45 protein-coding genes are annotated in these 47,848 nt (G+C 35.4%); 8 read left to right on the top strand and 37 right to left on the bottom strand.

The window, feature by feature from the left end:
- Positions 1–34: 34 nt before the first annotated feature.
- The 20 genes from EKM79_RS07430 to EKM79_RS07340 all read right to left on the bottom strand — a co-directional run bounded on the left by EKM79_RS07430 (position 35) and on the right by EKM79_RS07340 (position 19,328).
- Positions 35–391 carry a hypothetical protein gene (locus tag EKM79_RS07430; RefSeq protein ID WP_125567441.1) on the bottom strand — a complete coding sequence of 119 codons (357 nt, stop codon included), beginning with the start codon at positions 389–391 and terminating at the stop codon, positions 35–37.
- A 358-nt stretch (positions 392–749) separates the two neighbouring features.
- Positions 750–944: a heavy-metal-associated domain-containing protein gene (locus tag EKM79_RS07425; RefSeq protein ID WP_125567439.1), complete on the bottom strand. Its 195-nt coding sequence runs from the start codon at positions 942–944 to the stop codon at positions 750–752.
- 24 nt (positions 945–968) lie between these two features.
- Complete coding sequence (locus EKM79_RS07420; protein WP_125567437.1) at positions 969–3,419, bottom strand: heavy metal translocating P-type ATPase; 2,451 nt, start codon at positions 3,417–3,419, stop codon at positions 969–971.
- Positions 3,420–3,545: 126 nt separating this feature from the next.
- Positions 3,546–3,974 carry a CopY/TcrY family copper transport repressor gene (locus EKM79_RS07415; RefSeq protein WP_125567436.1) on the bottom strand — a complete coding sequence of 143 codons (429 nt, stop codon included), beginning with the start codon at positions 3,972–3,974 and terminating at the stop codon, positions 3,546–3,548.
- A gap of 102 nt (positions 3,975–4,076) precedes the next feature.
- The gene (locus tag EKM79_RS12415; protein WP_246005649.1) at positions 4,077–4,382 is read right to left on the bottom strand and encodes a VIT1/CCC1 transporter family protein; all 306 of its coding nucleotides are present in this window, start codon (positions 4,380–4,382) and stop codon (positions 4,077–4,079) included.
- 14 nt (positions 4,383–4,396) lie between these two features.
- On the bottom strand, positions 4,397–4,654 hold the full coding sequence (locus tag EKM79_RS12410) for a VIT1/CCC1 transporter family protein (protein WP_246005648.1): 258 nt from the start codon (positions 4,652–4,654) through the stop codon (positions 4,397–4,399).
- 195 nt (positions 4,655–4,849) lie between these two features.
- Positions 4,850–7,147 carry a nitric-oxide reductase large subunit gene (locus tag EKM79_RS07405; RefSeq protein ID WP_125567434.1) on the bottom strand — a complete coding sequence of 766 codons (2,298 nt, stop codon included), beginning with the start codon at positions 7,145–7,147 and terminating at the stop codon, positions 4,850–4,852.
- An 11-nt stretch (positions 7,148–7,158) separates the two neighbouring features.
- Positions 7,159–8,019 (bottom strand): helix-turn-helix domain-containing protein, encoded by an 861-nt coding sequence (locus EKM79_RS07400; protein WP_125567432.1) that lies wholly within the window; start codon positions 8,017–8,019, stop codon positions 7,159–7,161.
- A 409-nt stretch (positions 8,020–8,428) separates the two neighbouring features.
- Positions 8,429–9,337, bottom strand: coding sequence for a glycine betaine ABC transporter substrate-binding protein (locus EKM79_RS07395; protein ID WP_125567430.1), 909 nt, complete (start codon positions 9,335–9,337; stop codon positions 8,429–8,431).
- Positions 9,338–9,347: 10 nt separating this feature from the next.
- Positions 9,348–10,196 (bottom strand): ABC transporter permease, encoded by an 849-nt coding sequence (locus EKM79_RS07390; RefSeq protein ID WP_125567428.1) that lies wholly within the window; start codon positions 10,194–10,196, stop codon positions 9,348–9,350.
- Complete coding sequence (locus EKM79_RS07385; RefSeq protein ID WP_125567426.1) at positions 10,189–11,388, bottom strand: quaternary amine ABC transporter ATP-binding protein; 1,200 nt, start codon at positions 11,386–11,388, stop codon at positions 10,189–10,191. The genes EKM79_RS07390 and EKM79_RS07385 overlap by 8 nt, the downstream gene beginning before the upstream one ends.
- A 489-nt stretch (positions 11,389–11,877) precedes the next feature.
- Positions 11,878–13,134: a D-alanyl-lipoteichoic acid biosynthesis protein DltD gene (dltD, locus tag EKM79_RS07380; RefSeq protein ID WP_125567424.1), complete on the bottom strand. Its 1,257-nt coding sequence runs from the start codon at positions 13,132–13,134 to the stop codon at positions 11,878–11,880.
- Positions 13,135–13,137: 3 nt separating this feature from the next.
- Entirely contained in the window at positions 13,138–13,374 is a 237-nt protein-coding gene (gene dltC, locus EKM79_RS07375) for a D-alanine--poly(phosphoribitol) ligase subunit DltC (protein WP_125567422.1), read from the bottom strand.
- A gap of 19 nt (positions 13,375–13,393) precedes the next feature.
- On the bottom strand, positions 13,394–14,605 hold the full coding sequence (gene dltB, locus EKM79_RS07370; RefSeq protein WP_125567420.1) for a D-alanyl-lipoteichoic acid biosynthesis protein DltB: 1,212 nt from the start codon (positions 14,603–14,605) through the stop codon (positions 13,394–13,396).
- A complete protein-coding gene (gene dltA, locus EKM79_RS07365) occupies positions 14,598–16,118 on the bottom strand; it encodes a D-alanine--poly(phosphoribitol) ligase subunit DltA (protein WP_125567418.1) in 1,521 nt (506 codons plus the stop codon). Before dltA ends, dltB begins: the two co-directional genes overlap by 8 nt.
- Positions 16,119–16,144: 26 nt before the next feature.
- Positions 16,145–16,294, bottom strand: coding sequence for a teichoic acid D-Ala incorporation-associated protein DltX (locus EKM79_RS07360; protein WP_125567416.1), 150 nt, complete (start codon positions 16,292–16,294; stop codon positions 16,145–16,147).
- 545 nt (positions 16,295–16,839) lie between these two features.
- The gene (locus tag EKM79_RS07355; protein ID WP_125567414.1) at positions 16,840–17,475 is read right to left on the bottom strand and encodes a GNAT family N-acetyltransferase; all 636 of its coding nucleotides are present in this window, start codon (positions 17,473–17,475) and stop codon (positions 16,840–16,842) included.
- A gap of 79 nt (positions 17,476–17,554) precedes the next feature.
- The gene (locus EKM79_RS07350; RefSeq protein ID WP_125567412.1) at positions 17,555–18,262 is read right to left on the bottom strand and encodes a hypothetical protein; all 708 of its coding nucleotides are present in this window, start codon (positions 18,260–18,262) and stop codon (positions 17,555–17,557) included.
- Between the two features lie 61 nt (positions 18,263–18,323).
- Positions 18,324–18,593: a 30S ribosomal protein S14 gene (rpsN, locus tag EKM79_RS07345; protein ID WP_125567410.1), complete on the bottom strand. Its 270-nt coding sequence runs from the start codon at positions 18,591–18,593 to the stop codon at positions 18,324–18,326.
- Between the two features lie 108 nt (positions 18,594–18,701).
- On the bottom strand, positions 18,702–19,328 hold the full coding sequence (locus EKM79_RS07340) for a GyrI-like domain-containing protein (RefSeq protein ID WP_125567408.1): 627 nt from the start codon (positions 19,326–19,328) through the stop codon (positions 18,702–18,704).
- 169 nt (positions 19,329–19,497) lie between these two features.
- Here EKM79_RS07340 and EKM79_RS07335 point away from each other — a divergent pair, with 169 nt between their 5' ends.
- Complete coding sequence (locus EKM79_RS07335) at positions 19,498–20,223, top strand: WxL domain-containing protein (RefSeq protein ID WP_125567405.1); 726 nt, start codon at positions 19,498–19,500, stop codon at positions 20,221–20,223.
- Between the two features lie 11 nt (positions 20,224–20,234).
- Here EKM79_RS07335 and EKM79_RS07330 read toward each other — a convergent pair whose 3' ends face one another.
- Positions 20,235–21,743 carry an N-6 DNA methylase gene (locus EKM79_RS07330; protein WP_125567403.1) on the bottom strand — a complete coding sequence of 503 codons (1,509 nt, stop codon included), beginning with the start codon at positions 21,741–21,743 and terminating at the stop codon, positions 20,235–20,237.
- Positions 21,744–21,759: 16 nt separating this feature from the next.
- Positions 21,760–23,433, bottom strand: a complete 1,674-nt coding sequence (locus EKM79_RS07325; RefSeq protein ID WP_125567400.1) for an N-6 DNA methylase — start codon at positions 23,431–23,433, stop codon at positions 21,760–21,762.
- A 202-nt stretch (positions 23,434–23,635) separates the two neighbouring features.
- Between EKM79_RS07325 and EKM79_RS07320 the strand changes: the two genes are divergently transcribed.
- Together EKM79_RS07320 and EKM79_RS07315 are read left to right on the top strand one after the other, a co-directional pair.
- Positions 23,636–24,406: a WxL domain-containing protein gene (locus EKM79_RS07320; protein ID WP_125567398.1), complete on the top strand. Its 771-nt coding sequence runs from the start codon at positions 23,636–23,638 to the stop codon at positions 24,404–24,406.
- Positions 24,407–24,588: 182 nt separating this feature from the next.
- Positions 24,589–26,487, top strand: coding sequence for a PTS sugar transporter subunit IIABC (locus tag EKM79_RS07315; RefSeq protein WP_125567396.1), 1,899 nt, complete (start codon positions 24,589–24,591; stop codon positions 26,485–26,487).
- Here the strand turns inward: EKM79_RS07315 and EKM79_RS07310 are convergent.
- Entirely contained in the window at positions 26,484–27,215 is a 732-nt protein-coding gene (locus EKM79_RS07310) for a GntR family transcriptional regulator (protein ID WP_125567394.1), read from the bottom strand. The two genes, EKM79_RS07315 and EKM79_RS07310, sit on opposite strands and share 4 nt — an antisense overlap.
- Positions 27,216–27,394: 179 nt before the next feature.
- On the opposite strand from EKM79_RS07310, the gene EKM79_RS07305 reads away from it, so the two are divergent.
- The 3 genes from EKM79_RS07305 to EKM79_RS07295 all read left to right on the top strand — a co-directional run bounded on the left by EKM79_RS07305 (position 27,395) and on the right by EKM79_RS07295 (position 33,254).
- Positions 27,395–28,474, top strand: coding sequence for a GDSL-type esterase/lipase family protein (locus tag EKM79_RS07305; RefSeq protein WP_125567392.1), 1,080 nt, complete (start codon positions 27,395–27,397; stop codon positions 28,472–28,474).
- A 394-nt stretch (positions 28,475–28,868) separates the two neighbouring features.
- A complete protein-coding gene (locus tag EKM79_RS07300) occupies positions 28,869–32,873 on the top strand; it encodes an SLAP domain-containing protein (protein WP_125567390.1) in 4,005 nt (1,334 codons plus the stop codon).
- 87 nt (positions 32,874–32,960) lie between these two features.
- Positions 32,961–33,254: a type II toxin-antitoxin system RelB/DinJ family antitoxin gene (locus EKM79_RS07295; RefSeq protein ID WP_125567388.1), complete on the top strand. Its 294-nt coding sequence runs from the start codon at positions 32,961–32,963 to the stop codon at positions 33,252–33,254.
- 51 nt (positions 33,255–33,305) lie between these two features.
- Here the strand turns inward: EKM79_RS07295 and menC are convergent, their stop codons facing one another.
- Genes menC through EKM79_RS07280 form a run of 3 tightly spaced genes read right to left on the bottom strand, consistent with a single transcriptional unit; the run spans position 33,306 to position 37,023 of the window.
- Positions 33,306–34,409, bottom strand: a complete 1,104-nt coding sequence (menC, locus tag EKM79_RS07290) for an o-succinylbenzoate synthase (RefSeq protein ID WP_125567386.1) — start codon at positions 34,407–34,409, stop codon at positions 33,306–33,308.
- A 22-nt stretch (positions 34,410–34,431) separates the two neighbouring features.
- A complete protein-coding gene (locus EKM79_RS07285; protein ID WP_125567385.1) occupies positions 34,432–35,664 on the bottom strand; it encodes an MFS transporter in 1,233 nt (410 codons plus the stop codon).
- Between the two features lie 18 nt (positions 35,665–35,682).
- Positions 35,683–37,023 carry a M20/M25/M40 family metallo-hydrolase gene (locus EKM79_RS07280; protein WP_125567383.1) on the bottom strand — a complete coding sequence of 447 codons (1,341 nt, stop codon included), beginning with the start codon at positions 37,021–37,023 and terminating at the stop codon, positions 35,683–35,685.
- A gap of 137 nt (positions 37,024–37,160) precedes the next feature.
- Here EKM79_RS07280 and EKM79_RS07275 point away from each other — a divergent pair, with 137 nt between their 5' ends.
- The gene (locus EKM79_RS07275) at positions 37,161–38,039 is read left to right on the top strand and encodes a LysR family transcriptional regulator (RefSeq protein ID WP_125567381.1); all 879 of its coding nucleotides are present in this window, start codon (positions 37,161–37,163) and stop codon (positions 38,037–38,039) included.
- A gap of 41 nt (positions 38,040–38,080) precedes the next feature.
- On the opposite strand, the gene EKM79_RS07270 is transcribed toward EKM79_RS07275, so the two are convergent.
- The 9 genes from EKM79_RS07270 to EKM79_RS07230 all read right to left on the bottom strand — a co-directional run bounded on the left by EKM79_RS07270 (position 38,081) and on the right by EKM79_RS07230 (position 43,571).
- Positions 38,081–38,932 (bottom strand): DegV family protein, encoded by an 852-nt coding sequence (locus tag EKM79_RS07270; RefSeq protein WP_125567379.1) that lies wholly within the window; start codon positions 38,930–38,932, stop codon positions 38,081–38,083.
- Entirely contained in the window at positions 38,929–39,474 is a 546-nt protein-coding gene (locus EKM79_RS07265) for a DUF1836 domain-containing protein (RefSeq protein WP_125567377.1), read from the bottom strand. Before EKM79_RS07265 ends, EKM79_RS07270 begins: the two co-directional genes overlap by 4 nt.
- A 105-nt stretch (positions 39,475–39,579) precedes the next feature.
- Positions 39,580–39,984, bottom strand: coding sequence for a DUF3021 domain-containing protein (locus EKM79_RS07260; protein ID WP_125567376.1), 405 nt, complete (start codon positions 39,982–39,984; stop codon positions 39,580–39,582).
- Between the two features lie 10 nt (positions 39,985–39,994).
- The gene (locus EKM79_RS07255) at positions 39,995–40,447 is read right to left on the bottom strand and encodes a LytTR family DNA-binding domain-containing protein (protein WP_125567374.1); all 453 of its coding nucleotides are present in this window, start codon (positions 40,445–40,447) and stop codon (positions 39,995–39,997) included.
- Positions 40,448–40,473: 26 nt separating this feature from the next.
- Complete coding sequence (locus tag EKM79_RS07250) at positions 40,474–41,343, bottom strand: ABC transporter permease (protein ID WP_125567372.1); 870 nt, start codon at positions 41,341–41,343, stop codon at positions 40,474–40,476.
- A gap of 1 nt (position 41,344) precedes the next feature.
- Entirely contained in the window at positions 41,345–42,178 is an 834-nt protein-coding gene (locus EKM79_RS07245) for an ABC transporter ATP-binding protein (RefSeq protein WP_125567370.1), read from the bottom strand.
- A 153-nt stretch (positions 42,179–42,331) separates the two neighbouring features.
- Positions 42,332–42,640: a type II toxin-antitoxin system RelE/ParE family toxin gene (locus tag EKM79_RS07240; RefSeq protein ID WP_125567368.1), complete on the bottom strand. Its 309-nt coding sequence runs from the start codon at positions 42,638–42,640 to the stop codon at positions 42,332–42,334.
- 1 nt (position 42,641) lies between these two features.
- A complete protein-coding gene (locus EKM79_RS07235; protein WP_125567366.1) occupies positions 42,642–42,938 on the bottom strand; it encodes a type II toxin-antitoxin system RelB/DinJ family antitoxin in 297 nt (98 codons plus the stop codon).
- 78 nt (positions 42,939–43,016) lie between these two features.
- Positions 43,017–43,571 carry a TetR/AcrR family transcriptional regulator gene (locus tag EKM79_RS07230; RefSeq protein ID WP_125567364.1) on the bottom strand — a complete coding sequence of 185 codons (555 nt, stop codon included), beginning with the start codon at positions 43,569–43,571 and terminating at the stop codon, positions 43,017–43,019.
- Positions 43,572–43,653: 82 nt separating this feature from the next.
- On the opposite strand from EKM79_RS07230, the gene EKM79_RS07225 reads away from it, so the two are divergent.
- Positions 43,654–44,403 carry a sulfite exporter TauE/SafE family protein gene (locus EKM79_RS07225; RefSeq protein ID WP_125567363.1) on the top strand — a complete coding sequence of 250 codons (750 nt, stop codon included), beginning with the start codon at positions 43,654–43,656 and terminating at the stop codon, positions 44,401–44,403.
- Positions 44,404–44,887: 484 nt separating this feature from the next.
- On the opposite strand, the gene EKM79_RS07220 is transcribed toward EKM79_RS07225, so the two are convergent.
- Both EKM79_RS07220 and EKM79_RS07215 read right to left on the bottom strand, forming a co-directional pair.
- Positions 44,888–46,513, bottom strand: coding sequence for an APC family permease (locus tag EKM79_RS07220; RefSeq protein WP_125567361.1), 1,626 nt, complete (start codon positions 46,511–46,513; stop codon positions 44,888–44,890).
- Positions 46,514–46,652: 139 nt separating this feature from the next.
- Entirely contained in the window at positions 46,653–47,627 is a 975-nt protein-coding gene (locus EKM79_RS07215) for a DMT family transporter (protein WP_164506038.1), read from the bottom strand.
- Positions 47,628–47,848 lie beyond the last annotated feature (221 nt).

The raw sequence follows: 47,848 nt of genomic DNA, 5'->3' as shown, positions 1-47,848 counted from the left end.
CCATTTTACAAGGTCTCAGGCTATGAGTCTTCTTTTATATTCTAAAACTGATGTTGCACTTCAATTGTAAATTCGTCATATAGAAAATAACCTTATTAGATTGCTCCTTAGGAACATACTCCAAAGTATCATCAAAGTCTTTTAAATACTTAAATCTATAGCGTAACTTAGCTTCCTCAGGTAACTTGAACGGCTTATAATATTTACCAATATATTGTTCCATGTCTTCGCGTGAACGAATTGTTGGAAACATGTTTACCGTGTCCAATGACTCTTCAACTAGTAAGCTTCTTAAACTTCTTTTTTCTTTAATAGCTTGGAATTCCTTTAATGCCAAAAACCCAGCACCAACCGTTCCAAGGACTTTTACTGTTCTTTTGATATAAATCATCTCCCATGCGGCTTTTCACTTACATTATACATACTAAGTACACAAAGAACTTAACAGAAATAATTTGGTTCTTGTTAATTTTCATAGAATAGCAAACAAGAGTAAATAGATCCCAGTAGAATCAGGATTTATTTACTCTTATTTTACATTTTTTATCCAACGAGCCGGAAGGAGCAAAAAAATATATCGCTATGAAGGTGGTGTTGGGTCGGTGGTTTCCCGGCCTTACACCACAGGACGAATTTTGAAATTCGCGTACTCTGCGAAGTTCAAAATCAAGACCCGAGACTGCTCTTCGGCTCGGATCGGTCCCATAGCGACCTAGTTTTCTTGCTCCTGGAGGTGGAGTATATATTCATTACTTAATTGAATAGTGTGTTCCCTCAAGTGAATTCTTCAATTCGACTTCATCAAAATCACCAGTAACTGTAGCATTATTATTGTCCAAACTTACATGAGCATCTGTAACACCAGAAACACCTGATAACTTCTCAGTAACGGTTTTTACATATCCGTCACATTTCATTCCTTCAACTGCATATGTCTTTTCCATAATATTATTCTCCATTCAATTTTTTTATGCTAATTTAAATCTCTTAAGCCTTAAGGCATTAAGCAAGACCGATACCGAACTAAAACTCATTGCTGCTCCAGCAATCATGGGATTAAGTAATGGCCCACCAAAAAATGTCAAAATTCCCATTGCAACAGGAATGCCTAACGTATTGTAAGCAAAAGCCCAGAACAAATTCTGTTTGATATTTCTAATCGTTGCCTGACTTAGTTTGATTGCATTAGGTACATCCATCAGATCATTCTTAATTAGAACTATATCAGCTGATTCAATTGCGACATCAGTACCTGATCCGATGGCAATTCCAACATCTGCTTGCGCTAACGCAGGAGCATCATTGATTCCGTCACCAACCATTGCAACTTGCATATTTTCAGCTTGTAACTTCTTAACTTCACTAGCCTTATCTTCAGGTAAAACTTCACTCAAGACCCGGTCGATCCCGACTTGTTTAGCAATTGCATTAGCCGTCTTAGAGTTATCACCCGTCAACATCGCTACTTGAATATTCATCTTATGCAAAGCTTCAATAGCTTTAGCACTATTAGACTTGATAGTATCTGCCACTGCAATAATTCCAGCAAACTGATTATTCATCGCAATAAACATTGGAGTTTTTCCTTCGTCGGCTAAACGATCAGATTCTAATTTGAAATCGCCTATATCAATATTTAATTCATGCAATAGTCCTTCATTGCCAAGCAAAACATCTTTGCCGTCAATCGTAGCTTGAATACCATAGCCTGGAATAGCCTTAAAATCACTAACCGAACTTAGTTCAATTTTTTTATCTTTAGCACTCTCAACAATTGCTTCTCCTAATGGGTGCTCTGAACCTATTTCGGCACTCGCAGCTAGTTGCAATAATTCATTCTCATCATAATTATTAGCAACTATATCAGTAACTACGGGTTTACCTTCTGTAATAGTTCCAGTCTTGTCAAAAACGATTGTTTGAATCTTACGAGCTGTTTCAAGTGCATCACCGCTCTTGATCAAGACACCATTTTCAGCTCCAAGACCAGTACCAACCATAATAGCCGTCGGCGTTGCTAGCCCTAGTGCGCATGGACAAGCAATAACTAAGACTGAAATGGTAATCGTTAGTGCATAAATCCAAGATTGTTGTCCCAAGAAGAACCATGCCAATCCCGATAATATCGCCAAAGTAATAACAACTGGTACAAAGACACTTGAAACTTTATCTGCGATTTTAGCAATCGGAGCTTTTGAACCTTGAGCATCTTCTACCAACTTAATAATTTGTGCCAATGCAGTATCTGAACCAATTTTAGTTGCCTTAAATCTAAAACTACCATTCTTGTTTATCGACGCTCCAACAACTTCATCACCAATGTGCTTCTCAATCGGCATGCTTTCACCAGTAATCATTGATTCGTCGACTGCTGATGTACCTTCGACTACGATCCCATCTACCGGAATCTTATCTCCAGGACGAACGACGATTATATCATCAACTTGAACTTGATCCAGATTAACTTCTACAACTTCACCATCTTTAACGATATTGGCTGTTTTAGGTGCAAGACCCATTAGTTTCTTGATGGCATCTGATGTTTTCCCTTTAGATACAGCTTCAAAATACTTACCTAATGTAATCAAAGTCAAAATAACTGCAGCTGATTCGTAATACAAGTTCATTGCAAAATCATTGTTTCCCATATAAGTCATAATTGTACCGTATAAACTATAAAAGAATGCAGCACTAGTACCCAAAGCAACTAAGGAATCCATATTAGGATGTCCTTTAAATAGTGACTTATAACCTACACTGAAAAACTCTCTACCAAAATAAATCACAGGAAGTACCAAAATCAATTGCACGGTCGCAAAGGTAATTGGATGTGACATTGGACTGATTAACTCCGGTAAAGGCAATCCAATCATATGTCCCATCGCAATATACAGTAACGGTACTGCAAATACCGCCGACATCCAAAAACGATTCCACATTATTTTAATATGAGCTTGTTTACGATCTGCAATATTATCTGATTGTTCGATTGTATTATCCTCATCAGATAATTTAGCACTGTATCCAGCATTGCTAACGGCCGAAGTAATATCATTAAGTGATAACTGAGACTGATCGAATATAACATTCATTTTTTCACTAGCCAGATTAACATTAACCGTATCAACACCTAATTTGGATACAGCCTTTTCGATAGTCTGAGCACAACTGGCACAAACCATGCCTTCAATATCAAATATCTTAGTAACAACGTCTCGTACTACTGAATATCCTGCATTATCTACGGCAGTAGAAATATCAGAAATTGAAATAGTATCATCGTAATCAACGTTCAATTCTTCAGTAGCATAATTTACACTAGCTTTTTTTACACCACTTAAATTGCCAACCGTTTTCTCAATCGTCTGGGCGCATGATGTACACACCATTCCCTCGATTGCATATGTACCTTGAGACAAGATATCACCTCCGTGTTTACAATTGTCATTCATTGATGAATTAAGCATATCATATCGTCTACATCCGTCAACACAAAAATAAAAAAATTAGGGAAAAGACTAATAAATTAATCTTTTCCCTAAATATTATTCACAATGACAATTGCCAGGTACACAATTACAATTTATTTTAGATACTGCTTGTTTATGATTCAGCTTATCTTGAATCTTATCAATATCTTCTTGAGTTAATTCTGATTCGTCAATAATATAAGCAACAGCTGATCCGACTTTTTTAGCACAAACTTGATTGAAGAACTTCTTAGACGCTAGGTCAACCGTACGACTCTCATCCATAACGGATGAATATATAAACTTGTTGCCATCTTTCTCTGCCTTAATGATTCCCTTATCAGTTAATCTATGTAAAAGCGTCTTAATTGTAGCTGGCTTCCAATTCATGGAATCTCCCAGCACATCTATTAATTGACGTGATGTAACAGTATCGAGTGCCCAAATGACACGCATGATACGCCATTCGGCATCTGTAATGTTGATATTTGTCGTTTCTAGCATAATTATCACTACCTCTGATTTTATATTCTACCAGTGCGAGTATATTTCAACAATAATAACTATTACTACCATCCCAGTGAAAATCAGCACAACGTTATTAAGTTAATTTATAGATACATTAAAAATACTACCGATAATGTAAGTAATAACACTGGTACCAACACCTATCATAATATTACGTAAAACTGTCTTCTTAGTAGATATATCTGTGTTAGCAGTACTTATGATGGCATTCAAAGTTAAGGCCACGACCATTGCAATCGCAGTATTAGCCACTCGCCACTTATCAGTAGATACGCACATAGCAATTAGTGGAATTATTGCACCAAGTATAAAAGCACAAAAAGATGCCGCTGCCGCATGCAATGGAACTAACATATCCTCTCGATGAATTTTAGTTTGAGCCAATTCAGACTGAGATTCTATTTTTTCTCCTGAACATCATGTTGAGTACTTACAGACATCCATTCACCACCTGCCATTGAGCAAGCTCCTGCTAACATCCCTGAAACACCAGTTATAAGTAAAGTACTATTGTCAAAATTTGCTCCCGCAGCACCAAGAACAATTCCCGATACAGAAATAATTCCGTCATTAGCGCCCAAGATCCCAGCTCTTAACACATTTAGTCTATCCCAAAAATGATTTCTAAAAAAAGATCTTTTTATAATTTTTTTCATGTAAACGCACTCCTACCATTAACTACACTATACACCATTGGAATATTTTCAACATATTTTAATTTATTTTTGTTTAATCAAATTCACTAAACTTACGACTTAAAGCGAACAGCTCCAGCAATCCAAAATCGGATTACTGGAGCTGTTTGCCTTAATACTCGAAAGCTGACCATGGTTTGTCACGCTCTCAATAAATTATTTAATATCATAATCTACAGGATTAATTTCTTTTGAGGCAGGTTTCAAGTGGAACATTCCTCTGAAGAAGACAACCAATAGAATAACTACACCAGCAGTAAAGATAATATCAGGTATTGAACGTGCAATTGTTAATCCCATAATAACTGGGTCTTGATAGAAGCTGGCCAAACGTGCATGCCAGTATCCGTGTTCTAGAGCATCCTTCAATTGTAAGAAGCCCATTGGCATCAAAGTAATGAATGTCATACCGGCAAGTCCGATATTCATGACAATACATGCCCATTTGATCCATTTATCAACTTTCTTAGTCCAGAACTCTGGCTTCGTCAAATGACGCATTGCAAACAACATAATAGCAACAGAGAAGAAGCCATAAACACCGGCCATCGATCCATGAGCATGAGCCGACGTCCATTGTGTTCCGTGTTCAAAATAGTTAATTGCTGGAGCATTGATCAAGAATCCAAGTGCTCCAGCACCGATAGCATTCCATAAACCAGTTGATACTAGGAACATAAATGTTCCTTTGTATGGGAATTCCATTGATGAATCCTTGTATACACGATAATGTGTATACGCTTCCCAAACTAATAAACATAGTGGAATAACTTCTAGAGCTGAGAAACATGATCCGAGTGCCAACCAAATAGAATGGTCACCTTCCCAGAAATAATGATGTCCCATTCCGACAACACCAGTTCCTAACAATAGGATCAATTGGAAATACAAGGCTCTGATAGTTGACTTAATAGTAGTTAACTTCATATCAACCATTAGGTAACCGATCAAAATAACCGCGAATGATTCAAAGATACCTTCAACCCATAGATGGACGATCCACCATCTCCAGTAATCAGCAAAGGTAACATGTGAATTAGGCAAAATAAATAATGAAGCTAGATAAAATGCTGGAATAGCAATCGATCCGCAAAGTAACAATTGAAGTAATCTGGAACGATCAAGATTCTTCTTAATCTTAATTGCTGGCAAGAAGCCACGCAATAATATGATTACCCATAGAACCATACCAATGATAAATAGAACTTGCCAGAACTTACCCATTTCAGCATATTCCCAGCCATAGTGACCGAATAACCACCATTTATCATTAATGATTCCAAGAGTTGATCCCCACTCACCGAGCATTGATCCACCGACAACAACCAATAGTGCGTAGAACAAAATATCAACTAGTAGTCCTTGACGTTTTGGTTCACGACCAATGATACGTGGTGTGATATAAATACCAGTTGCTAACCAGGCAGTAGCAATCCAGAAAATAACTAATTGCAAGTGCCATGTCTTAGCTAAATTAAATGGCCAAATATTCTGCAATGGTATTCCAAAGAACGAATTCTCAACATAATAATGGGCTAACAATTCACCCAACAATACTTGAACAAAGAACATCAACATAACGATCAAGAAATACTTAGCAGCTTTTCGTTGCGAACTAGTAATCGGCTCGTCTGTCTTAATACCTTTGATATCCTTAAAGTCTTCCGCATATTGCATGTCGAAGTGATACTTCTTATAAACATAAATAACTAGACCAACACCGGCAACTAACAGAGCAACTGACATTGCAGTCCAAACCATGGCGTCAGAAGTCATAACATTACCAGCATCCAAATCATATGGCCAGTTGTTAGTATATGAATATTGTTGACCTGGACGATTTGTTGATGATAACCAAGCTCCCCAGAAGAAGAAGTAAGTTAATTGATCAACTTTATCTCCATTTTCCATGAAGTCATTAGTCATATTTTTAATCATGTTCTCAGGTAATCCAGCTTCATCAGGATTATTCTTGAAAACACGACGATAATATTTCGTTAAGTAATTCAAACCTGAAACTTGAGCATCAGTTAAAACTAACTGATTCGTTTTTGAATTATAACGATTCTTTCGAATTTCGTCTTTAACTACACCCTTAATTCCAGATTTTTGCTCTGTAGTTAAAGATTTGAAATCCTTATCGAAGTTCTTCTTGGCATAGTATTCATCCATACCCTTTAAATAAATATGTAGTGCTTCAGCTGTATAATCTGGTCCAAAATAAGTACCATTTCCGAGATAAGTACCATAATCTGTTAAACCATATTTTTCGAAGACAGCTTGTCCTGACACTAGTTCGCCCTTTGTAACGACAGTTGTGCCAGCTTCATTAACAATCTTAGATGGACGAGGTGCTTCATTCTTAAAAATCAAAAGTCCCCCGGCGATTAAAATCGAGAAAGCAATGACTAAAACCCAAAGTAAAATCTTATTTAGCTTCTTGTAAGAAGTCATAAAATTTCCCCCTACTTACAGTTTTTAATCAGCCCCTTGATCGTTACCAATTCATTCTTGTTGTTATTGAATTCAGAAAAGACACGCGCCTTAGTGAATAGCTCATCTGTTCGAGCACTAGGACCATTTTCAGCGCAATCATTAATAGCTAATTGGGCATACAATCTAGCAATATAATAAGTTACGTGGTTATCGGAACAGACTTTTACACCATAATTAAGTAAAGTATTGGCAGTTTCATAATCTTTTTGGTCCGAATAATAAATTGCACAATAAAAAATTATACTAATGTAACGCCAAATTTGAGCAATGTTCTCAATCGACATTCCATAAATATCGTTAAATACTTTACTAAAATAATATTCACTCTTGGAAGAGTCTTTTTGTTGGGCATAAACCATCCCCATACCTGTGTATGCAAGAAAAGTAAAAATGGTTTTTCCTTCCGAATCCAAATTTGTCAAAATCTGATTAAAATCAAATACAGCTTCAAACAAATCTCCATTATCTAAAATATTCAAATAACCCTTGAGGTAGTAATACTGCAACAAGGCATCATCATCATCTTTTAGTAAACTTTCGTCGATTTTGTTCAAAATACTCCATGATTCTTTATAATCACTAGTAATCAAATTAAACTCAACTTTATCCATTGATTTAATGATTTTCTTAGAAGTACTATCATTAACCCCCATAACATCATCCAAAGACAAATCTAGACGGTTACAAAGCTGAATCAAGATTTTTAATGACGGAATTTTTCCGTTATTTTCAAATTTGCTCAAAGTGGCTTGAGTACAAATACCATTACTCAATTCCTTCTGTGACAAACCTAATTGCTTTCTTCTATTCACAAAACTCTGTATGTTCATACGAACACCTCTATATAAAATATAAATATCTTCATGAATAGAATTATATACTCATCTGCCATTTCGTGCCATAATAACTAAATTTCTCGGTAATAATCAAAACTGATCATATCCTTATACTAATAGGATTTCACGTTTTTGTAAACACTATTTTATATATTAAATATTCCAATAATATATCAAAATTCGATTTCACAATATCCATCAATAGGAGCAGCAAGCCTTTCTCGTTTTTCAACTGATAACATTGTGAAAATAAAAAAAGTTGTGACATAACTATAAAATTCATTAAATTTGCAGCGTATACGCGTGACAAAGCACAACTTCTTCCGTTTAAACACGAATACCCCCGCATTTACTTACGTAAATACGAGGGTACTCTCAGAAGTTAAGCGTGCTTTGTTACGCTCTACTTATTTTTTAAATCTTCAATTGAATTAATATTCTTCATATACTTAGGAACAGCTAAGCCAACTTTAGCACCCTTTAAGTTAGGTCCTAAGTCTTCGAAACGTCCCTTGTAATCTTTGTAATACAATCCAGATGTCTTAGGCAACCAAGCACTGACTTGTGCATCTGCAGCCTTCGTAGCTATAGATGCCCATACAGGTTGTTGCTCCATTGCTTGAATCGTTACCTTATATCCTTGATTACGTAAGACCTGCGCAACAACGTTAGTTGAAGCAATTTCAGAATCCCACGCAACGTAAGTCATCTTAAGTGACTTGCCATGGACTTTCTTAACACCCTTAGTCCATTCGTCTACTAACTTAGGATTGGCTTTAATCCATTGTTTAGCAGCCTTTTGTGGATCCATACCATTATTGACCTTCAACATAACTTCAGACATTTGTGCCGGTTTCCAATGGAATCGATCTAAGATCGTATATGCTTCAGGATCATCCTTCTTCAATCCTAATCTAACTACGGTATGAATACTTTCAGCTTTTCCGTAGACATTTTTAGGATCTTTTAAGAATTTAATAGGATACTTAGTAAACATCCAATGTGGTTGCCAACCAGTAACAACAATTGGTCGTTTTTCTTTAATAGCTTTGTCAAGAGTACTAGTCATTGCAGCAGTTGAACTGGTTTGTAATTGCCAATTCTTATCGCTCAATCCATATTCCTTCAGAGCTTTTTGCGTAGATGACATAATACCAGCACCGGCATCAATACCAGTTATAGTATAGTTGATCTGCTGACCAAGCTTCTTACTACTATCATATGGTTGAGTCTGTGAGCTACAAGCAGTAATTAATGGAATAATCAGTAATGCTACAAAGAAAAGACTTAAATATCTTAATTTTTTCTTCAAACAATCCCTCCTATCCTCTCTTGTGATCACGTGTTAATGATTGTGTAAGTCTATCTAAGATAATTGCCAAGATAACAACGGCAAGACCAGCGGCGAAACCACCACCAGCATCATTTCTACCAACGGCGAAGTATACCTTAGTACCAAGACCCATAGCACCGATCATTGATGCAGTAACAACCATAGATAGTGATAGCATCATACTTTGATTTACACCGGCCATTAAACTAGTCTTGGCCAATGGTAATTCTACTTTAAATAGTTTTTGCCATTCAGTTGAACCGAATGAATCTGCAGCTTCGATCAATTCGCCTGGAACTTCACGAATACCCATATTTGTCATTCTAACTGTTGGAGGCATAGCGAAAATAACAGAAGCAACGATACCAGGTACCATACCAATTCCAAATAGTGCAACAGCAGGAATCAAGTAAACGAAAGCTGGCATTGTCTGCATGAAATCAAGAATTGGTTTCAAAATTATTTCAGCAATGCGGCTCTTAGACATCAATATTCCTAGTGGAATACCAATAACTAGAGCAATTAAACTAGATGTTAATACCAATGTTAATGTTTGTGTCATATCACGCCAGAAATCTAAGTTCCAGATCAATAATAATCCGAAGAACTCAAATCCTAATAAACTCCAGCGTTGATCATCTCGATTGACATAATAAGTTAGTGCCAATACTAAAACGATAAATAACCAAATTGGAATGAGATCGAATACCCATTGGAAAGCATTATTAATTCCGCCAATAAAATTAGTTACACCATTGAAAAATCCAGTGAAAGATACTAACCAATCGACAAAACCATCGATCCAGTGTGCTAATGGTAATTGTGGAATACTATTCAAAATCACTCACCTCATTTCCTGCAAGGGCACCAAGTACGGCACCACGAACAATAATTCCTTTAAGTTGTCCATCGTCATTAACTACGGCGAATGGAATACCAGTTTGAGAAATATCATCCATCAAGTCATTAATAGGTGTGTCAACGTGAGCTGTTGGTACATCGGACTTAACAATCGATCTTAGATCACTGCTGTCCTTACGAACCAATCCAATAACATCGTTAGCATCAACGATACCAATCAATGTTCTCTTATTATCAACAACATATGCTGTTGAAACTTCATTGTTCTTCATTCGCTTCAAGGTTAATCTTGGACCAGCTTTATCAACATTGATAGTAACTGGTCGAATCATAACATTACCTGCTGTAAGAACTTTACTACGATCAACATTCTCAATAAATTCTTCAACATACTCGTTAGCTGGATGTGTCAAAATATCTTCAGGTGTACCAGTTTGAACTACTTCACCATCACGCATGATCATGATATGATCACCTAACTTCAAAGCTTCATTCAAATCATGACTAATGAAGATAATCGTCTTATGTAGACGTTCTTGAATATCCAACAATTGATCTTGCATATCTGTTCTATTCAATGGATCAAGGGCTGAAAAGGCTTCATCCATTAATAGTATTTCAGGATCATTAGCCAAGGCACGAGCTAACCCAACACGTTGCTGCATACCACCTGATAATTGATCAGGATATTCGTCATTGTAACCAGTAATTCCTACTTGCTCCAATGCGATATTCGCTTTTTTCTCACGTGTCTCTTTATCGACACCTTGAATTTCTAATCCATATTCAGCATTTTCCAAAACTGTTCTGTTAGGAAGTAATCCGAAGTTTTGAAAAACCATACTCATCTTTTTACGACGTACTTCACGAAGTGACTTCTTATCCATCTTCATCAAGTTCTCACCGTCAATTAATACTGATCCATCTGTTGGTTCAATCAATCTATTGATCATACGGACCATTGTTGACTTACCACTACCGGATAGACCCATAATAACGAAGATTTCACCATCGTTGATTTCGAAATTAGCTTGATCGACACCAACTGTGGCACCCGTTTCTTTTAGAATCTCAGGTTTAGTCTTACCTTGCTTAATTAATTCTTTAGCGCGACCAACATGTTTACCAAAAATCTTAGTTAAATTTTTAACCTCAACTTTTACTGTCATCAAATCCCCCATTCTTGGAATAGAGTGAAATTAACTTTTCACCCGCATATAAAAATATTTATGCGTAACCTCATTAGATAAAATCAGCTCTCGAGTAAAGCGTAACTATACTCAGGAGCTAACATCAAAATAATTCTTATATTCTTTATTTTCTCAATTAAAAACGCCATTATTCATAAGGCAAAAATAACAGCAACACACGTATTACCTTAACAAATATGATTATCCATTGCAAACTATGTGTACTTAAAACGCCCGTATACGGGCGTTTTAAGTATTTTTTCACAATAGTCAATATACTACTGTAACAATAATTATAAGGCTTTCAATTTTTTGATTAAAAAATTCAAAAAAAAATATCAAGATTCTACTTTTACAGTAAAAATCTCGATACTTTTTTTGCGGGAATGCACTGTTTTTTGAGGGGGAAACAGCACTACGGAAAAGGTATTACATTTCACTTCCCTAACCTGCCAGGCTTGGGAAGTCTTAAAAACTCATATTGTCTGCCCACTTCTTAGTTAAGAAGTAACTATTCATCTTATAGTTAGTCTTATTAGGGTCGGCTTTCTTGCTCTTGTAGTATGGTTCCAAATGTTTATCCAGAATCAACCAACCACGCCATCCCATATGGATAGTGTCTTCAGCAATATAGTTAGGATTCTTCTCATGAGTCAAATCAACGATATTGTTGAAGCCTTGTGATTTAAGTTGATATTTAATCTTCTTACTGAAATTAGCTAATGAATCCTTTGGCATACCAGTATACTTAATCCATTTTGGATTTACTGGTTGAATTACAAACATAACTTCAGTGTGGTTCTGATTGAACATATAGAGCATGGCTTCAAAGTCATTATATTCAGGGGATTGGTTGTAATTAACTTTTGTATGAGCATTCTTGTATCTGTGAATTCTTCTATATAATTGTTTTCTATAGAAGGAATCACCAATCTGCAAGTCATTTTCACGAGAATGTCTCTTTGCCATTTTAACTGCAAGTTTATTCAAATCCTTGTAATCATAATCCTTAGGTAATTGGGCAGCTGCTTTATTGATTTTATCTTGATGGTCATTTAAAGAAATAGTTCCAAACAGTGAATCCTGATTCTTCAAACTATTTCTCGATATATTTCCAATATAGAAGCGTTGGAAACTAGTAATATTCTTACCATCGGCGATTCTCAACAAAGCGTTTGTTTCAATAGTACCTAAATCGCTGTCTAGATCCAGAATTCTATTGGCAATATATTTGTTCATCTTCTTATTACCATGATTAGAATTACTAATAAATCCTGTTATTTGTAATGGTGATAGGAAATACTTGAATGCATCTGAAGGTACACCCTTCTTTGTAAACCATTGTGGTGAAATAATCACAACGGCTTTTTGATTCTTCAAATTGCTCATTCCACTTACATTAAGTGTCTGTGTTAATGAAGCCGTACCAGGATTACCTAGTAAAAATGGCTTATTCTTCCAATGGTATTTTTGAGCCATAGAAGATGGATGGAATGGGTCCATTCTAGAAAGTTCAGATGATCCAATAATAGGAATGTAATTTTCTTTTTCGGCTGCATTCTTAACACTTTCACCTTTGAGAACTCTAACATCTAACGATGTAGAGGCTTGATCTATCTTATGTGAAGTAACTGTTTTGAAATTAATCGGAGTCCATAAAAGAATCAATAACGCAACAATCGCAACTATTACAGGTCCAAAAATCATCCATAACTTTTTTTTCATAGTTTATTCCAATTCTTTTACACGGTCTGAGATTTTGTTAATTGTTGACCATTGTGAACGATCAAACTCTGAAACAGGAACCTCAATTCCAAATTCATCCTGTAATGTTACTAGAACTTCAACTGTTGCCATTGAATCTAGGATACCAGTTGCGAATAAATCTTGATCTGCATCTTCTCCGATATTGTCCAAACCTGTTACGTCTTTTAAAATGTCTACAATTTTTTCTGTGTTTTCCATAATGAATACTCTCCTTTAATTAGCTGAACCATAATGTGTTCAAAAATCCTGAGAAAATTAGGAAACTGAAGCAAACTACGTTGAAAGTTATGAAGATTGCTAGAGCCTTAGTAAATTTGTTGCTTGGAATTTGTTGACGATGTTTCTTCTTGTATCTAAGCCATGCATCATTCGTAATCATTGCACATGCATGGAAAATACCATAAACAATGTAGTACCATGTAACACCATGCCAGAATCCCATGATTAGGAATAGTGCCACATAACCGATGTTAGCCATTGTAATTCTGCTCTTGATTAACTTCTTCTTCATCATCATAAAGATTAGACGCATGTAGATGAAGTCTCTAAACCAGAATGACAATGTAATGTGCCATCTGTTCCAGAAATCCTTAATGTTGACTGACTTGAAGGGTTGCTTGAAGTTCATCGGTGTTTCTACACCCATGAAATTACTGATTGCAACCGCAAAGAGTGAATACCCTGCGAAGTCAAAGAACAAATACATACTATAAGTGTACATGTAGGCAACTAATGCCCAGGAAATTCCTAGTGGTGCTTGATCTCCGTATGACAAGGCTAGTATAGATACTTTAGGTAATAGCAATGTCCCAAAGAAATATCCCAAAATGAACTTATAAACTAATCCCAACATCAATCTGTTAGTACCGGTATGTAATAATTCCAAATACTTTTCACGACTCGGTACCTTTAATACATCTTTTTGAAAACGGCGGAAACGGTCGATTGGTCCAGATGAAATAGTTGGGAAGAATAGTAGGAACCTTACGAACTCAGTTGGTTTGATTTCTTTGATCGTACCATCTCTAAGTTCCATGATAATTTCTACTGCTTTGAAAGTTAAATAACTTATTCCCATGAATGCAAATAGTGAAATCGTAGCATTCTTTAATATTGGATCTAGTTTTACGAAGACCAGTGGAACAATCGCCAGAACTACCGCTGAACTGAATACCCAAAAGTTATTGTGATTCTTTCGATAATGCTTGTATGCAAAGACAACAATCATTTCAAACAAAATATAGAATATTAACGAAATACCTTGCCTTGCATCACCTCCGAAGAAGGTAATGGCTAAAATAACAACAGTTGCAAAGAAATCATAAATTCTGAAACGTTTGCCGTATAGTAAACCAATGATAATTGGAAGAAGAAGTGCTAATAGATAGATGAAATAATGCGGTGAGCTGTATGGTGTAATGTTATGCATTAATCTCGCCTATTAGTGCCTTTCTATCAATCTTTCCATTTTTACTAATCGGCAGTTGTTCTACAAACTTCAAAACGTTAGGAATCATGTAATCCATTGTTGTTGTCTTTAATTCATTCTTGATTTCAGAATTCAATTCAAGCTCATCAACTGTCTTGAATTTATCCTCTAGAACAATATTTGCAATCATCTTACTTACTTGTTTCTTATTGTTGTATAGAGGAACTGTACAAGATTGCTTTACCTGATCCAAATTGCCAAGCATAGAATCCACTTCTTCTAATTCGATACGATATCCATGCATTTTAATTTGAAAATCAGTTCTACCTTTATAAAATAGTAATCCATCAGGTGCTTCGCTAACCATATCACCAGTGTGATAGAAGGTTTCATCATTAATAACTTCGAAGGCTTTTTCAGTTTGAACAGGATTGTTTAGATAACCTTTAGAAACATCTGGTCCACTTACTAGTAATTCTCCAGTTAAGTAACCATCGTCACCCTTTTCAAAATTATAAATAATGTGATTCATATTGGATTTAAGATATCCAATTGGTAATCGATCATATTTTGATAGGACTTCGTGGTCAATCAAGATTGAGGTAATTGCTACTGTGTTTTCAGTAGGCCCATATGTGTTGTAAAGTTTAGCTTTTGGAAACTTCTTCAACAACTTAGTTGCGGTAGCATGAGTTAACTCTTCACCACAGAAGATAAACTTCTTCAACTTTGGCATATTCACACTATCAAATCCTCTGAACAACATGCACATTTCAAAGAATGAAGGTGTTGAGATCCAAGTGTCAAAGTTAGATTCTGTAATAGCGTTTTGAAGTTTTCCAAAGTTCCTAGTTGTTTCTTTGTCGACAACTGTTAATGTGGCTCCATTAGTTAGTCCCGGATAAATATCAAAGACTGATAGGTCAAATGAAAATGGTGCTTGTAGCATTAAGTTAGTTTCATTTGAATAATCAAACTCACTATCGACCCAGTTAACGAAGTCTAACAAGTTATTAGTCGTAATTTGTACTCCCTTAGGAGTTCCTGTAGTTCCAGAGGTGAAGATAATATAAAAGTCATCATCTGGACCGATGCTCTTATTTGCATCGTAAATATCATTTTCTGAATTCATTGCTTCAATCAATTCAGCTTGAGAGATAACTGGTGTTTCAATTCCAAAATTCTCTACGTTACTCCAGTTAAGTACCAATGATGGTTGTGCAACTGAATTGATTTGTATAATACGTTGTGGATCTGATCCATCGTCAACCGGAATGTATGGATGTCCAGCTTTAATAGCTCCCAGGAACATCACTAGCATTTCAAATTGTTGACCACCGTAAATTACAATTGGACTCTTTTCAGGTAAGAACTTGTCTTGCAAGAAATTAGCAATTCGATCAGATTTTTGTCCCAAATCACGGTAAGTTTCTGTTACCGAACCATTTTGATAACAAATTTTATCAGGTGTTTGGTTAATAATATCTGTAATTCTTTCAATAATTGAATTCATGACTATTCCCTTCTCTCGTTCTCAATTTAAAAGTCGTTATAGATAAACTTGACGCTACCTACACCGTTGTAACCATATATGTATAAAAGAACTAAAAAGATTGCGAAAAAGGCGATGGTCTTAATTACAAACATACTGACTGGTTTTCTTAAAAATATAAGTAAATTCTTCATCATAATTTATACCTCTCCGTTTATTCCGCTGCGCAAGGCCTATATAACCATTCAAATATATAGGGTGTCAAACAAAAAAATTAATAGATTTTATGAATTACTTTTTTATCTATATAACTTTTATAAGTATTATAATAATTGTTGTTTAAACATGTGTAGCTGTTTTCGTAAAAATATTTTGTTGTTTTTGACCAAAACATACTGTCACAGTCGATTTATACGTTATATGTTTAAACAACTATCAGTAAAAAAAGAATAATCTCATGATAATAATTCAAAATATCCTTTTATTTAAAAATCACAGTTACTCGTTACCGAAATAAATAACCAATTTCCCCTCTTAAAAAACAAAACATTCTCAATTTATATATAAAAATAAGAATAACTAGATATTTTTCTTTCCATTAATACTGAAAAATAATTTAGCCAAAATGTAATCTGTACCTAAATAACGGTAATATTTTGATACGTTGTCTATAATAGTTTTCTATTTTCTGAAAGTCGTCTGCTTCTTCTTACAACTAACTTACAAATTTGTAAGGTTGCCATTATAGCAACCTTTGAAAACTCCAGTTTTCTACTTTTTGCTTGCCAAATCTCAATTTAATATGTTCTGAAACAGAAAAACCATTCTTTTCATAAAATTGACAGTTAGGCACAGTATTAGTCATCAGTGTCATCCTTCTGACATTTTTCTTCCTTAATAATGGAAACAAATATTCTTGAAGCATTTCTGTTCCTAATTTTCTACCTTGATACTTGGGAGAAATAGCTAAAATACCTAAATACCATGTAGGAACATCTGATGACTCTAGACTTTTACTTTCAGCACGGTTCATTTCCTGCAAGTAACTCCACAATCTGCACTTAAAAAAGTATGGCAATAATTTGAGCACACCGGCTTTAATAAAATCCCAATTAGTTATCTTCCTATCATCTAATGATTCCAGCAATGCCACTGACACTATTTCATCGTTAAGTATTCCAACATATCCGTGACTGTTTCTCAAATCTACAGCTAGCTCAATCGTCAATATTAGTTTCAGAAACTTTCGATACTCAGTATCATTTTTGAATCTCTTTCTTAGGACATCCCAATATAGTGGATAGTCAAAGAACGCATTAGTTTCTAATTCAGCAATCTCATCCAAGTCTCCAATTGTTGCTTCGCGGTAATCAATCATTTGATTTCTCCTTATAATTTAAATTACGTAATTTTTTTGAAATTGTATCAAAAATAGGATTGCCAAACGGCAATCCTATTTATTTTGTATCTGGAAAGAACTTTGATAATTCATAGTTCATATGAAGTAGTTCCAACGAATGTTCATTTTGAAGTCTGTCTAATTTCACTTGGTTATCGTCAACCTTTAATAACTCACGAATATCCTGAAATGACTGTGCAACCTCGAAGTAGTATTGATATCTCAATGACGAAAGTTGAATATTAACTTTTTGTCGACTCCAAATAGGTGCTTCAGAAGATCCCGTGAATAAATTATTTAAGAAGTCGTAGTCAAAATCAGACCAATCTCTTATTTTGTATTCATTAACTAACGATTTAATATCCGCAATATTATCAAACACTGCTGCGAAATTGAGCAACCAATTCATCTTTTGTGTAAAAGCATTTTTTTGTGACAAAGCAGCCACCAAATAGAGCGTACGTAAGTACTTAGCATCTTTGAATTTAAATTTTTTATCTAAATCATCAATCAGGAAAAATGCATTTTGCAAATAGTAGCTTTTATTTTTTTGCTTGTTAATAAAGTTTTCCAACAAGTCTTGTGTATAAATAGTAATTACACCCGTATTGAATAACTTATCCACAGGCATTTCTTCCCCAACTAAAGCTGCGAGCTGTGCCTCTTTATCATCCTGCAATTTCTTTTGAGCCGGTTTATCATCATCACTCCACGGTAAACACAATTGATTGTTTTTTAAAATCGAATAATACGTTATCTCTGTCATTTCCCTACCCACCTTACTTCTATTGTAACCAAAAAAGCCGCCGAATAAACGACGACTTTTTCTACCAACTAGCTTTTTTTACACCAGGGATCTGACCAGCATGAGCCAACTTGCGGAAGTTCAATCTGGACATTTGGAACTTACTCATATAACCATGTGGACGACCATCGATCAAATCACGAGAATGTAGTCTCGTAGCCGATGAATCCCTTGGTAATTTGCTAAGTTCTTCATAATTTCCGGCTGCCTTCAATTCCTTACGCAATGAAGCGTAACGTTCAACAGTTCTTTGCAGTCTTTTTTCACGTTCAATCTTTGCTTTACGTGCCATAAATCTAATACCTAACCTTTTCCTATTTTGTTGTACTTATATAGGAAGTCAATACTAGTATTTTTCGAATCGCCTTATACATTAACAAATTAATATATGCATATCAAATTATTTGATTTCATACCTCAAAACTGTTTTAAGTCTTTCAGGTTCAACTCTTCTTGCATCTGATAGATAGATTTCACGATGAATCTTGGACTTACGTTCTCGGCCAATTTCAGAAGCAAAACTATCCATTATTTCAAAACTGGCTGGTTCATCATCGTATTTTCCAATATGCAATATTTCAATTGCATCATAAGCTGGACGCGTGATTATTTCTAAATCTTCCATTAAAGGTTGGTACTTCTTTTGTTTGACCTCAGTAATCGCTGCATTGATGATATCATCTGGAACAAAGTCAGGAATTCGTATCATGATATCATACTCGAATTCATTCTTATCCAAATGATCGAGTTTACGCCCATTCTCGGTCAAAGACCAGACACCTTCCAACGGAAAAACAACGTAATCGTCAAATTCCACATCGTTCAAATTTTGACAATACTTTTTATACTTACTCTTTATTCCATAAGAAATAGGATATAAAACACTTATTCTATCCTTAAACTGAAGTCCATTGGGATCTCCTATTCCGTACAACGAAACAAAACGTTGCTCTGGAACTGAAACTTTGACAGCTTTTTGCTTGGGTAAATACAATTCTTTTTCTCGTTTACGCCATTCATATTTCATTTTGCCCACCTCAGGTATTCATCTTTGACAATATCATACTAAAATTACGTATATTTTTCATTTATTCCAGATTTCATAAGAATTTTTTACAAAAGTTGATGTAAATAAAGACACTTTTTGTGATTCGTGATACTATTAAGTTAATTAATAGGACGTCGGGGGATATATCATGATATTATCAAAAGTTATAAATAGTATAATTATCAGTTTAAGTGCCTTCTTCTTATATTCTCCTGTTGCACAGGCCGCAACTACCGACGCATCATCATTAGACAATTCTAATAATGTCGCTATAACTACCGATAATTCTGCTAACAATGATACTTCCGACACAAAGACTTCAAATGTCAGCGTCAAAGTCATCACAGGTTTATTAACACTCGACGCCGTTCCAAACTTCAACTTTGGTAATGGAGCTTCTGGAACTACATTGAACTTAAAAGATAATTCTGACGATGGTGATATTATCGTTGATGGTAATTCTCAAGGTATCCTACAAGTAACAGAATCTCGTAAAAATGCCGACGGACAGACACCTGGTTTTAACTTGTCTGCACGTTTAAATAGCTTCACTTCAAATGGTCAAAAAATAAATGGTTTCTCAATGACACTTAATCCTGAGGAACTGTATGATGCTGACGGAGATAATGTAAGTACAACATCAAACAAAATTACCACAAATAAAGCTAGATTGACTGCTGGTAGTAATCAAGAAACTAACGTTATGAATTTGGCAGCCGGATCATACAAAGCCGGTACAATCACTACAAGTTTTACTACTTCAGATTCAGCTAGTCTCTATGTTCCTAAGAATGCTGATACATCATCAAAACCAGCTAAAAAATACTCCAGTTCAATTGTTTGGACATTAACTCCAACACCTTCAGTAAACTAAAAAAATCTTCCTTAATCAGGAAGATTTTTTTTGTCTATAATTTCGAAAGTATCACTTATACCCATGCTATCGTACAACCGTTGATTAATTTCTTTTTCCACTTCATCTAAGCTGGCATTCACATTTTCGACTTTTTGTTTAACATTATTAAACTTTTGAATTGATTCTTTTTGTTTTTCCACAGGTATAATTGGAATTCTTAAATTTCCGATATTTTCCAAGCCCAGTTTATTTAACTGAAATTTCCCAACCGGACTGTGGATAAATTCTATTAACCAGTCCTTACTAATATTCTTAGACGTAACATCAATGTATATTGATTTTCTGTCAATTACCAAATCAGTTTCCGGTTTACTATCATCATCTATATAAACTTTAGCAACATCTGATAGTCGATAAGTATTACCATCCTCCAGTTGACTATAATCTATCTGAATAGATAAATTATCTTGTAAAGCAAACGTATATTTTTGAACATAACGGCTCGGTATAAGAGAATTATTACTTTCTTTAATTTCATCCAAAGGAACATTCCTAACAAACCCAGAATATTCTTTGCTATTGTTAACAGATTTAACTATTCTATCAATCTTTTGTTTATCTAACTTCAACTTTAATTCATCAAAAATCGTAGGTGAATTAATCATTCTGATATACTGATTAGTTTTACGTTTGTTTTTTCGAACTATCAAAACAATATTCTGATGATAGTTTACTTTTCTTGGCAATTGAATGACTGTATCGATCCATTCGTTTCTAATGTATTCTTCCTTTACTATGTTTTTCATCTCTAATTTTTTCTCAGATACCCCAAAGACTCCGAGTCCATTCGCTTTAACTTGTGACATATTACTATCAATATCTTTAAAAACATCGTCATTCTCTTCCCTTTTAAGGAAATACTTTAAAGTCATCATTTCAGTAGCTGGATTATCTACATCGGTCTTTAATATTTCTTCAATATCTGGATTCAAAAGATCATTATCAATTATTGATAGTGCCTTATCATACTCTTTTCTATTAGGGACGAACTCATCATGATACAAATTAACATTCTTGGCATTCATACAATACGCAAATATCAAAACAAAATCATAGCGAAGTGTTGCTTCAAAGCCGTCAATCCTCTGTTCATGATTGTAATTCAAAATATGCTTAATCACAGATCCATATTGGAAATTGCTATCCAGTATGACATCACTCGATTTTACGTTGGCTAGAATATATATCAAATAAGACATGGGAAGACTCTTGATATCATCATTCAATAGTCCATAAACTTTTTTGAAATATTCCTCATCCGAAATATTTTCGAGACTATCACAAATATCTTTCACCTTTTGAATATCAATAATTTTAGGAACGTTATCAGTAAACTCAAAGCCTAATTTTTTTGCTTTTTCGTTAAACATGGGAACCAATTTTTCGGGTTCAGCCTCAAGTCTTGGTAACATTTCAGATCTATTATTGTGAATCACAAATATTATCATTGCCCAATAATAACTATATTTCCAACCCATTTCGTTTCCCCACTACTTATATCTTAGATTTAAAAAACTTACTCATACCCATTTCACTATACAGCTCAATTTTTGATCTATTCAGTTCCTCTGTTAAATTCTGACGTGTTTCATTTATAGCACTCATACTTTTAGTATACGAATTAACCATTTCTCTTTGAGACTCAATCGATATTAAAGGAACTCTAAGCTCATTAAAAGAGTCACCATTCTTATACTCCCACATTACCAAAGGTGTTCTTAAATATTGAGCCAACCAAAAACTGTCAAATCTCTCATCTATCAATCGAATAAGTACACCATTAAAACCTGTATTCAAATAATTATGAGATACATAAGATACTGCCCCATTTCCAAAGCCACCATTAATAAGAATATCCTTTTCCTTAATAAATCTTTTTTTATCAAGCTTTCTATCCAAGAAATTAACCCAAGAGTAGTCACTCAAATGGAAAATTCCATCATTAACATTTCTAACAATTCGACCTTCGGTCATGGAGTTTTTAGATGTAGTGTCGAACCAATTATTCGATACATCTGCAATATCGCCTAGCTTGACACTTTTCATTCCATCTAACTTATTTTGATAAACTCTCACTGTCATATCGCCAGGAATATCATACGTACTATCTTTTAGGTAATCTGCGGGAAGCAAATTAAAATCATTCGCGATTATTTCGTCCAAAGTGACATTACGAACAAACTTTGAATAATTGTTTTCCTTATTAATTGCATCAATTATTCTTTTTTCCATAGTTGCGATTTCACTATTATTTTTGTTTGACCAATTCATATCAGACGCATTGAACATTCGCACTTTTTTGAGGTTTCTTTTCTTAGACTTATCCAAAACAAGAATAATCGTATCATAGTTGCGAAGAGTCCAATTAAGTTGAACAACTGCCGTAATCCAATCGTTCTCAACCATTTTTCTCTTAATTGAACTTTCCTCTTGAAATTCTCCTGTTGTTAAAGCAAAAAAAGCTTGTCCATCAGATTTAACTTGGTTCATTCCAAGTTCAATATACTCATAACCACTGTGAAGATCGAGTACACTACCCGGAGAGAACATTTCCGGACTGTAATCGTTCAAATTATCTAGATATAAATTCCTCTGTAAATCAGGATTCAAAAACCTTGGAAGTATTGATACAACTTTGTCGCACTCAAAATTCTTATTGATAGATATTCTCTCATGCAGCAGATGCATATTAGTCGCACCTTTGAAGTAAGTAATTAATAGTACAAAATCAAACAGAATAGTTTCATCATATCCAAATATCGTTTGATTTTTATTCTCATCTAGAATACTTTGAATCAAATCTCCATAAGTGAACTCAACATCTAAAACAGAATCGTCGACTTGTATATTTGCAATTTTCATTAGTAGATCTTTTGCAATTTTTTCATTGGATTTTGGGAAGAAGCTCAAAATAGTTTGTATATCTTCATCCGGACTCTGGTAAGCAAACTTATCACATAATTCTCTAACCATCTCCAAATCTATAGTCTTTAGAATATTATCAGAAAATTTTAAATTTTCTTTATTTGCCTTTTTAGTGAATAATGAGGATAACTCACTCGGATGAGATTTTAAATAATTTACAACGTTCAGTCTGTCATCATGTGTAACAAAAAGAAACATCATCGTATGATATTCTTCTTTTGCTTCAGATCTGTTACTATCCATAATTTAGCCCCCATCACCAATATTTGGTCATTTTCCCGGATGAAAATAATTATTTTTATGCTTTTTCCACAACTAAATGAATTATATCCCAAATCTTGAAAGAAAGATTTATGAATTTAGAAATATTTACGTGCATCTTTTTTGATACTATTTTAGTAGATAATATTGCCATGGTTATTAAAACAGTAAAGGGGGAAAACGAATGAGATCATACAAAAGCTTAATTACCAAGTCATTACTTATTGCCAGTATAATCTTCGGTGCATTAGTCACAACTGCTTCCCCCGTAAAGGCAGCTACTGTAAGCAACGCTCTAACTGTTGATACCAGTGCGGTTTCCGACGATACTACACAAACAACAGAAGTTGGTCCAGCTACATCAAACGTAACCGTCCAAATCCTATCAGGTATCTTGACACTTGAAGCTGTCCCAGATTTCAGCTTCGGTTCATTGTTGATTGGTTCATCATCACAATTACAATCTAATGACGTTGATACAACTGGTATGTCAACAGATACACCATCTGGACAAGATGGCACTCCTGCAGGCGCACTTAAGATGATCGATTCACGTGAGACAAAAGATGGCGATCCTGAAGGCACTGGTCCTGGATTTTCATTAACAGCCTCAATGGGAGACCTAGTATCATACAGTGGTGACAGTAAACTTATGGGTATCTTGACACTCAACTCAATTCCTTTAGTTGACCAAAACAAAGAGAATGTTTCTAATTCAACTGCAACTGATCTTAAGACTCAGAAGCAATCACTTGTAAGTGAAGGCGATGCTCAACAATTAATCAATCTTCAATCAGGTACATACCGTACAGGTGTTATTCAGGCCTTATACAATACACCTGATTCAGCAAGTCTAGAAGTTCCTAATCAAGAGAACACTGCTCCAGACAAATCAGTCACAAAATACAACTCAGTCGTAACATGGACATTGAACGCTTCACCAGTTGTTAAATAGATTACTTTTTAAAAAAAGACCGACGAGAAATCGTCGGTCTTTTCCTGTTTAAACAGATATCACTACCATATTTTTATCAAAGGTTATACAATAGAGTAAATAATAGAAATATTTTTATTATTTTTTTGTTTCAAATAACAAATTAATGATATTTCTAATCAACTCTATTGGGGGAATAAATTATGGCAGATTCATTAAACATTCTTGCTCCCGTATCCGGAAGCATTATGGAACTTTCATCCGTAAATGATCCTGTCTTCTCTCAAAAAATGATGGGTGAAGGATTCGGTATCGAACCAACTAGTGGAGAAATACGGGCTCCAGTTTCTGGAACTGTAACTTTTATTGCCGAAACAAAACATGCATTCGGAATCACTACTGATGATGGCGCCGAAATACTTATCCACATGGGGATAGATACCGTTGCCCTCGATGGTGAACCCTTCAACATAAATACTGTTACTGACGATAAGGTCAAGTCCGGACAAATAATCGGAACTATGAATTTGCAAAAAATTACCGATGCTGGCAAAGAAACCACGGTAATAGTCGCCATCACTAATTCCAAGGACTACCTGGAGAATATAGAGCTAAAAACAGGCACAATCTCAGCCGGTATAACTGCTGCTACGGTGATTCCCAAAACCTCAAATGACTTAAAAGCTGACAATTCTGTTGATAAATATCAACAGCTAGCTGTGGAAATCATCAAAAATGTTGGTGGACGGGAAAATATTAACTCACTTATCCACTGTATAACTAGATTACGATTTTACCTAAAAAATGACAAAATACCCGATGATAAAGCCATTCAAAATCTCGATGGCATTATAAATGTCGCTCGTGCATCGGGACAATATCAAGTGGTCATTGGTAACAAAGTAACCGAAGTCTACAATGCAATCATTGACGAATTGGGACCTTCATTTCAAAATCAAACTTCAACTGAAAAAAGCACCGAAAAGAAGACTATCATTGAACAGATTCGACACGGATTTAGCGTCTTCATAGGTGTCTTGACCGGATCAATGATTCCTATAATCGGACTACTAGGTGGTTCAGGAATTTTGAAAGGAATTCTAGGCGCACTTACAGGCTATGGCATTTTAGACAAGGCCAGCGGAACATATTTGTTATTCAGCTCTATCGCTGATTCTCTATATTACTTCTTGCCCATCATTCTAGGTTTCACGGCCGCAAAAAGATTAGGCTCTAACCCCATCACCATCGCGGTGGTAGGTAGCGTTCTAACTTACCCGTCATTAATTGCTGCCAGAAGTGATTCCATACAACTGACAGTGTTTCGAATTCCAGCACACATCATGAGCTATAGTTCTTCAGTATTTCCAATCATATTCGCAGCTTGGGTCGGAAGCTTCTTAGAAAAGTGGCTCAAAAAAATCATTCCATCGGTAATTAGATCTATCTTCTTACCCATCATTGAAGTGATTCTCCTAAGCCTACTAATATACGTCGGTGTAGGTCCAATAATGCTATCGCTCAGCCAATTCTTATCACACGGAATTGAGTCAATATACTTCGTTAATCCAGCATTGACCGGAATATTGGTTTCGGGATTATATCAAGTAGCGGTGGTCTTCGGATTACATTGGGTAGTTATTCCAATTGTGGTTAACGATTTAGCTATCAATGGACACAGTTACTTGAATGCTATGATTTCTGTAACAATGGTGGCACAAGGTGCAGCCGCTATGGCAGTCGCATTAAAAACTAAAGACAAAAAATACCGTGATTTGTCTTGGGCAGCAACGATTTCAGCCTTTTGTGGCGTTACTGAACCAGCAATCTACGGTATTACGATTAGATATAAACGGATATTTTTATTATCAAATATTGGTAGTGCCATCGGAGGATTCCTGACCGGATTCTTCAAAGTTGATGCTTATGCATTATCAGGATCACTAATTGGATTCCCGGCCTTCATAAATCCTAGTGTAGGAGTTACTTCCAACCTGCTAGGATATGTGGTTGCCCACATCACAACCTTAGTAATTACATTCGCTATGGTAATGATATGGGGGTACAAATCTGAAGATGAAATCAACCCAGTCATAAACTAGAATGATTTGAAATCAACCATGGAGAAATGATTCGGAACATATCTCGTCTGGGTGTGCTCAAACAATCTACCTGTATCGGTATAAACAAACTTGGTTAATGCACCAACGCAGTTCATATCGCCAACATCAAGTACTTGAAGATCACGCTTTGTAGCAGATTCAACCGTGGTAGTCGAACGCTCAGCCGCAATCTTGAATAGAGAGTTTTCGCGAATATACTCATAAATAGAGTTTTCAGCGTCCTCACGATTCATATCACCAAGTAAATTCTTGCGGAAATAACTGTTATCAACAGCCAGTGCCTTTCCATCAAATAATCTTAGTCTTTCAATATAATAGGCAATGTCGCCGGAATTAAATGAAGTGAGTTTTTCAAGTTCTTCATCAATCTCTACTTCTTCAAAAGTTAATACATCAGTAGCTAGGCGTTGAATAAACTTATTCTGAGGGAAATTTCTTAGCGCTTCAAATCCCTCTTTATTCTCAGCTTGAAAAATAACGCGGTCGTCCCTAATCGGTTCTAAAACAACGACTCCACGTCCTTTTACAGCATAAACAAGCCCATCGCTTTGTAATTCTTTAAGAGCACGTCGAACAGTATTTCTAGTAACGTCGAAACGTGATGCTAGTTCCTCTTCACCTGGTAAAGTATTACGTGGTTGGTAGACTTGCTTATTGATTTCCTGCTTTAATGTATCATAAATGTCGGAATATAATTTTTTTGGCATTGGACCTTCTCCTCAATAAACAAATTGTGTGGTATATGTTTAAACACTTATTGCTAAAAGTGTTTAAACAAGTATTTTACATTAAAATTATACCATATGATTCTGTGTTATAGCATAACTTATATAAAATAATAATAAATATATTATTACATACTGAACTCATGGAGTGGTGACTAATTATGACAATCATCAATACTTGGACAAAAGAATTCTCATATTTTCCCAATATCAAACACATTAATCATGGCAAAAGCCAGTTAATTACTATTTATCAACCACTGGCTACTGACAAGATTCGAATGTTGATAAATAATGAATATGGCAAAATCCCCTTAGAAATAAAGAGCTTAAAAATAGTCGATAATAATAACCATTATGAACTAACTATGAATAATCGTAGTAGTTTCAGTGTAGCCGCGAAACAAAAATTGTGGAGTGACTGGTTACCGATTCAACTTCTAGGTAATTCCAAATTCAATGTTGAAATACAATCCTATAACCATTCTATTCATACACTAGGTTCCACTGTTTCAACAGAACTCGTCGGCTCTGATAATTATATCGATGGCGACAACCACTTTATTTATGGTATATCTGCAGTTCAATCCAACGTAGATGAGCTAGTAAATAAAATTGCATTCTTTGGCGACTCCTTAACCAATCAGGGCAGGTTTAGCTCCCCTCTGGCCAAACAGTTAGCAAAAGAAAACACCGTAACCGCAAATTACGGTATTTCAGGTAACAGATTACTTCGTAAAGGCAATAGCTCCTCCAAATGGTCCAGTAGTTTCGGGCCGGCTGGTGTCGATCGTTTTGAAAAAATGATTAAAGAATTCGAGCCCAATACTGTCATCTTACTTGAAGGCACTAACGACTTACTCTTGCCCGGAACTGGAACACCTACTTCAGAATTACCAACCTATGAAGCTATGGTTGATGGCTATAATAAAATTATTAAATATTGCAGTGATAACAGTATTGAGCTGATATGTTTAACTATACCACCATTTCAGGGAACCATTATAGACGGCCACGATGCTTGGAGTTCAGAAAAAGAAGCATTGCGTACCAAAATAAATGATTTCATCTTAAGTTTAACCAATACTATCGACTTGGCAACCTTTGTTTGTGATGATTCGCAAAAAAAAATAGCTAAAGAATTCGATTGTGGTGATCACGCTCACTTCTCAGATGAAGGCGGCAAATCAATTGCACAATTTGTAAATAATAGCTTGAACGGTGAATACATAAATTATTAGAATTAAGTTAAATTTATTATTCATTTAAACTAAAAAGAGTGTCTAGAACAGGTAAAAATATTCTAGACACTCTTTTTTTGTGTTGTCAATATCTTATAAATGAAGAACCATAAAATGGCGTTTGTCTATAGAGCATGATATATACAAGGAGTATATACTTAACTATTGGCTACATGCCAAGCCCAGCTTGCTTTAGAAAGGCTTTTATCAATATTTTTATAGTCTTATTATTTGGACATTTTAGTAATGAAAAATGACAAAAGATATAAAATATTCCATTTTAATTAAATTATTCTTACAATATCTGAAAAAATTATAGAATACTTAAATATTATAATTTATACATCACATGTTAGGGATTATTAAAAATAAACCAAGATAGAGGGTATAAATTATGAGGTTTCAACAATTAAAACGTGACCCAAACGCAGTAATGAGAAAGAAATTAGTTAAATCCAAGAAAAATTGGATTGTCGTAAGCAGTCTTTCTATTGCTGGAGGATTACTATTACTTGGTGGTCCTAATACTGTCGCAAAAGCTGACGTTGCTACAGAATCAGCTAAAGTAACGGCAGTCGCACCAAGTGCAACTACCCCTGATGCGGGAACAAGTACTAAATCAGAAAGTTCAACTACTTCAACAACCCCTGCTCCAGAAACTGGAACACAAGATGCTGAATCAAAAGATACAACAACAGAAAAAACTACTGGAACAGATTCAGCTGAAAAAGATGTCGTCACTACACCTGAAAAACCTGTAACTGATGAATCAGTCGCAAAACAAGATGAGACAACTACTGATCCTGCTAAAGAAACAGCTGAACTTGAAACACAAACTGCTGAAAAAACTACAGATACTGAGGATACCGTTGGTACTCCAGAAGTAGCTGCTTATTCCGCTGTGGCCGCACCTGTTGCTGAACAAGAAGATTCAAGTAAAGATACTACAGAAACAGATCAACCAGCTGATGTTGATGAAGGAACAGTAACTGATGCAGATGATGCTAAAGTTTCTGATGCTCCTGTAGATAAAGATGCAACAGCTCCTGTTGAAGGAGTTGTTGCCGATGGTCTTTTGCAAACTGATGCACTAGATGGTACTAACGAATTGGTCGGAACTAATGCTCTATTAAGTGCACAAGCTGCTGATGCAGTTGCACCTGTTGCTGAAGATGCTGTCGTGGATGCGGATGATAAGGGTGCTGGCTGGACTTATACAGCATCAAATCACAATCTTGATATCAATGGTGAATTAACAGATTTCAAGGGTGGAGATACAGATCATTGGAATGGACATACAAGTCACATCACCAACATTACAGTTAGTGCTCCTATAACAGCTCCAACTGACTCATCATACATGTTTGCTAATATGACTAATTTGAAAAGTATTACCGATATCGACAAGCTAGATACAAGTGGCGTAACAAATGCTGAAGGTATGTTTAAAAATGATCCAAATATCACTGAAATAGATTTAAGTAACAATAACGTTAACTCCATGACTAATGTTAGTCACATGTTCGAAAATGACAGTCGTCTTACACGTACAAAATTCAATACTTTAAAACTCGGAATAGCTAAAGTTGTTGATGCTAGCTATGCATACGCTAACGATACATTGCTTATCGATCCGGGACTAGCTGGTTGGCAGGTTCATACTGTCAAAAACCTTACTGGTATGTTTAAGAATGATAGTAATATAACAGATTTGGATTTACACGGGTGGTACGAATTCAGTGGTACAAAACCGGAAACTGGAGATTCATCAAAGGGAGAAGGTATGTTTGATGGTACCGACCTTTCGACAATAAAGCTAAATGGAAGTATGTACTTTAGTCCAGAAACAGCATTAACATCAACCCATGGAACCCAATGGGTAAATAATTTTACCAATCCTGAAGATGGTATAACCACACCTGCAACTGACAAAAACTTCTCAGGTGTTCCAACATTCACAGATGGAACCGCAACTGGTGGAATCGGTAGCAAGTTTGATAATAGTGGAGCTGTATTATCGGTATATACATTCCAAGCTCAAGCAGCTCCTGCAGGTTCCGTTGTCTCAAACATTATAAACATACAAACAAATCACAAAGGAGTAACTATTCCTGTAATTGTTAAGGGTACTGTTGGTTCAGAAACAACCATTCCAGACGAAGATATCCCTGCTTCTATCGAAATAGATGGTGTGACTTATACTAAACAATCTGATGGAACACCTATTAAGGCAATAATATCTGGATCAACTACTACAACTAATTCTGAAACTACAATTAATTATCTGGGTGCTGCAAACGCTGAAACGTCTGTACCTGTTACTAAACCTGATAAATCAACGACTACTTTAACTATTCCTGCTGGTAATTATGGTGGTACCACAACAGTTCATCCTGAACACATTGATGGTTATATAGATCCTATCGTTAGTGTTACTTACGGTGAAAATGGTACTCCTACTATTACTCAAGATGGTAGGACTATTGATGCAGATCACCCTGTTACTTATACTGGTGTTACTAACGATGAATCTACTCTCACTGTTAAAAATCCTGATGGTTCTACCTCTGATGTAACCATTCCTGCTGGTAACTATGGTGACAAGCCTGTTGAAGTTGGTATTCCTGATCAAACAGGTTACAACCATACTTCTGTTTTAGTTACTTACGGTGAAGACGGTAAACCTACTATCACTCAAGATGGCAAGACTATCGATGCCGATAACCCTGTTACTTTCACTGGTGTTACTAACGATGAATCTACTCTCACTGTTAAGAATCCTGATGGTTCTACCTCTGATGTAACCATTCCTGCTGGTAACTATGGCGACAAGCCTGTTGAAGTTGGTATTCCTGATCAAACAGGTTACAACCATACTTCTGTTTTAGTTACTTACGGTGAAGACGGTAAACCTACTATCACTCAAGATGGCAAGACTATCGATGCCGATAACCCTGTTACTTTCACTGGTGTTACTAACGATGAATCTACTCTCACTGTTAAGAATCCTGATGGTTCTACCTCTGATGTAACCATTCCTGCTGGTAACTATGGCGACAAGCCTGTTGAAGTTGGTATTCCTGATCAAACAGGTTACAACCATACTTCTGTTTTAGTTACTTACGGTGAAGACGGTAAACCTACTATCACTCAAGATGGCAAGACTATTGATGCCGATAACCCTGTTACTTTCACTGGTAAAACTGTGCCCGCAACAAGCACCACAGTACCTACCAATTTGGGTGATAAACCAATAAACATTCCAAGTGGTACTGTAGGTACTACTTCTGACCCAATTAACCTTGAAGATGTTAAGGGATATCTTCCTGTAACTGTCAAAGTCAAATACGTACCAATAACAGAAGATACACCAAATGGTTTCATTCTTATAACTGACGAGAACAATAGCGCTGAAATTAATTCCGAAAATAAAGCTACTTATGTCGGTGTAAAAAGTGATAGTCCCGGAACATTACGTGTTAAAGGTATTGGCAACAACCCGGATTCTTATATTAATTTACCGGGAGGTAGATACGGTCAAACTAAAACAGTGACTGCAGATTCAGTTCCAGGGTACTTTACACCATCTGTAACCATTAAATACCCATCAGATCCGAACGAAACGCCTACAATCACCGACGTAAATAACCCTACTAGAGTAATTAAAAAAGACAAAGATGGCAACTACTTGCTAACTTATGAACCAATACCATCTGGTGGTTCCAGTTCAACAAACACCGAAACTCCAGAACCAAATCCTAACGAAGGTGTCATTGAACACAAGGTTCAAACTATCGCCACATATTCTGACAAACCTGACGTTGAGATTTATCAACTTGGTTCTGACAACAAGATGTCAATGATCACAAATCGTATGTTGAAGCACCAAACTAACTGGTACAGTGATGCTACTATCACTGTCGATGGTGTTGACTACTACCGTGTTGCCACAAATGAATGGGCAAAGGTTAGCCAAGCCTATCCATATCAAGCTCTCAACCTACATATCAGAACCTATGACGATTCTGAGAAAACTCTCTACAAAGCTGAGAACACTGTTATTGGTAACGAAACACTTGCTCCAAGCAGCGGTTGGATCACTGATCGTGAAACTTACGTAATCAATGGTACTAAGTACTATCGTGTTGCTACCAACAAGTTCGTCAGTGCTGACGATGTCTATGTATACTCACCTGTCAACATGACTGTAACAACGCACGCTGATAAGTACACCAACTTATACAACGCTAAGGGTGAACTAGTTACAAACAGATCACTCCTAAACAACAGCAGTTGGAAAGTTGATAGTGTTACATATATCAATGGCGACAAGTACTACCGTGTTGCTACTAACGAATTTGTTAAAGCTAGTGATGTTGATGTAAATAACATGATTTAATATAGAACCTACAAAGAAGGAACGACAAAATTAATTGTCGTTCCTTCTTTTCGTAATTCATTCATATTGTTTGCTTAGGAGGAAAACATGGACACTAAAGCTAATAAAAATAAAACTAGAATCCAAGTTTCTGTCGATACGGATCTAAAAAATGAAGCCGAAGAGGTTTTAAATAGCTTAGGTATGACAGCCACAACTGCAATAACAATGTTATTCAAACGAATTGTTGCCACTGACTCTTATCCTGTAAACCTTCAAATGACTGAAAAAGAAAAAGCATCCCTAGAACTCAGCAAAACACTAAAATCAGTTCCTGTTAAAAAACTAAATAATAAAAAAGAAATTGCTGAATTTTTTGAGGATGATAATGAAAATCAATAGAACCGCAAAAATGGAACGACAAAATTAATTGTCGTTCCATTTTTTTACAATCTAAACACGCAAACTACTAATTGTGAATTTATTCAAATTATCCCAATTGATGTCATAACCCAAGCCATTTTTATCAGGAACATCAACGAATGTTCCATCCAATTCAACGGTTGGCGCAATAATATCTTCGTCATAATAACGTTGTGATGCTGCAATATCATTGGGTAATGTATAGCCTGATAGTGTAGCAATTGCTACATTACCTGCCCTAGCAACTCCTGAGTCCAACATACCGCCACACCAGCATTCAATTCCATTATCGGAAGCTAGTTTTTGAATCTGTTTGGCAATTGTTAAGCCTCCTACACGAGCAACCTTGATATTGATAATACAACCACTCCCTAGCTGAATCATTTTGCGGGCATCATCTAATGATGTCACACTCTCATCTAAGCAAATGCTAGTTTTAATTTGAGATTGTAACGTGGCATGGTCTACTAAGTCGCCGGGTTCAAGTGCTTGCTCAATCATGATTAAATCTAAATCATCTAATCGTTTTAACATATCGACATCCCTCAGACGATATGCTGAATTAGCATCAGCCATCAGCATTGCATCTGGGAATTCATCCCTCACTGCACGTAAGTAATCGTAATCCTTACCCGGCTTGATCTTCATCTTTATTCGACGATACCCGTCCTTGATATATCCTCTGACAGCTTCAACTAGTTGTTCTGGTGAATCCTGTACACCAATACTGACGCCAGTTTCCACCTTTGATTTAGTACCACCCAGAGCTTGAGCCAAACTTTGATCGTGTTGCTTAGCATAAATATCCCACAATGCACAATTGATTGCTGACTTGGACATATTATTCTTTCTAATAGCCGCAAAAATCGGATAAATATCATCTGGATGCTCAAGTTCTCGATTCATAATTTTGGGCAATAATTGCTTTTTTAGTAACTCCCAGCTGCCATCTCTGAACTCTTCATTGTAGAACGGAACGTCAAAGGCAGATGATTCACCGAATCCTTTTGTACCGTCTTGATCTTCTAATTCCAAGATAATACATTTTTTATATTTCATTTTGGCAAAACTTGTCTCAAACGGATTTCTTAACGGCAAATCGACTTTCCTCAATACGGCTTTTTTAATAAACATTTTTACACTCCTACATTTAATATTATTTAACAACGTTTTGCTTTCGATTCATTAACTCTTTTGCACTAAAAGTCAGTGATGCTAAAAAGGCGACACCCGCCGCAAAGACTAGGAACAAAAAAGCAACGCTATATGAACCACCGAAACTTTGAACCAACACACCAATCAAAATTGGTGCCAAGAATCCAGCCAATTGACCACCAAAGTTAACGATTCCGACTGATGAACCGTAAGCCTTCTGTGTCATCAATTGAGCAAAGAAGGCAAAGCTTCCACTAAAAGCAATTGACTTAAAGAAATAAGTCAAAACTTCAAAGGAAATAACTCCTGCCAATGTAGATGAACGATACATCCCGAACATAAAAACAGTTGTCAATAAACTGGCCAAAGCAATTAGCCACTTCTCATGATTCTTGAAGAATTTGACCATGATAAATCCACTTAATACTGCACCTACACCAGCAGCTAGTGAAGGAAGTGGTACCATCCAAGCAACACCAGCCAAATTAATGTGTCGACTCTGCAATAAGTATGTAGGCATCCACGTATCCAAGCCTTTAGTGACTACACTTAGACCAAAGACAACGATAAAGAATTGCCAGATAATACGATTACTCAACACTTGTCCCCAAACAATCTTCTTACGGTTAGTAGTGACGCTCTTAGTCGATTTGATAGGTCTCAAAACAAAGAAATATACAACGACGAAAATCAAACCAATGATTCCCATAAAATGAAACGCTGTTCTCCAACCAAGAAATGCAATGATGGGTGCCATCATCATTGGAGCGATCGCAGAGCCGATATAATTCGATGAGATGATCGCAGAAGTAGCCTGTGAACGATGATCGTATGATACTTCTTCAGATATTTGTTTCAAACTAGCTGATGGAAATGTTCCCTCACCAATACCAAACAACACTCGGATGACTAGTAACGATGCTAAGGACCACGCAAATCCCGTTAAAACAGTAAAGATGGACCACATAGAGATTGCAACAATGATAGTTATCTTAGTTCCAAACTTATCAGTTAGCCAACCACCAGGTATTTGCATCAATGCATAGCTAAAGAAAAAAGCACTCGCAACTACTCCCAAAGTAGAAGTACTCAAATTAAAATCTTTACCGATATAAGATAAAGCAATATTCAAGGCTGAGCGATCAATGAAGCAAATAATATAGGCCACATAGATTAGAACAAAACTGGCAACCGGTCGTTTTCTTTGAGTTAAATCATCATTCAATGTTTCCATAAATTTTCCCTCCATTAATCACAAATTATTAATTAATTCATATGATATTTTTATCCCTTCATAAAATGCATCTTCTGTTAAATTTTCATTTGGAGCATGATTGTGTTGATCAAAGTTAGCGTATGGAATTGTAAAGACTGGTACCTTCAAAATATCTGACCAAACAAAATTAGGAACTGTTCCAGGCATGACAGGTTCGATTAGTTTTGAACCAGTTGCTTCTTTAATAGATTTAACAATAGGTCCTATCTCTTTGTTATCAGAATTCGTTTTGCTTGCTGGAACTTGAACTAAATACCTAATCTTAACTACGTCATTTGGAAATTCAGCAATTATTTTATCTATTTCTGACTTAATAACTTTCAAGTTTTGGTGTCCGACTAAACGACAATCAACTTTGCAGACAGCATGATTAGGAATAATCGTCTTCATCCCCTCACCACTGTATCCAGAATTTATTCCTGAAATATTAAACGTTGGCTCAAACATTAGCTTTTGGTAATAATCCAATTTCTCAACTGGCAAATTCTTAATACCCGTTTGTTTAGAAATAGCTGCTTTGTCATAAGGTAAATCTTGCATCCATTTTTTCTCAATTGAATTAGGCTCTTGAATATCATCATAAAAATGAGGAATTAACACTCGTTGTTTTTCTGAATCGTACATTTTATTCAATAATTCGATCAAAATTAATACTGGATTATCCATAATATTGCCAAGGTTCCCAGAATGATTATCCTGATTACCTGTTGTTACAGAGATCTCAAATCCCAATGCCCCGCGATTACCTAATCTCAAAACATGTCCAGCTTGATTAAACGATCCATCGATAACAATGGCTGTATCAACATCTTGTAATTCTTTATCTGCTAATTTCTTTACTGTGATTGGCAAATTCTTGCTTCCTTGTTCTTCTTCCCCTTCAATCAATAGTTTGATATTAAAAGGGAAACTTCCGTTAACTTGTAAATATGTATACATCCCTAAGATTTGTGCTAACAACTGTCCTTTGTTATCTCCTGCACCTCGACCAAAGAATCTATGATCTCTCTTGGTCAATTGGAAAGGATCCGACTTCCAAGTCCTAATATCACCAGGCGTCATAACATCATAGTGTCCATAGAACAAAATTGTTTGAGAACTCTGACCAGACATTTCTGCTAGGATCGTCGGTGATCCTTTAGTTTCAATAATTTGAACTTTTGCTCCTAACAACCGCTGTAGAGTATCCTTTAAAAATGCGACCGTCTCAGCAATTCCTTCACCTGTTTCACTAATTCCCTTCAGATTAATCAAATTTTTAAATAGCAGTTCAAACTTATTTTTGTGTTCATCAATGAATTTGTCTCTTGATTTCAAATTTATATCCCCTCCCAGCGTTTTAATTAACTAAAAATATTTTAATTATTCTCTAATATTGTAGATTCTAATGCATTGTTGTATGGTTGTTAAATACAATATTTGCAATAGTCTATATCAAAAACGTTATAAAGAAGATGATTAAAATAAGACTTCTACAATTAAAATATTTCTTAGAGGTAGCCAATACTCAAAATATCTCCCAAGCAGCACGCATTTTACGAATTTCACAACCATCACTTAGTCGCAGCATCAAAGAGTTGGAAGATGAACTAGGTATTCCCTTGTTCAATCGCAATGGGCGCGCACTAGAGTTGAATTCAATGGGAAAATCATTCCAGAAAAACATCAAAGGAGCCCTCAAGCAAATAGATAATGCCGTTAATTTAGTTCAAGGTTTGGCCGAACAAAAAAAGCACAACATTACATTGCGCTTTGAGAGTTCTTCACCACTGATTCCCGAAATTATTCATCGCATCAAACAATCTTTGCCAAAGAGTAATATTGAATTAATTCAACATGGTGTCGAGAACAGCAACTTGGAACATTATGATTTTGAGTTCAGTACACATCCAATAACGGGTAATATAAATAGATTGCTGATTACTGAAGAGATCCTTTTGGCTGTTAACAAAAATTCTGACTTAGCAAAATCCGATTCAGTTAGGATAGAACAGCTACAAAAATTAAAATTTGTTATGACCGATAAAACACCCCTTCAAAGTCTCATCGATACTTTTTTAAGGGAAAATAACATCAATATTAGATCACCTTTTATTACTGGAGATAGAGCTACTATGCACGGATTGATCGTCGAAAATGCTGGATCCGGTTTAGTACCACAGTATTCATGGCTAAATTATGACAATCAAAATATTGGCTTACTGCATTTAAGTCCTAAAAGGTTATATCGAAAAATTTACTTAAGTTACTATCCTAAAGTAGTTAATGACAGTTATCATAAGTTGGTTGAACAGATAATTTATGAGTATTTTAGAAATATATCTGAAACGTAAAAATGGAACGGCAAAATTAATTGACGTTCCATTTTTGAATTCTATAATTTAACAACTCCAACACCGACTAAACCAGGTCCAGTGTGAACCCCTAGTGCTGGTCCTACTTGTCCGAAGAATTGTTTAGTACCATGAATACCATTTTCATCTAACAATTCAACCATACGTTGACCCATAGCTTCATCAGCGCCATGACCAACGGCTAATAAGTAATCTTTGTCGTCGCCAATGAAGTCTTTTGCTAGATCAAGCATTAACTTCTGGCCCTTTTTCATTCCACGTGCTTTAGCAGCGGTCGTATAAATACCTTCACTATTACATGTAATAATTGGGGCGAGCTTTAACATATTTCCAACTACTGAGGTTACTAATCCGATACGTCCACCTGCACGTAGGTATTCCAACGTCGGAATACAGAAGTAAACGACAGTATTCTTAACCATCCTATCAACACTAGCAACTACTTCTGAATAGCTCTTACCGGCATCGACCATATCCTTTGCACCAACGGCTATCAGCCCAGCCGCAACCGCAACTTGCTTAGTATCAAATGTGGTATAAGTAAATCTATCATCATCTTCAAGCAAAACTTTTAAAAAGTTGTAAGTTCCACTTAGTCCGGATGAAACTGAAATGGAAATAATATGGTCATATCCATCAGTTGCTATCTCATCCAGCGTCTGATTGATGCACTCACCTGAAGGCAGGGATGTCTTAGGTATTTCTTGCTCTAAACCATCATAAACCTCAGCTGCCGTAATATCTTTCCTATCTAAATATGTTTTATCTTTATAAATAATTTGCATTGGTAATTCATAGATTCCCGACTTCTCAAGGTACTCCTCAGGGATATCACAGCAGGAATCAACCAATATAGCAATACGTTCTGTCATTTCTCTTTACTCTTTTCTTTCGAGCCGTCGTCATTACTTAGCAACAAAATCTTCTTTGTCACCCATTTGGATGCGAAAGACATTGTTACCATCTCAACCATCAAGTAAGCTTGTGAATCATTGCCTTCCGACAATTTTTGATCCTCAACTCGATGATTGATTAATTTCAAAGCCGTTTCTTGCTTAGCACAGAAGAAGTCAAAGGCATTATCTATTCCACCATTCAGTTTGGTCATTAAGATAATACCCTCTTTGATTTCACTAATAGAGACAACTTGCTTCAAAAATGTAATGGCAATTAAATATGCCAAATGTTCTCTGGTATATCTCTTTTTAATCGGATGTGGTAGAAGTCCGTTTTTTACATAATTGTTAACCATTGATGTAGTAACGATGGGACCATCATCTAACCAGATGGGACCCAAATACTTATCTATCAATGTCAACAATTGATCTCGATACAAATCCAATTCTGGCAGATCAGACCAGCGTGGTAACTTGAATTCTTCTAAATTATCTAACCATTCTTGCAATTCATCCATTAAAAAGCACCTCTCTATGATTACCAATACAATTTATCATAATACGCAATACTATTCAATCTAGTTTTTAAAACTAGATAAAAATAATAATAAAAAAAAGCCGAATTATTTCGACTTTCTTTTGCGTATCGCATCGTTGATTTTTTTTGTACCAACTATATCTGATAAATACATAACCAACCAAACCAATCCGTATATTATCATAACCGTAATAACAAACGATACTGTACGATTAATCATAAAGGATTGCCAACCCGCTGATAACATCATTATTCCAACTATGCACAAAGTAAGAATCATGTGGATCAATAATCTGATTGGAAAGTTAAACCACTCTGTACCAAATATCATCGAAACAATCCCAATTAATCCACTAAAGAAAAACAATGAAACAATTCCTTGTACATCAGCTTCTATTCCACCTCTAAAGAGTCCTATCGTAAGAAAGCTGAATGACCCTAAAAAAACACCAATCAAAAAATATCTTATAATTTTAATCAATTTATTCATAATATCTACCTCACATCCCCAGCTGCTTTTTTAATCCAGAGAGATATTTTCTGCTGACACTAAACTTCAAATCATCACTCAAAAAAGCAGTCATATTGCCTGAAAAAGCTGCCTCCAAGGAATCCAAATGATTCAAGTTGATTATTGTATTTTTAGATATTTGTACAAAATTCCCGTCATTAACCCGCTCAGCCATTTTCTTCAACTGACCACGCAGACGATATACTTTCTCATGTGTATAAATAGTTAATTCACTTTCAAATACCTCAATAGCAATGATTTGATCAACTTGAACCATAATTACACGATCATCAATAGATAGTGGAACAACCGAAAACTTAGAGTTCAATTCATCTAACTTCTTCATAAGTTCTTGAACTTCATTAGAAAAATTAGATGCTTTAACTATGATGTAAATCTCATTTTGGGGAACTTTATCATCTTGATTAAAATTTATTTTCATCCCACATTCTCCTAAACAAATTACGACTAAACTTTACTAGTAACCAATCTCCTGCTAATACCTGAAATCAAAAATATGCACATACCAATAATTGCCATAAATACAATAAGTATCATAATATCTTGCTGGAACGTAAGTGTACCATGCAGATTAATATTTATTCCCATTATTTTTTTGAATTCCGATAATGTTAAAGCTGGAGAATCCTTAAATGATTTATTCAATTGTGAATTCATCAAAGCACTTCGGTACATTGCAGCATTGTACGGAGCCGGAGTAAATTTCATCAATCTTTGCATAGTAGTTGGTAACGTCCCAATAGGCATATAAACACCTGCAAAGAAGCCAGAAGCAGTACCGATGATTGTAGATATTTTACCTAAAGTATCAACTTTTTTAACAAAAGACAACAGCAACAAATTAAAAAGTGTCCATGTAAAACTACTTAAAACTGAAATACCTACTATTTGTGGAAGAATACTTAAGTTGAAAGTACTGTTATCAACAATCATAAAATAAATACTCATAACAAAGTACATAATTAATTGCATAATCACACCAATGATTACCGACGTAATTAAATATGAGAATTGAATCCCCAAATAACTAATATCGGTCAAATTAAGATCTGCTAAAACTTTGCTTTCTCTATCCTTGACCATTAAACTCAAGCTACTTAACGTTGTAGTAATCGCAGTAATAGTTAATGTTCCTCCTATTAGCCATGGATCTAAGAGCAACTTAGTATCTGGAACTTTTGACCAACTACTTATCATGTTCTGACTTAGAAATGCCAAATATAAAACAAATGATATCATAGCGCCCATCAATGAAAAGAAAATACCACTTTTATCATTGAAGTACATTTTTAAATTACGATAAATTAATCCATTCATATTAGCGAATCTCCTTTCCAGTTAGGTTCATGAATACATCATCGATCGTACCGGGACGATATTCAAAGTCACTTATGATTTTTGAATTCTCAGTTAGTATCTTTATGGCTTGATTCTTATCGTTTACGGTTATCTTTTTAACTTCACCGTTTTGATAATTTAAGGTCAACAAATTTTGAGTATACTTTTTTTGAAGTTCTATCACTGTATCTTCAGCAATGATTGTTCCTTGATCAACAATGTACACGTAATCGGCAGTTTGTGCTTCTTCTAAGTAATGTGTAGTAAGAATAATTGTCAAACCTGTAGCTTGTCTTAACTGATTAAGAACATCCCAGATTGCTGTTCTAGTTTGGATATCCAATCCCGTTGAAGGTTCATCTAAAAATAATAATTCCGGACTCTGGACCAAAGCTCTGGCAATATCAACACGTCGTTTTTGTCCACCAGACAGACTTGAATATTTTTGTTTCCATATACTTTCCAAACCAAGTTTTTTAATTAAAATTTGTATTTGAGTGGATTTTGAGTACATTTTTGCTCGTGTCATAATATTATCCTTAACTGACAAGTTGTTATCCAAAACACTGCTTTGAAAAACCACGCCAATTTTATTACGATATGCATGACCTGTAGTCGCATGACCTACGTACTCGATTTTTCCACTAGTAGGTTGAATAATACCCGTCAACATGTTTATTGTGGTAGATTTACCTGCTCCATTAGGACCTAATAATGCAACGAAGTCTCCTTTGTTAATAGTTAAATTAATATTGTTTACTGCAATTTTATCTGAGAATTTTTTTGTTAGTGATGTTGCTTGTAATAACTTCATAATGGCCATCTCCTTTTGCTTTATGACCACTATCATATATGCGAAAATTTATTTGTAATCAATTCTTCAATAAGTGGTAAAAATTCGATTCTTAGTGGTTAATTTATGGTATTAAAAAAGCTCCCCAACAAATTGTCGGGAAGCTTTTCAAATTTATTTTACCTCACTCTGAAATAATTCCAGATGAGTACCAATTTTAACAAGTCTTATTATTGGGTTTGATTTATGTGGTAAATAAAGAACTAAAACGTCAATAAATCCATCAGACAGATGAAATTCAAAATAGCCATTATAATTTCCACCACGGTTATCTAAAACGTAGGGATTGTATGATATTGTCACCATACCCATATCACGTAATTCATTTAAAGCTTGCCGTAAATCTTTCATAAGCTCAGGGTGCTTCTTCTTTAGCACTTTGTAGTCGTTAGTAAATTGCGGTTCAAACTTTAATTGATACATGTCATTCCTCTCTATTTAAATATTTCATCATCTTATCAACATCGGTAAATGACGGTGTATCATCTGGTATTAATCCTAATGCCTTAGCCTCGGCCTCTACCATTGCACGATGAGTTATTTCATTCGGTATCAGCTTTTCAGGAACAATTACTTCAAAAGGAATTTTATTTTGAATAACAAACTGCTTTGCAGCCATGGTTACATAAGTATTTAGACTTATCCCAGCCGCTTTCAATCTTATATCTAATTCTTTTCGGAGATCATCGTCCATTCTGATTGTTGTAGAAGTTGAACTCATAGTATCACCGCTTTCCTATTTTATGAGCTCATTGTACCATATTAATAACATACAGATGAAATCACATGTTTCAGTAGTTTATTTCAAAATCTTTCCCAAGTTAATTTCAAAACTATCAGTATTCTTGATTAATGGATTGTGGAACCAGCCGATTCCTTCATTGACAACCTCACCAATAACCAGCGCCCTAATACCACGAGTAATAGTAAGTTTAGTCTCATCATCTTTGACAAATTCCTCAATGAATTTGTACATAATATATTTCAGTCTCAAAACTGCTTCACCAATACTTTTATCATCAGATGTCTCCGATGTTTTCAACGCCAGCAATGACAGAGATAAATTCTTGAGCCCATATGCACGCATAACTTTTGCAGTCTGAATCAAGCCTTCTTTACCTGAATAACCAATACATTTCGTTTTGATTTCGTCATCTAGGTCATTGAAGCATTTCTGGGTTAGAGCCAAATTTAGAGAATCGCGATTCTTAAAATAAAAATACAACGCTTGTGTTTTACAATCCAACTTTTCGGCAATTCGCTTGAAAGTGGCTGAATCATAATTATCTTCAGAGATAATCTCAATTGCCGTTTGAATAATCTTATCCTCAGAAAGATCACGTTTTTGAACCATCTAATTGTCCTCCCACCTGTGTTTCCTTTACATTTTACATCTTGTAAATTATAATTACCAACTGTAAGTAGGAGATGTAAAAATGACATATATAACCTTAGTTTTAATCGGATTCGTAATTGGCGTTTTTGTTCTTTCAACTGGGGGCGGTGGCGCTGCTTTTTATCTAGGAGTATTGACTAGTCTTTTTCATTTAAGTGCTCCAGTTGCAGCGGCCACTTCATTATTAACGGCTTTTCCATCTCTAGTTGTCGGCGCATTTGGACATTATCGAACCGGTAATATCCGTTTCAAGGTCGGTAATAGAATGCTGATTTCAGCAATCCCTGCTGTCGTTGTCGGTGCCTTAATTTCTCCATATATTCCTCTTAAAATCTATACTTGGATCGTTGCAATAATATTAGTAGTTTTAGGTCTTCAAATATTAATCCAACTCATATTTCCTTCAACAAATTCCACAAAAAAATCCACCAACGACTCCTTAAAAGCTTCTTTGTTTGGAGTTATTAGTGGACTAATGGTTGGTGTCGCAGGATTAAGTGGCGGTGGTCCCATCTTAGCTGGATTATTACTTCTAAATCTTGATATGGTCCGTGCTGTGTCAACTTCATCTTATGTTTTAGCCGGAACTACTTGTATAGGTTTAATCTTTCATCTATCTGGTGGTAATGTTAACTGGTCTATTGGTATCAGCTTAATGATCGGTGCAATTTTGGGAGCCTTATTGGCACCAAGATTATTAGCTAAAGTCGATCCTATCAAATTCAATAAGTATCTTAGACCATTTATTGGAATTCTATTAGTATTCATGGGTGCAAGAATGGTTATTTAATAAATCTTACGAATGTGAACTATATCATAAATTTAGTAATCAAAAGTATGTTAAATAATAATGTATAATTAGCCTTTCAAATTGGTAATTATAAAATCTCTTCCGTAAAATATTACTTATCGGAAGTTCAGACGGTGGCTAGCAAATCTTTTATTGAGGAGTGATGCCTATGAAATTTTGTGTTAATGAGTGTTCCTCCAGTGAGGGGGAGCATGACAGTTTTTCAAGCTTTATCTCTAACGATTGCTTTTGCATTGTTAGTCATTGAAATTCTTGAATTTAGACAAAAAAAATAACCGCTGATAAGACTTTGGCTAAGTCGCGATTATTTTTTGCACTCTAGCTATCGCCTAAGCGGCCGATGTATCATGCAGACCAGTGTGGTCTGCTTTTTTTATTACACCGAAAGTATAACAAGATTAGATTCATATATCAATTTTTAAACATCAAAAAAGAGCTGAGATTTCTCCCAGCTCTCAACTAATTAATCTTCAGTAATTAAGTCACGTTCGTGCCAACCAATAAGTACGATCAATAGTATACCGACAATACTCAATCCTGCGACCATAGCAATGTTATTAGCAATTTTTGAACCACCTAGGTATAAATCACCAACAATAACAACTAACAATGTAGCAAGGATTCCTGTCCATTGTAGATGTGTAAAGGCTGAACCAGTTTGGCTACGTACCTCACGGCGAGTTATGTAAGGCATAATTGTTCCTAAACCAATCAAGACGATAATAGCAACAAAGTTAATGATTAATTCGTACCACCATGTACTTGAACCAAAGGCAACATCTTGAGGTCCAATTCCAAAGATTGTAGCAATACCTGTAACGATCAAGCACCACCAACCGACAGCCAAGGCAATCTTATCGTTCTTAATATAGACATATTCGGAAGGATATTTGGCACTGTCCATACGAATCTTAATAAAAGCAAAGAAAATCCAGCAAGTAACACCTGGTGAAATAATTCCGTTAAGGTTCAATAGCCAATTAAAAATATCATTCATACTTGGTAAGAAAACACCTAGCAACATAATAAATGCACTTAAACCACAAGTTAATATGTAACCATTAACTGGTAGACCAGACTTATTCTTCTTACGAAGAACTTTAGGCATGTACTTGGCACCTGTATCAGAAATCAACATTCTAGTCATAGCATCTAACAATACGGCTAGTAAAGCAGCTAAGTAGAACACTTCTGTCCAGGCAAAGATATACATCAATGTATTTCCCATATGGAATTGTTCACCTAAGGCCATGAAAGCATAGTATGAACCATTCATCTTCAAATCATTTGGTAAATGATAAGCATTGAAGAACACACCTAGTGAGAATGAACCAAAGATAGTCAAGAAAGCCGTCATAACGGCCAACATGATCATCGCTTTAGGGAACTCACTCTTTGGCTTACGCATCTTAGTAATAAATGGTGCAATCAATTCGGCACCATTCATAGCATAGATCAATAGACCTAAAGTAGTTAAATAGTGTAAGTCAAACTTTGGAACAATAGTATGAACATTCATTGGTTGAGTAGCAATGTGGCCACCCATAGCTAGTCCAGCAAATGTCATAATAACGAATAATACCGTCATACCAAACATGGCTACACCACCGATAGTACTCAAGAACTCAAGCGAATGCTTGAATCTTGATTGAACAAAAATAAAGACGATAAACGTTATAACGGTCCAAAATGCGAACCAACCATTTGACATAGTATCTTGTAACTTACCGTTACCATACCAAGCCCAGCCTAGTCCAACAACGATTGAATTGGCAGTATCAACAACGTAAGGAATTGAAGCGGCCCAGTATGTCCAAGCTGTAAAATATCCTAGAAATTCACCACTAGTTCCACGAACCCATGATGTCAGTCCACCACCTTCGTGATTGAAGACTGATCCTAATTGTCCAACCATAAGTGAATATGGAATGACATATAAAAATAGCATAATAACCCAGGATGTAATAACTCCCATCCCTTGGTTTTGAAAATTATAAGTCAAATCATCAAAACCAATTACCGTAACAAAACTCATTAGCGCAAGAACGGGCCAGCTAATGAAGCTTTTTTTCGGCTCTAAAGTTTCCATAATAATCCCCCATAAATATTTATCTAAATTTAGTAAACAATTGCAACTAATAATTTTACAACTTTTTGCACCATTTGAGACGTGAAAACGTTTTTTAATAAAAAAAATATCAACTAAATGTTGATATTTAATCTCTTAACTAATTAATATGATGCTGTCTACCTTGATGTCGAACCAGTGCAATGACTCGATAAGCAATATCCTCTCCAACAAGAGTTATTACTGAGCCAAGTAAAATCACAACAATTCCAAGAATAGTTCTGCCGCTAATGGCCTCCCCAAGAATGAATAATGATAATACTGGTGCCAAAGCTGGCTTAATCAAGAAAATTAACGAGGCTTGAACAATTCCGACCTCTTCCATTGAAACAAAATACAATCCAAAAGCCACACCTGTGACTAAAACAGAAATATACAATATCAAAGGCAACGTCTGCAATGTCAATCCTTTGAAAAATGGTATATTAACAAATTCACTATACTGTGCAGGTAAAAATTGGGCCAACGAAGTATGACTTAATAACATCAAGGCACCTAATTCCAACGAACCAAATAAGAAAGAAAAGCAGGTCATAGAAAGACCATTTATTCCAATCTTGTGTCCATTAATACGTGACATCACTCCGTATACACCAAAAATAATTGATGCTAATAATCCTAATGCAATTCCCATAGGATTCTTTAAATTAAACGGATCGATGATTATCAACAATCCAAAGAGTGTTAATACTAATGCAAAAACATTAGTACGAGATAGTTTTTCATGCAAGAAGAAAAATCCGATGATTAGACCGAAAATTGGATTTGCACTTAAAATAATAGCAATAACTGAAGCTTGTGTAATTTGAATTGATAATTGATAGAGCGTCATGCTGACAACAACAATGACAAAGCCCGTTAATGCGCAACGCCCCAAATCATATAACGACATTTTAACGCCATTCTTCTTAAGGTGAAGAATCGCAAATGGCAATAACGCCAATCCACCAATCAAGAATCTAATAAAATTCAACTCAACTGGATTGAATTGACCACCGGCAATTTTTAAAGCAATTTCCATCGAACTGAATAAAAACATCGGTATTATTATGTATAGAAAACCTTTTAACTTCAAAACTCTCGTTTCATCCCCCTAAATAGCGAAGTAACATTACTAGTGTACTACTATTGGCATACTGTTTTCGAGGTTGATTTATGAAATCCTTATTAAAAAAATAATGATAATAAACAAAAACGCACGAACCATTTTTTTATGGTTCTATACTTTCTGGTATTGATGAATAATCAATACCAGTTTTTTTATTCCCTTTTAACACAAAAAGAACATCACTGTTC

The organism is Companilactobacillus insicii, assembly GCF_003946015.1.
Taxonomy (GTDB): domain Bacteria; phylum Bacillota; class Bacilli; order Lactobacillales; family Lactobacillaceae; genus Companilactobacillus; species Companilactobacillus insicii.
The sequence above is the reverse complement of the archived record's forward strand: the minus strand, read 5'-3'. Positions and strand labels throughout refer to the sequence as shown.

Coding starts and splice junctions, on each gene's coding strand:
- EKM79_RS07430 (WP_125567441.1), bottom strand. CDS start 391: ATGATTTATATCAAAAGAACAGTAAAAGTCCTTGGAACGGTTGGTGCT.
- EKM79_RS07305 (WP_125567392.1), top strand. CDS start 27,395: ATGACAATCATCAATACTTGGACAAAAGAATTCTCATATTTTCCCAAT.
- EKM79_RS07230 (WP_125567364.1), bottom strand. CDS start 43,571: ATGGTTCAAAAACGTGATCTTTCTGAGGATAAGATTATTCAAACGGCA.
- EKM79_RS07225 (WP_125567363.1), top strand. CDS start 43,654: ATGACATATATAACCTTAGTTTTAATCGGATTCGTAATTGGCGTTTTT.
- EKM79_RS07260 (WP_125567376.1), bottom strand. CDS start 39,984: ATGAATAAATTGATTAAAATTATAAGATATTTTTTGATTGGTGTTTTT.
- EKM79_RS07240 (WP_125567368.1), bottom strand. CDS start 42,640: ATGTATCAATTAAAGTTTGAACCGCAATTTACTAACGACTACAAAGTG.
- EKM79_RS07400 (WP_125567432.1), bottom strand. CDS start 8,019: ATGAACATACAGAGTTTTGTGAATAGAAGAAAGCAATTAGGTTTGTCA.
- EKM79_RS07340 (WP_125567408.1), bottom strand. CDS start 19,328: ATGAAATATGAATGGCGTAAACGAGAAAAAGAATTGTATTTACCCAAG.
- dltC (WP_125567422.1), bottom strand. CDS start 13,374: ATGGAAAACACAGAAAAAATTGTAGACATTTTAAAAGACGTAACAGGT.
- EKM79_RS07385 (WP_125567426.1), bottom strand. CDS start 11,388: ATGACAGTAAAAGTTGAGGTTAAAAATTTAACTAAGATTTTTGGTAAA.
- dltB (WP_125567420.1), bottom strand. CDS start 14,605: ATGCATAACATTACACCATACAGCTCACCGCATTATTTCATCTATCTA.
- EKM79_RS07360 (WP_125567416.1), bottom strand. CDS start 16,294: ATGATGAAGAATTTACTTATATTTTTAAGAAAACCAGTCAGTATGTTT.
- EKM79_RS07270 (WP_125567379.1), bottom strand. CDS start 38,932: ATGACAGAACGTATTGCTATATTGGTTGATTCCTGCTGTGATATCCCT.
- EKM79_RS07355 (WP_125567414.1), bottom strand. CDS start 17,475: ATGATTGATTACCGCGAAGCAACAATTGGAGACTTGGATGAGATTGCT.
- EKM79_RS07320 (WP_125567398.1), top strand. CDS start 23,636: ATGAGATCATACAAAAGCTTAATTACCAAGTCATTACTTATTGCCAGT.
- EKM79_RS07245 (WP_125567370.1), bottom strand. CDS start 42,178: ATGAAGTTATTACAAGCAACATCACTAACAAAAAAATTCTCAGATAAA.
- dltA (WP_125567418.1), bottom strand. CDS start 16,118: ATGAATTCAATTATTGAAAGAATTACAGATATTATTAACCAAACACCT.
- EKM79_RS07295 (WP_125567388.1), top strand. CDS start 32,961: ATGGACACTAAAGCTAATAAAAATAAAACTAGAATCCAAGTTTCTGTC.
- EKM79_RS07415 (WP_125567436.1), bottom strand. CDS start 3,974: ATGCTAGAAACGACAAATATCAACATTACAGATGCCGAATGGCGTATC.
- EKM79_RS07350 (WP_125567412.1), bottom strand. CDS start 18,262: ATGACAGAGATAACGTATTATTCGATTTTAAAAAACAATCAATTGTGT.
- EKM79_RS07315 (WP_125567396.1), top strand. CDS start 24,589: ATGGCAGATTCATTAAACATTCTTGCTCCCGTATCCGGAAGCATTATG.
- dltD (WP_125567424.1), bottom strand. CDS start 13,134: ATGAAAAAAAAGTTATGGATGATTTTTGGACCTGTAATAGTTGCGATT.
- EKM79_RS07325 (WP_125567400.1), bottom strand. CDS start 23,433: ATGGATAGTAACAGATCTGAAGCAAAAGAAGAATATCATACGATGATG.
- EKM79_RS07285 (WP_125567385.1), bottom strand. CDS start 35,664: ATGGAAACATTGAATGATGATTTAACTCAAAGAAAACGACCGGTTGCC.
- EKM79_RS07235 (WP_125567366.1), bottom strand. CDS start 42,938: ATGAGTTCAACTTCTACAACAATCAGAATGGACGATGATCTCCGAAAA.
- EKM79_RS07300 (WP_125567390.1), top strand. CDS start 28,869: ATGAGGTTTCAACAATTAAAACGTGACCCAAACGCAGTAATGAGAAAG.
- EKM79_RS07255 (WP_125567374.1), bottom strand. CDS start 40,447: ATGAAAATAAATTTTAATCAAGATGATAAAGTTCCCCAAAATGAGATT.
- EKM79_RS07265 (WP_125567377.1), bottom strand. CDS start 39,474: ATGGATGAATTGCAAGAATGGTTAGATAATTTAGAAGAATTCAAGTTA.
- EKM79_RS07425 (WP_125567439.1), bottom strand. CDS start 944: ATGGAAAAGACATATGCAGTTGAAGGAATGAAATGTGACGGATATGTA.
- EKM79_RS07405 (WP_125567434.1), bottom strand. CDS start 7,147: ATGACTTCTTACAAGAAGCTAAATAAGATTTTACTTTGGGTTTTAGTC.
- EKM79_RS07220 (WP_125567361.1), bottom strand. CDS start 46,513: ATGGAAACTTTAGAGCCGAAAAAAAGCTTCATTAGCTGGCCCGTTCTT.
- EKM79_RS12410 (WP_246005648.1), bottom strand. CDS start 4,654: ATGAAAAAAATTATAAAAAGATCTTTTTTTAGAAATCATTTTTGGGAT.
- rpsN (WP_125567410.1), bottom strand. CDS start 18,593: ATGGCACGTAAAGCAAAGATTGAACGTGAAAAAAGACTGCAAAGAACT.
- menC (WP_125567386.1), bottom strand. CDS start 34,409: ATGTTTATTAAAAAAGCCGTATTGAGGAAAGTCGATTTGCCGTTAAGA.
- EKM79_RS07275 (WP_125567381.1), top strand. CDS start 37,161: ATGATTAAAATAAGACTTCTACAATTAAAATATTTCTTAGAGGTAGCC.
- EKM79_RS07250 (WP_125567372.1), bottom strand. CDS start 41,343: ATGAATGGATTAATTTATCGTAATTTAAAAATGTACTTCAATGATAAA.
- EKM79_RS07335 (WP_125567405.1), top strand. CDS start 19,498: ATGATATTATCAAAAGTTATAAATAGTATAATTATCAGTTTAAGTGCC.
- EKM79_RS07310 (WP_125567394.1), bottom strand. CDS start 27,215: ATGCCAAAAAAATTATATTCCGACATTTATGATACATTAAAGCAGGAA.
- EKM79_RS07330 (WP_125567403.1), bottom strand. CDS start 21,743: ATGGGTTGGAAATATAGTTATTATTGGGCAATGATAATATTTGTGATT.